Origin of the sequence: Streptomyces sp. NPDC060031, assembly GCF_042736805.1 — a bacterium.
Lineage (GTDB): Bacteria > Actinomycetota > Actinomycetes > Streptomycetales > Streptomycetaceae > Streptomyces.
Genome location: NZ_JBHWVM010000068.1, coordinates 1 through 44,171 on the forward strand (window position 1 = coordinate 1; position 44,171 = coordinate 44,171).

General features: G+C 71.1%; 34 protein-coding genes and 3 pseudogenes. 22 read left to right on the forward strand and 15 right to left on the reverse strand.

The genetic code is table 11. The features are described 5' to 3' along the window. Positions 1–39: 39 nt before the first annotated feature. The 4 genes from ACFWB8_RS26150 to eccD all read right to left on the reverse strand — a co-directional run bounded on the left by ACFWB8_RS26150 (position 40) and on the right by eccD (position 3,842). Positions 40–360, reverse strand: coding sequence for a WXG100 family type VII secretion target (locus ACFWB8_RS26150; protein ID WP_385231828.1), 321 nt, complete (start codon positions 358–360; stop codon positions 40–42). A gap of 49 nt (positions 361–409) precedes the next feature. Next, on the reverse strand, positions 410–760 hold the full coding sequence (locus ACFWB8_RS26155) for a hypothetical protein (RefSeq protein WP_385231831.1): 351 nt from the start codon (positions 758–760) through the stop codon (positions 410–412). A 155-nt stretch (positions 761–915) separates the two neighbouring features. Further along, on the reverse strand, positions 916–2,406 hold the full coding sequence (gene eccB / locus ACFWB8_RS26160) for a type VII secretion protein EccB (RefSeq protein WP_385231834.1): 1,491 nt from the start codon (positions 2,404–2,406) through the stop codon (positions 916–918). Positions 2,407–2,432: 26 nt separating this feature from the next. Next, a complete protein-coding gene (gene eccD / locus ACFWB8_RS26165; RefSeq protein WP_385231837.1) occupies positions 2,433–3,842 on the reverse strand; it encodes a type VII secretion integral membrane protein EccD in 1,410 nt (469 codons plus the stop codon). Between the two features lie 229 nt (positions 3,843–4,071). Between eccD and eccCa the strand changes: the two genes are divergently transcribed. Then, on the forward strand, positions 4,072–8,046 hold the full coding sequence (gene eccCa / locus ACFWB8_RS26170; RefSeq protein ID WP_385231840.1) for a type VII secretion protein EccCa: 3,975 nt from the start codon (positions 4,072–4,074) through the stop codon (positions 8,044–8,046). A gap of 34 nt (positions 8,047–8,080) precedes the next feature. Here the strand turns inward: eccCa and ACFWB8_RS26175 are convergent, their stop codons facing one another. Further along, positions 8,081–9,286 (reverse strand): S8 family serine peptidase, encoded by a 1,206-nt coding sequence (locus tag ACFWB8_RS26175; RefSeq protein WP_385231843.1) that lies wholly within the window; start codon positions 9,284–9,286, stop codon positions 8,081–8,083. 50 nt (positions 9,287–9,336) lie between these two features. Beyond that, positions 9,337–12,660, reverse strand: coding sequence for a right-handed parallel beta-helix repeat-containing protein (locus tag ACFWB8_RS26180; protein WP_385231846.1), 3,324 nt, complete (start codon positions 12,658–12,660; stop codon positions 9,337–9,339). A gap of 252 nt (positions 12,661–12,912) precedes the next feature. On the opposite strand from ACFWB8_RS26180, the gene ACFWB8_RS26185 reads away from it, so the two are divergent. Further along, positions 12,913–13,557 (forward strand): CatB-related O-acetyltransferase, encoded by a 645-nt coding sequence (locus tag ACFWB8_RS26185; protein ID WP_385231849.1) that lies wholly within the window; start codon positions 12,913–12,915, stop codon positions 13,555–13,557. A 52-nt stretch (positions 13,558–13,609) separates the two neighbouring features. On the opposite strand, the pseudogene ACFWB8_RS26190 reads toward ACFWB8_RS26185, so the two are convergent. From ACFWB8_RS26190 to ACFWB8_RS26200, 3 genes and pseudogenes are all read right to left on the reverse strand, one after another. Further along, positions 13,610–13,966 (reverse strand): annotated as a pseudogene (locus ACFWB8_RS26190) (ABC transporter substrate-binding protein); the annotation flags it as partial. Between the two features lie 135 nt (positions 13,967–14,101). Then, positions 14,102–14,692, reverse strand: coding sequence for a 4'-phosphopantetheinyl transferase (locus ACFWB8_RS26195; RefSeq protein WP_385231852.1), 591 nt, complete (start codon positions 14,690–14,692; stop codon positions 14,102–14,104). A gap of 89 nt (positions 14,693–14,781) precedes the next feature. After that, positions 14,782–15,633: a metallophosphoesterase family protein gene (locus ACFWB8_RS26200; RefSeq protein WP_385231855.1), complete on the reverse strand. Its 852-nt coding sequence runs from the start codon at positions 15,631–15,633 to the stop codon at positions 14,782–14,784. Between the two features lie 521 nt (positions 15,634–16,154). On the opposite strand from ACFWB8_RS26200, the gene ACFWB8_RS26205 reads away from it, so the two are divergent. From ACFWB8_RS26205 to ACFWB8_RS26270, 14 genes are all read left to right on the forward strand, one after another. Further along, positions 16,155–17,195, forward strand: coding sequence for a ketoacyl-ACP synthase III family protein (locus tag ACFWB8_RS26205; RefSeq protein ID WP_385231858.1), 1,041 nt, complete (start codon positions 16,155–16,157; stop codon positions 17,193–17,195). 104 nt (positions 17,196–17,299) lie between these two features. After that, entirely contained in the window at positions 17,300–19,606 is a 2,307-nt protein-coding gene (locus ACFWB8_RS26210) for an FAD-dependent monooxygenase (protein ID WP_385231861.1), read from the forward strand. After that, a complete protein-coding gene (locus ACFWB8_RS26215; RefSeq protein ID WP_385231864.1) occupies positions 19,603–25,800 on the forward strand; it encodes a type I polyketide synthase in 6,198 nt (2,065 codons plus the stop codon). The genes ACFWB8_RS26210 and ACFWB8_RS26215 overlap by 4 nt, the downstream gene beginning before the upstream one ends. After that, a complete protein-coding gene (locus ACFWB8_RS26220; protein ID WP_385231867.1) occupies positions 25,797–26,753 on the forward strand; it encodes a 3-oxoacyl-[acyl-carrier-protein] synthase III C-terminal domain-containing protein in 957 nt (318 codons plus the stop codon). The genes ACFWB8_RS26215 and ACFWB8_RS26220 overlap by 4 nt, the downstream gene beginning before the upstream one ends. Before the next feature lie 67 nt (positions 26,754–26,820). Beyond that, on the forward strand, positions 26,821–27,795 hold the full coding sequence (locus ACFWB8_RS26225) for a 3-oxoacyl-ACP synthase III family protein (RefSeq protein WP_385231870.1): 975 nt from the start codon (positions 26,821–26,823) through the stop codon (positions 27,793–27,795). Then, the gene (locus ACFWB8_RS26230) at positions 27,792–29,066 is read left to right on the forward strand and encodes a type III PLP-dependent enzyme (RefSeq protein WP_385231873.1); all 1,275 of its coding nucleotides are present in this window, start codon (positions 27,792–27,794) and stop codon (positions 29,064–29,066) included. Before ACFWB8_RS26225 ends, ACFWB8_RS26230 begins: the two co-directional genes overlap by 4 nt. 23 nt (positions 29,067–29,089) lie before the next feature. Further along, positions 29,090–29,359: an acyl carrier protein gene (locus tag ACFWB8_RS26235; protein WP_385231876.1), complete on the forward strand. Its 270-nt coding sequence runs from the start codon at positions 29,090–29,092 to the stop codon at positions 29,357–29,359. A gap of 1 nt (position 29,360) precedes the next feature. Continuing rightward, a complete protein-coding gene (locus ACFWB8_RS26240) occupies positions 29,361–30,176 on the forward strand; it encodes a hypothetical protein (RefSeq protein WP_385231879.1) in 816 nt (271 codons plus the stop codon). A 54-nt stretch (positions 30,177–30,230) separates the two neighbouring features. Further along, entirely contained in the window at positions 30,231–30,716 is a 486-nt protein-coding gene (gene acpS, locus ACFWB8_RS26245; protein WP_385231882.1) for a holo-ACP synthase, read from the forward strand. Continuing rightward, the gene (locus ACFWB8_RS26250) at positions 30,709–31,158 is read left to right on the forward strand and encodes a hotdog fold domain-containing protein (protein ID WP_385231885.1); all 450 of its coding nucleotides are present in this window, start codon (positions 30,709–30,711) and stop codon (positions 31,156–31,158) included. Before acpS ends, ACFWB8_RS26250 begins: the two co-directional genes overlap by 8 nt. Positions 31,159–31,195: 37 nt before the next feature. After that, positions 31,196–32,443 (forward strand): MFS transporter, encoded by a 1,248-nt coding sequence (locus ACFWB8_RS26255; protein ID WP_385231888.1) that lies wholly within the window; start codon positions 31,196–31,198, stop codon positions 32,441–32,443. Continuing rightward, complete coding sequence (locus ACFWB8_RS26260) at positions 32,440–32,910, forward strand: ester cyclase (protein ID WP_385231891.1); 471 nt, start codon at positions 32,440–32,442, stop codon at positions 32,908–32,910. The genes ACFWB8_RS26255 and ACFWB8_RS26260 overlap by 4 nt, the downstream gene beginning before the upstream one ends. 38 nt (positions 32,911–32,948) lie before the next feature. Further along, entirely contained in the window at positions 32,949–34,472 is a 1,524-nt protein-coding gene (locus ACFWB8_RS26265; protein WP_385231894.1) for a class I adenylate-forming enzyme family protein, read from the forward strand. Positions 34,473–34,718: 246 nt separating this feature from the next. Next, a complete protein-coding gene (locus ACFWB8_RS26270) occupies positions 34,719–35,597 on the forward strand; it encodes a hypothetical protein (RefSeq protein WP_385231897.1) in 879 nt (292 codons plus the stop codon). 169 nt (positions 35,598–35,766) lie between these two features. On the opposite strand, the gene ACFWB8_RS26275 is transcribed toward ACFWB8_RS26270, so the two are convergent. Then, complete coding sequence (locus ACFWB8_RS26275) at positions 35,767–36,033, reverse strand: hypothetical protein (RefSeq protein ID WP_385231901.1); 267 nt, start codon at positions 36,031–36,033, stop codon at positions 35,767–35,769. Here ACFWB8_RS26275 and ACFWB8_RS26280 point away from each other — a divergent pair. Then, positions 36,019–36,504 (forward strand): IS3 family transposase, encoded by a 486-nt coding sequence (locus ACFWB8_RS26280; protein WP_385231904.1) that lies wholly within the window; start codon positions 36,019–36,021, stop codon positions 36,502–36,504. The two genes, ACFWB8_RS26275 and ACFWB8_RS26280, sit on opposite strands and share 15 nt — an antisense overlap. A 26-nt stretch (positions 36,505–36,530) precedes the next feature. Here the strand turns inward: ACFWB8_RS26280 and ACFWB8_RS26285 are convergent, their stop codons facing one another. The 5 genes and pseudogenes from ACFWB8_RS26285 to ACFWB8_RS26305 form a co-directional block, all read right to left on the reverse strand. Continuing rightward, positions 36,531–37,043 carry an IS3 family transposase gene (locus ACFWB8_RS26285; RefSeq protein ID WP_385231907.1) on the reverse strand — a complete coding sequence of 171 codons (513 nt, stop codon included), beginning with the start codon at positions 37,041–37,043 and terminating at the stop codon, positions 36,531–36,533. Beyond that, a complete protein-coding gene (locus ACFWB8_RS26290) occupies positions 37,040–37,348 on the reverse strand; it encodes a transposase (RefSeq protein ID WP_385231910.1) in 309 nt (102 codons plus the stop codon). The genes ACFWB8_RS26285 and ACFWB8_RS26290 overlap by 4 nt, the downstream gene beginning before the upstream one ends. 38 nt (positions 37,349–37,386) lie before the next feature. Next, a pseudogene (locus ACFWB8_RS26295) lies at positions 37,387–38,127 on the reverse strand (IS701 family transposase). A 163-nt stretch (positions 38,128–38,290) separates the two neighbouring features. Beyond that, positions 38,291–38,869, reverse strand: a complete 579-nt coding sequence (locus ACFWB8_RS26300; protein ID WP_385231913.1) for a low molecular weight phosphatase family protein — start codon at positions 38,867–38,869, stop codon at positions 38,291–38,293. After that, complete coding sequence (locus tag ACFWB8_RS26305) at positions 38,866–40,320, reverse strand: polysaccharide biosynthesis tyrosine autokinase (RefSeq protein WP_385231916.1); 1,455 nt, start codon at positions 40,318–40,320, stop codon at positions 38,866–38,868. The genes ACFWB8_RS26300 and ACFWB8_RS26305 overlap by 4 nt, the downstream gene beginning before the upstream one ends. A gap of 332 nt (positions 40,321–40,652) precedes the next feature. Here ACFWB8_RS26305 and ACFWB8_RS26310 point away from each other — a divergent pair, with 332 nt between their 5' ends. The 5 genes and pseudogenes from ACFWB8_RS26310 to ACFWB8_RS26330 all read left to right on the forward strand — a co-directional run bounded on the left by ACFWB8_RS26310 (position 40,653) and on the right by ACFWB8_RS26330 (position 43,969). After that, positions 40,653–41,264, forward strand: coding sequence for a hypothetical protein (locus tag ACFWB8_RS26310; protein ID WP_385231919.1), 612 nt, complete (start codon positions 40,653–40,655; stop codon positions 41,262–41,264). Positions 41,265–41,929: 665 nt separating this feature from the next. Next, a complete protein-coding gene (locus ACFWB8_RS26315; RefSeq protein WP_385231922.1) occupies positions 41,930–42,244 on the forward strand; it encodes a glutaminyl-peptide cyclotransferase in 315 nt (104 codons plus the stop codon). Further along, a pseudogene (locus ACFWB8_RS26320) lies at positions 42,207–42,328 on the forward strand (glutaminyl-peptide cyclotransferase); the annotation flags it as partial. The gene ACFWB8_RS26315 and the pseudogene ACFWB8_RS26320, both read left to right, overlap by 38 nt. A 79-nt stretch (positions 42,329–42,407) precedes the next feature. Beyond that, positions 42,408–42,560, forward strand: coding sequence for a glutaminyl-peptide cyclotransferase (locus tag ACFWB8_RS26325; protein WP_385231925.1), 153 nt, complete (start codon positions 42,408–42,410; stop codon positions 42,558–42,560). A 338-nt stretch (positions 42,561–42,898) separates the two neighbouring features. Continuing rightward, positions 42,899–43,969, forward strand: a complete 1,071-nt coding sequence (locus ACFWB8_RS26330) for a glycosyltransferase family 4 protein (protein WP_385231928.1) — start codon at positions 42,899–42,901, stop codon at positions 43,967–43,969. Positions 43,970–44,171 lie beyond the last annotated feature (202 nt).

A 44,171-nucleotide genomic window follows, 5' to 3' on the forward strand; every position in this document is an offset into this window, starting at 1 on the left:
GGTGCGCGGCAGCCGGCGCCGCAGCATCGGTGACCGGCGTCAGCCGATCTTCACGGAACTCCACATCTGCTGCAGGCTGTTCTCGGTGTACTTGTAGCTGTCCGAGATCTGGCCCAGCAGGCCGGCGTGCGAGGTGAGCATCTCCTCCAGCGCCTTCACCGCGGCGTCCCAGGTCTGCTGCTTGCCGACGTAGGCCGCCGCGTCGGCACCGGACCAGGTCGTCTTCAGTGTGTTGAGCTCCTGGTCGAGGCTGGCGATCGTCGCCGCGATGGCCTTGGTCTGCTGGACCATGTCGTCGGCGGAGTTGGTCATGGAGCTGTAGTCGACGTGGATGTAGCCGTCGCTGGTGTTTCCGGCCATGCGGGTCTCCGTAAAGTGGTGGGGAATCGATTCAGCGGTGGCGGCAGGGTCAGCCGGTGATGGCCTTGAAGGCCGCCTCGGACCGGCTGAACGCCGAGTCGATGTCCGTATTGGTCGATCCCTGCTGCTCGTTGTGCTTGGCGAGCGTCTGGTTGAGGGTGTCGACCATGCCGTCGAGGTTGCGCAGGATCACGTCGACCTGCTGGTCCCACGCGGTCAGCAGCTTCTGGAAGCCCCCGCCGTCGGAGCCCTGGTAGCCGGAACCGAGGGTGTGCTGCGTGGAGTTGACGTCCGTCCGGATCCGCATGATGCCGGTGAACGCCTGCTCCAGGGCCATGATGCCGCTGCGGGTGGAAGCGACGGACGACTGCTGTCCGTTGATGATGTCCGGTTCCGCCATGGAGATGTCCTTCTCTGTTCGATTTGGTCACCTGCTGGTCTGGGAGATCGCCGATGAGGCGGATGGGTTCCCTTGTGGCGCAGGTGTTTTCAGGCCAAGTTTCCGGACACCGATCACCGGCCCGCGTGCGCCGGCTCGCGGTGCTCCGGAGCGGGTCAGCCACCACACGTGTCCGCGGCCGCCGGAGCGGTCACCGTACGGGCGGCGACCGCCGGGTCGAGCACGGGGCCCGTGGGCAGCATCGACAGCAGCCGGGAGGGCACGCCCTGGGGCGGTGTCCCCTCGTAGCCCAGCGCCTTGGCCGTGGCCTTCGACGCCAGCCGGTACTTCACCCCCGTGTCCGTGACGAGGTACAGGGTGCTGCCGATGCTGCCGCCGCCGGCGCCCAGTGCCTGCACCAGGGCTCCGCCGCCCGCGGGCACCGACACCTGGTCGACCGGCAGGCAGGCCGGGGTGGTGCCCAGGCCCGCCGCGACCGGGCCGGCGGCAGCGGCCGCCTTGCCGAACTGTACGACCGTCAGCCCCACCCGGGGGTTGACCCCGTCCGGCCGCACGCTCACGCACAGCCCCTCACCGGCGTCCGGCGCCAGCAGCCGCGGCGGCGCGGCGGGCAGTCCGTCCGCGGCGGGCGCTCCCGCCGGCGCACCGGTGGCCGTGCCTGCCGCCAACTGGTCCGCGCCCAGCGGGAGCGCGCTGGCGGCCTGTCCCGCGTAGGCCTGCTGCACGGTGCGCGGGTCGCCCAGCAGCAGGGCCGCCGCGGTCGCCGAGACCGGCCGCAGTCCCTCGCCGGTCATCAGGTGGTACTGCTCCTGCCCGCCGGGCGGCCGTACCAGGAAGACCTGTCCGACCTTGGTGGCGCTGCCGCCCAGCGCACGGCCTGCCGTTCCCCGGCCCGGCACCTCCGGGGCCGTCAGGTCGGGGCCCGCGGGCACGCTGTCGAGGAAGGCGGCGCTCACCGGGAGGGCGGTCGCCGCCGAGTAGCCGAGCGCCTGGGGCGCGCCGTGCTCGGCGTCCAGCCGCAGCCGCCGGTCGTGCCACAGCACGTACCGGACGCCGTCCGGGCCGGACACCAGTACGCCCTGGTCGGCGGGGTCGTGCCCGCCCGCCAGCGGATCGGGGCCGGAGGCGGGCTGCCCCACCCGCAGGGAGGTGCGCGCCAGCGTCGCACCCGAGGGGTCGGTGGCGGTCGTCGCGCAGACCAGCCAGAGCCCCTTGTTGACGTCGCCGGGGCCGGGCAGGGTGCCCGGTCCGCCGGCGATGCCCACCGGCAGACCGTGCGGGACCCCGCGCAGCGAACGGGCCGTGACCGTCTTCACCTTGGGCTGTTCACCGAGGATCAGCCGGATCGAGGCGTAGTCCCCGACCGGTCGCAGCGCCCCTTCCAGCAGCAGGTAGCGGTTGCCGGTCTCCTTCTCGACGAGCAGGGCCCGGTCGTCGCGCCAGGTCTGCCCGCCGCCGGGCGAGATCAGCCCGTACAGCAGGAAGGCCACGGCCAGCAGCAGCGATACGGCGATGCCGACGCCCAGCCCGCGCGTGGTCCGGCCGACCGTGCTGTCCGGGGCGTCCGGATCGGCCCGGAGCATGCCCGAGGTGAGCCTTCCGACGACGAACATGTGCGCTTGTACCTGGTCACGCCTGGACTGCACGGCGCCTCCTCTCGGCCGTCATTCGGTCAGCTCCCGATGGCGCGCAGTGCGCCGAACGCACCCAGCACCCACAGGGCCAGCGGCAGCAGGGCCACCGCCGCGATCGAATGCAGCAGGTCGGCCGCGCGGCCCCAGTACGGGACCATCCGGCGGCCGGGCACCGTCCAGGAGGCGATGGCGGCCATCGCGGCCACCGCCAGCAGGACGGCGACGAGCGCGGGCCGCAGCCCCGGGGAGATCCGGGCCGAGGTGGCGAAGGCCAGGAACAGCAGGCCTCCGACACCGGGCAGCAGTACGGCGATCCGGGACGGGGCGGCGCCGATTCCGCGGGCGTGCAGGAGCAGGACCAGGGCCAGCACGCCGGCGGTGATCAGGGCCGGCAGGCCCGGGCGGTCCAGCAGCAGGCCCGCGAGGCAGCCGCCGCAGACGAGCCCGGCGGCCCCGAACAGAGCGGTCATCCACTCCTCGGCCAAGGCGGAGCGGGTCACGACCAGTTCGTTGTCGTGCGGGTCGATGCCCTCTTGGAGCTCGTCGGCGTTGGTCGGCAGGGCGGGCAGCCGCAGGCCCGCGAGGCGGGCCGACAGCGCGGGGACCATGGCCCCGAACACCACGGCCAGTACCGCCGTCAGGCTCGCGGCGTGGGAGGCGGGGATGTCCATCAGCAGCATCAGCGAGCCCCACGCCACTCCGGCCAGAGCCACCACGGCGGAGGAGGTCAGCAGCGGTACGTACGCGGCCACCGCGGCCACCGCCAGTACGGCGCCGCCCGCGCCCGCCGCGGATCCGGCGAGCAGTTGGGCGCCCAGCAGCTCCCCCGGGGCGGCGGCGCCGGACCCGCTCGCGGCGGTCGGCAGCAGCGCGCCCGCCAGGGCCAGGTACGGGGCCGCCATGACGCCGAGCGCGGCGCCCGCGGCGGCGTCGCCCACCGCGCGGCTCGCGGAAGCGGCGCCCGCCAGGACCAGGACCCCGGCGGCGGCCGCCAGCCCGGCCCGCAGCTGGCGGTCACCGCCGGGCAGGGCCAGGGCCAGCAGCCCGGCGGCCAGCACCGCCACCATGACGGCCCGGAGCGTGATCCGGGTGTAGCGCTCGTTCCAGGCTTGCCCGGTGGCCCGCAGGGTGGTGGCGATGCCGTCGACCAGGTCGTCGAAGTGCACCTCGGGCAACCGGTCGGCGCGCGGTCGCAGGTACAGCACTTCCCCGTCGCGCAGTTCGAGCGACTGGGCGGTGCCCTCCTCGTCGAGCGGCGCGCCGCCCAGCTTCTGGAGCACCCAGCCGCCGTGGTCGAGCCCGCTCTCCTCCAGGCCCTCGCCGCCGTACGTCACCAGGGTGGGCAGCAGGTCGGCGATCGGCACCGATGCGGGTACGGCGAGGTCGACGACCCTTTCGGGAGTTCGGACCGTGAGCCGGCACAGGCCGGCCGCCGAGGAATCAGTCATGGGCACGCCACACTTCGGTGAGGGGGTTCTCGCGCAGCAAGAGGGAGATGGCGACGATCGGGTTGCCTGGCAATCCAATGATCATCCGACGACATCATTACAGACCGGCGATTTGGTACACCAGCTCGCATACTCCTGATCATCTGACGTACGGTCTAATCCCGTTGCAGCCGGGAGGCCTCGGCGCCCCGCGCCGGCACACCGCACCCCCAGACCGAGGAGTCCCTCGTTGAGCACGGTCCTTTTCCGGCGTCCGGCCCGCCGCCGGGGCCCCGACATGCCCCAGGGCGAGATGAGCCTGCAGGAGCCGCCCACGCTCCCCGAGGCGCAGCCCAACTCCTCTGCCATGTGGATGTACCTGCCGATGGGCCTGACCTCGGTCGCGATGCTGCTGATGTTCGTCCGTCCCGGCGAGGCGACCGTCATGAGCTACATGGCCATCGGCCTGATGCTGCTCTCCTCCGTCGCCATGGTCGTGGGGCAGTTGGTGCGCACCTCCGGTGACCGCAAGCGCAGGCTGCGCGGCGAGCGCCGCGACTATCTGCGCTACCTCGCCCAAAGCCGCCGCCGCATCCGGCGCACCATCAGCGACCAGCAGCTCGCGCTGGCCTGGCGCCACCCGGAACCGGCCGGGCTGTGGGCGCTGGCCCGCACCTCGCGACTGTGGGAACGCCGCCCCACCGACGACGACTTCGCCGAGATCCGCGTCGCCGTCGGCGACCAGCGGCTCTCCGTACGGCTCGCCCCGATGTCCACCAAGCCCGTCGAGGACCTGGAACCGCTGTCCGCGCACGCGCTGCGCAGTTTCATCCGCGCCTACGGCACCGTGCCCGAGCAGCCGATCGCCCTGTACCTGCGGGCCTGGTCGCGCGTGCTGCTGCGCGGCGAGGACGAGGAGCGGAACCGGTCGCTGGTGCGGGCCGTGCTCGCCCAACTGGCCCTCTTCCACTCCCCCGAGGACCTGTGGATCGCGCTGTGCGTCAGCGACGAGCGGCGCGCCGCCTGGGACTGGGTGAAGTGGCTGCCGCACGCCCAGCACCCCGAGGAGCACGACGGCGCGGGCCCCGCCCGGCTGGTCGGCGCCACCCTCGGGGAGCTGGAAGACCGGCTCGGACCCGAGTTCACCGCCCGCTCCCCCTTCGACCCGGAGGCGCTCCCGGCCCGCGAGGAGCCGTACACCGTCCTGGTGATCGACGGCGGCGCCGTGCCCGCCGGCCACCGCGCGGACGGACCGGGCTACCGCAACACCGTGGTCATCGACCTGTCCGGCGCGCTGTCGTGGAAGCCCGGCCGCACCACCCTGCGCCTCCAGGTGGACGAGGACACGGTGGGCCTGGTCCGCACCGACCGCGAGCGCAAGGAGCAGACCACCGCCCTGGGCCACCCCGACGCCCTCGGCCCGGTCGCCGCCCGCACCCTCGCCACGCTCATCGCCCCCTACCGGATGGGCCTCGCCGTCGACACCGGTGAACCCATGGCCGCCGACACCGAACTCACCGCCCTGCTCGGCATCCCGGACCTGCGCCGCCACGAGCCCGCCACCCTGTGGCAGCGGCGCGTCGACGGCGCCGACCGGCTCAAGGTGCCGATCGCGATCGGCGAGGACGGCAAGCCCGTCGAACTGGACATCAAGGAGTCGGCGCTCGGCGGCATGGGCCCGCACGGCATGCTGATCGGCGCCACCGGCTCCGGCAAGAGCGAGCTGCTGCGCACCCTCGTACTGGGCTTGGCCCTCACCCATTCCTCCGAAACCCTCAACTTCGTCCTCGTGGACTTCAAGGGCGGGGCCACCTTCCTGGGCCTCGACGGCTTGCCGCACACCTCCGCGGTGATCACGAACCTGGCCGACGAGTCCGCACTGGTCGGGCGCATGCAGGACGCCCTGCACGGCGAGCTGATGCGCCGCCAGGAACTGCTGCGCAAGGCGGGGAACTACACCTCCGTCCTGGAGTACGAGAAGGCCCGCGCGGCCGGGACTCCGCTCGCGCCGCTGCCCTCGCTGTTCGTCGTCGTCGACGAGTTCAGCGAACTGCTCGCCGCACACCGTGAGTTCATCGAGCTCTTCGTGATGATCGGCAGGCTCGGCCGCAGCCTCGGCGTGCACCTGCTGCTCGCCTCGCAGCGCCTGGACGAGGGCCGGATGCACCAGCTGGAGAGCCACCTGTCCTACCGCATCGGCCTGCGGACCTTCTCCGCGATGGAGAGCCGCGGCGTGCTGGGCGTCCCCGACGCCTACCACCTGCCGCCGCAGCCCGGCAGCGGCTACCTCAAGAGCGGGGTGGAGGCGCTGACCCGCTTCCGTGCCGCGTACGTCTCGGGACCGCACCGGGGCAGCCGCCTCGGCAACATCCCGCAGGCCCGGATCGCGGGGCAGATCGTGCCCTGGACGACCGACTGGACCGTACCCAGGGACCTCCCCGCCGCTCCCGAACCCGAGCCGGATCCCGCCGGGTCCGAGCACGACACCGGCGAGACGCTGCTCTCCGTGGCCCTGGAACGGCTCGCCGACGCCGGCCCGCCCGCGCACCAGGTGTGGCTCCCGCCGCTGGACCTGCCGCCCACCCTCGACCAGATCCTGCCGCCGCTGGAACCCGACGCCGACCACGGCCTGACCGTCGCCGACCCGCAGGCGCGGGCCCGGCTGGTGGTCCCCGTCGGCATCGTCGACAAGCCCTTCGAGCAGCAGCGCGAGCTGCTCACCGTCGACCTGTCCGGCGCCGGCGGCCACGTCGGCATCGCGGGCGGACCGCAGAGCGGCAAGAGCACCCTGCTGCGTACGCTCATCGCGGCCTTGGCCCTCACCCACAGCCCCCGCGAAGTGCAGTTCTACTGCCTGGACTTCGGCGGCGGCACCCTGTCCGGGCTCACCGGCCTGCCACACGTCGGCGGGGTCGCCGGCCGGATGGACACCGAGCGCATCGGCCGCACCGTCTCCGAGGTCACCTCCCTACTCAACCAGCGCGAGCTGTTCTTCGCCGAGCACGGCATCGACTCCATGGCCACCTACCGGCGCAGGCGCGCGGCCGGCGAGTTCCCCGAGGAGCCCTTCGGCGACGTCTTCCTGGTCATCGACGGCTGGTCCACCCTGCGCAACGACTTCATGGACCTGGTCAGCGTGGTCAACGGAGTCATCGGCCGCGGCCTCAACTACGGGGTGCACGTGGTCATCACCACCGCCCGCTGGGCCGAGCTGTCCCCCGCCGTCCGCGACCAGACCGGCACCCGCCTGGAGCTGCGGATGGGCGATGCCATGGAGTCCGGCATCGACGTCCGCAAGGCCGCCACCGTGCCGCGCGTGCCCGGCCGCGGCCTGACCCCCGAGAAGATGCACTTCCTCGGCGCACTGCCGCGCATCGACGGGGTGGAGGACCCCGAGGACCTCTCCGAGGGCGTCGCCGCCTTCGTCGAGGCCGTCGCCGAGAGCTGGGATGCACCGCCCGCGCCGCGGGTACGGATGCTCCCGACGACCCTGCACGCCGCCGAACTCCCCGCCCCCGAGGGCGATCTGCGCCTGGCGATCGGCCTGGACGAGGAACGGCTCGCCCCGGTGTGGCACGACTTCGCCGAGAGCCCGCACCTGATCGTCGTCGGCGACAACGAGAGCGGCAAGACGGCGATGCTCCGCCTGGTGGCCAAGGCCATCACCGAGCGCTACACCCCCGCCGAGGCCAAGGTGCTGGTCGTGGACTACCGGCGCGGCCTGATCGAGGCCGTGCCCGAGGAGTACCGGCTCGGGCACGCGGTCTCCGCCGAGCCGCTGCGCGACCTGCTCGACGGGACCGGGCGGGCGATGACGACGCGCCTTCCCGGCGAGGACATCACCCCCGCGCGGATGCGGCTGCGCGACTGGTGGACGGGGCCGCGCATCTTCGTGCTGGTCGACGACTACGACATGATCAGCACCACTGCCATGCGCAACCCCTTCGACCCGGTCCTCGACCACCTGCCGCTGGGCTTCGAGGTCGGCCTGCACATGGTCGTCGCTCGCTCGGCGGCGGGCGCGGGCCGCGGCCTCAACGACGCCCTGCTGCGCCGTATGCAGGAGGTCAACACCCCGGCGCTGCTGCTGTCCTGCCCGGCCTCCGAGGGCTATCTCTTCGGCAACGTCAAGCCCCGTACGCTGCCGCCGGGGCGGGCCATCCGCGTCGCCCGCCGCAAGACCAGCCTGGTCCAGCTCGCGCTGCCCGAGGACCCCGCCTCCTGACGCGGGGCGCCGCCGGGCCGTGCGCCCGGACCGCCTACTGCCCGCCGCTGCCGCCCGGCCGCCAGCGGCGGGCGCGGCCGCGCGGGACCACGGCCATCAGAAGCAGTGCCGTCAGGAGTACGGCGCCCGCCCCGCCCGCAACCAGCAGGGCGGTGCGCCCCGCGCCGGTGTCGACGGTGGCGGCGGGCACCCGCAGCGTCCCGGCCGGCGCGGCGGTGCCCGTGCCGGCGCCGGGCGGCTCGGTCGCCGAGACCGCGGCGTAGAGGTCCAGCGCGGGCTGGGCGCCCGGGTAGGCGGTGGCCAGGAGCCTGGCCCGGACCTGCGGACCGGTCAGCTCCGGGTGGTACGCCCGCACCACGGCGGCGCCGCCGGCCACCACGGCGGCCGCCTCCGCGCTGCCCGAGGCCGTCCAGTGCCCGTCGCCCTTCGGGCCGATGCCGACCATGCCGTCGCCGGGGGCCGACAGGTCGGCGTGCTCGGCGACCGGCGCGTTCTGCGGGCGCTCGCCGCCGGGGGCCGAGTCGACCACCGAGATCACACCGGGCAGGGCCGCCGGGTAGACCCGTACCGGCGCGTCGCCCGAGGCACCCGCCTGGTGCTCCGGCGCGGCCGTGGCCACCACCACGGCGTCCTTCTCCAGCGCGTGGGCCACCGCGGCGCGCAGTGCGGGGGTGTCAGCGGCCACGAAGGTGCCGACCACGATGACCTTGGCTCCCGCGTCGGCGGCCTCGGTGACCGCGGCGGCCAGCCGCCCCGCGTCGGGCTCGCCGCGCACACCCGTACCGCGTACGGCCAGGATCCGGGCCTGCGGAGCGATCCCGGAGAGGCCCTGGCCGATGGCGGGCCGGGCTGCGACCAGGCCGGCCAGGAAGGTGCCGTGGCCGGCGCAGTCGCTGCCGGCGTCTCCCAGCGCGGTGACACGGCCGGCCAGCGCGGGCGCGGAAGTGGACACGCCGGTGCCCACCACGGCCACGGTCACCCCGGCGCCCTGGCCCAGCTGCCAGACATGGGCCAGGTTGAGCGCCTGCTGCGCCCAGGGCACCGCCTTGACGACGGTGGCGGACTCGGCGGTGCACGGCTTGTCCGGGGCGACCGCCGTCGCGATGGGCGGCAGGTCCACCCCTTCCGCCGCCGTCGCGTGCGGCGCCGCGGCGCCGGTCAGCACCAGCGCTGCGAGGGCCGCGCCCACGGCCTGGCGGCGTCGGGACGGGTGGGGCTGGCGGGGCGGACGGGCTGTCATGAGGGCTTCCTCACTGTCGCGACGTATCTGCGGGTGGGGTCGGGCCCGGATCAGCGCCGGGAGCCGGAGGGCGGGATGTCCTGGACCAGGAGCATGCGCAGGTCGTCGACGTCGGGCGCGGCCAGGGCGGCGACGCGGCCGGCCTGGCGGGTCATCATCGCCTCCACGGTCTGTCGCGCCAGGCGGGCGTTGCCGAACGACCGGCCCCGGGGAACCGCGTCGAACAGCTCGAGCAGGGCCGCTTCGGTTCCCGGTCCGCATTCGTAGCCCTGGGCCAGCGCGTGGTCGCGGACGATGGTGACCAGTTCCTGCGAGCTGTAGTCCTCGAACTCCACGTGGCGGGTGAACCTCGAGGCCAGTCCCGGGTTGGAGGCCAGGAAGCGGTCCATCTCCTCGGTGTAGCCGGCCGCGATCACCACCACCTCGTCGCGGTGGTCCTCCATCAGCTTCAGCAGGGTCTCCACCGCCTCCTTGCCGAAGTCCGCGCCGCCCGCCGAGTCGGGGGTGAGGGCGTACGCCTCGTCGATGAACAGCACACCGCCGCGGGCGCGGTCGAAGGCGTCCCGGGTCATCTGCGCGGTGTGGCCGATGTAGCGGCCGACCAGGTCGGCGCGCGAGACCTCGATGAGCTGGCCGCGCGGCAGGACGCCCAGGGAGGCCAGGAGTTCGCCGTACAGCCGGGCGGTGGTGGTCTTTCCGGTGCCGGGCGGGCCGGCGAAGACCAGGTGGTTGCTGATCCTGGAGACGGGCAGTCCCGCCTCGCTGCGGCGCTTGGCGGTGGACAACAGGTTGACCAGGTCGGTGACTTCGCGTTTGACGGCCGCCAGACCGACCATCGCCCGGAGCCTCGCGAGCGGCCCCGACTCGCTGTCGGCGTCCTCTTCGGCGTCCTCGGTGAGGTCCACGCCGACGTCCTCGGCGAGCAGTTGGGTCAGCGCGTGCTCGTCGGCGTCGTGGAGCTCCGCGAGCCGGAAGGCCTGCCGGTCGACCATCTCCTCGAACACCTTACGCGCGGTACGGCCGTTGCCGAACACGGCGTCGCGCGGTATGCGGTCGAAGCAGACCACGAGTGCCTCGCGGGCGGACGGGGCGAGTTCGTAGCTGTGGGCGGTGCACATGGCGTCGACGATGGTGACGAGCTCGTCGGTGGTGTAGTCGGTGAACTCGATGCTGCGGGTGAACCGGGAGGCCAGGCCGGGGTTGGAGGCGAGGAAGGACTCCATGTCCGGCGCGTAGCCCGCCGCCACGACGACCACGTCCTCCCGGTGGTCCTCCATCAGCTTCACCAGGGTGTCGATGGCCTCCTGCCCGAAGTCGGCGCCCGATCCCTTGCCGTCGGACAGCAGGGTGTACGCCTCGTCGATGAACAGGACGCCGCCCAGGGCCCGGGTGAACGCCTCCGTGGTCTTGATCGCGGTACCGCCGATGACCTGCGCGACCAGGTCGGCCCGGGAGACCTCCACCAGGTGTCCGGAGCGCAGGACGCCGAGCTGGGCGAGGATGCTGCCGTAGAGCCGGGCGACGGTGGTCTTGCCGGTGCCGGGCGGACCGGCGAAGACCAGGTGCCGGCTCATCGGCGGCAGCGGCAGCCCCAAGCTCGCGCGGCGCTGGGCGAGGCGGTTGAGGTTGATGAGGGTCAGGACCTGCTGTTTGACGCCCGCGAGGCCGACCAGCGCCTCGAGTTCGCCGATGGGGCCCTCCGACGCGCGGCCCGGTACGGGGGCGGGGATCGCCCCGGCGGGCAGCCGCCCTTCCAGACCGCGGGCCTCCTCGGGGGTGCCCCAGATGTCGGGGACGGCGTTGCCGGTGCTGTCGAGGTCTTCCACGCTCACGCGTTCGCCGGCCGTGGTCTGCCGCAGTCCGCTGTCCTTGTTGTCCCGTACGATGCAGCCGCTCAGCGCCACCGGGCCGGAGCCTTCGACGCGGATGCCGTCGCCCTCGTTCGCCGACGCCTCGCAGGCGGTGAGCGCGGCGCGGCCGCCGGCGGCCACGCGGATGCCGTGCGCGCCGGACTTCTCCACCCGGGTGCGCAGCGCGGTGAGTTCGCCGCCGTCCTCCACCTCGATGCCGCCCTCGGCCGCGTTCTCCACGGTGCAGTCGCGCAGGGTCGCGGTGCCGGCCGGGCCGACGGATATGCCGCGGCCGCCGGGCTCGCGCAGGACGGTGCCCGCCACCGACAGGGTGCCCTGGTCGGCCACCCGCAGCGCCGCCCCGCCGGGCCGGTCGATACGGCTGTCCTCCAGTCGGCCGCGGCCGCCGGCCACGACCTCGACGGCGGGCCCGGCGCCGCCGGTGGTCAGGGTGCGGCGCAGCAGGGGGGCGGCGCCGGACCTGATGGACACGGCGGCGCCGCCGGCCTCCTCCACCTCCAGGCCGTCGAACTCGGCGGTGGACTCCTCTTCCAGCAGGACGCCGACGCCCGTGCTGTGGTGGACCCGTACCTGGGTGAGGGTGGGCGCGGAGGGACCCGCGACGCGGATCGCGGCGCTCTCCGCGGTGTGGAAGGAGCTGTCCTCGATGGTGCCCCGCGCCCGGTCGACGACCAGCAGCCCGTGGCCCCGGGTGCGTTCGCTGCGGCAGCGGGTCAGCCGCGGGGCGGCGCCGGAGGACAGTACGAAGCCGTGGCCGGTGGTACCGGTCACCGTGATGTCCTCGAGCCGGCTGCGCCCGGTGGAGGTGACGTACACGCCGACGACCGCGTCGTGCACCTCGGTACGGGCGACCCGCAGGGCGCTCTCGCCTTCGAGGGCGATCGCGGGCTTCTCCGTACCCGATATCCGGCAGTCCTCGATGACGCCCTGCGCATGGCCGTTGGCGAGGATCCCGTTGCCGCGGGCGTCGCGCACGACGCAGCGGCGGACGGTGGCGCGGCCGCTCTCGGCGATCACGACGGCGGAGGTGCCGAGGTTCTCCATGACGCAGGATTCCAGGACGCTCTCCTCGGCCGAGGTGGTCACCACGGCGGCGCCGACCGCGTTGGAGATCCGGCAGTCGCGCAGGACCAGTGAGCCGGTGCCGCGGCCGAGCAGGGCGGTCCAGGCGGCGCCGGTTATGTCGCAGCCGTCCATGGCGATCTGGCCGCGGGGGGCGTCGGCGACGGGGAGTTCGGCGTCGTAGCCGCGCAGTGTGAGGTCGCTGAGCTGGACGGCGTCGGTGAGCAGGGTGAGCGCGGTGCCGTGCCGGGGGGCGATCTCCACTGTGGCGGGGCCGTCGTTGGCGACGAGGGTCACCGAGCTGGTGATGGTGAGCCGTTCCTCGTACGTGCCGGGCAGGATGCGCAGAACGGCGCCGGGGCGGGCTCTTTGCAGGGCTTCACCGATGGTGGGGAAGGCATCGGGCCGACCCGGGCCGACGGTGAGTACCTGACGTGACACGGTGGTTCCTCCCCGGCCCCGTGCCTGGAGACGGCAGGAGGGCAGGCCAGTGGGTGTGGTTGCTGAGTATGACCGTCATGCCGGGCGTGAGGTTCCCGAACCGGGCGGCCCGCCCGGACGCCCCCCGCGCGAACGCCAGCCTAACTGATCTTTACCGGCTGCCGGCTGGCGCCGGCTCACCGCCGAAACAGCCGCGCGGCACGGGCAGAATGGAGGGGCCGGCCACCCATCGCCGAACAGGGAGCGACTGCCGTGAATCAACTTCCCGCGGATCCGACGGTGCTTCACCCGTTCCCCGACCAGCCGCGCGTGGTGTTGCTGAAGCCGCTGGTGACCTCACCGCTGATCGAGGTCGGGGAGTACTCCTACTACGACGACCCGGACGATCCGACCCTGTTCGAGACCCGGAACGTGCTCTACCACTACGGGCCGGAGAAACTGGTCATCGGGAAGTTCTGCGCGCTGGGCACCGGGGTGCGGTTCATCATGAACGGCGCGAACCACCGTATGGACGGCCCCTCCACGTTCCCCTTCCCCATCATGGGCGGCTCCTGGGCCGAACACTTCGACCTGCTCACCGGCCTGCCGGGCAGGGGCGACACCGTCGTGGGCAACGACGTCTGGTTCGGGTACGACACACGGGTCATGCCCGGGGTGCGCATCGGCCACGGCGCGATCATCGCCTCCGGCGCCGTGGTGACGGACGACGTCCCCGACTACGCGATCGTCGGCGGCAACCCGGCCGGGCTCATCCGCACCCGCTACGACGACCACGACATCGCCCGCCTGCTCGCACTCGCCTGGTGGGACTGGCCCGCGGCGCACATCACCGAACACGTCCGGACCATCATGTCGGGCACCGTCGACGACCTCGAAAAGATCGCACCACGCCCCTGAGCCTGCCACGCCACCGGGCGGCGCGGGTCGGGCAAGTCCCGGAAGGGAGAGCCTAGTTGAGGCCGATCGCATCGCAGGCGGCCTTGAACTTGTCGGTGCAGATCTCGGCCACCGTGTAGACGTCGTCCTTGATCACGGTCGCCTTCACGTTGTCCTTGGTGAGGGAGATGCTCGGCACGAGCACCGCCGGCACCCGCTTGGTGGTCGGGCTGTCGACCACCTGGTTGATGATCTCGTCGATCTTCTCGCCCTTGGCCAGCGCGACGGCCATCGCCGCCGCTGCCTCCGCCTCGGGGGCGTACGGCTTGTAGACGGTCATGAACTGCTCGCCCGCCACGATCCGCTGCACGCCGGCGAGTTCGGCGTCCTGACCGGTGACCGGGGGCAGGGTCGACAGGCCGGCCGCCTGAAATCGCGCCGGCACAGCTCGACGATCTCAGCCTTGAACTCCGACGTGAACGAACGGCGAGGGCGAGGCTTCTTCTTCCCCATGCTCTCCATGACGGACACCTCCCGGGGACGAACCCCTGATCTCGAACGTCCGTCAAAGCGGATCAAGCCCCATCCGCTCATAGACGGCGATCACGACTGAGGTGAGCAGCAATCCGCCGCCCGCGTGCCATGTGCCGTCGAGCATGTGGTGGTGGCGGCCTGCGATGACCACGCCCGGCGTCCGCAGACGGGCCCGGAAGGTCCCGGCGGACGCGTCGAAGCTGATGGCCGCGTCGAAGAAGCCGAGTCGGTTGCCGATCGCGGGGAAGCATGCCTTGTAGACGGATTCCTTGGCGCTGAACAGCAGCCGGTCCCACGCGGTCCGGGGATGCAAGAGACGCAGGTGCCGGACATGGTCCTGTTCCTCCGGCCCGGCGATGGTGGGCAGCACGCCGGGCTTCAGGTGGCGATCGGGCTCCGCGTCAATGCCGATGGCGGTGACGTACCGGCGCAGGGACACCGCCGCAGCCCGGTATCCCGCGCAATGGGTCATGCCCCCGACCACTTCGGAGGGCCACCGCGGCGCGCCGTGAAGGCCCGGGAGCAGGGGAACAGGTTCGACGCCGAGTCGCGCCATGGCCCGGCGCGCGCACATCCGTACCGTCGTGAACTCGGCGCGTCGCAGCGGTACGGAACCGGCCACGAGATCAGCCTCCTCCGTGAAGAGGAACCCGCCCGGCGGGTCCCCGAACTCCTCGGCGGCTGCGACGTGCGGCGGCAGCAGGGCAGCGATCACGCGGCACCGCCGGGGGCCGGCAGGATCTGCACCGGCCAAGGACGGTCGAAGGCGTAATTCAGGCGTTCCCGCGGGTAGCCGAGGGACACCTCCTCGAAGCGGACCCCGTCGTGCCACGTGGTACGCGGAATGTGGAGGTGCCCATACACGACGGCGGTCGCGCCGTACCGGGTGTGCCAGTCGGCCGTTTGTTCGCTGCCGCACCACTGCGCGAACTCGGGGTGGCGCAGGACAGCGGTCTCCTCCCGTTTCAGGGGGAAGTGGTTGACGAGTACGACCGGCAGTGCGAAGTCGATCTCGGCGAGCCGTCGTTCGGTCTCCGCCAGACGTGCACGGCACCACGCGTCCCGCGTCGGATGCGGGTCGGGGTGCAGCAGGAACTCGTCGGCGCACACCACGCCGGTCGCCACCGCCCGCGCCAGGGACTCCGCCTTGGTGAGCGTGCCGGGCGCGCGGAAGCTGTAGTCATAGAGGACGAACAGGGGCGCTACGACGGTCGGCCCGCCGTCGCCCTGCCACACCGCGTACGGGTCCTCCGGGGTCAGCACACCGATGGAGCGGCACAGGTCGACGAGGTGCGCGTAGCGTTTCTCGCCGCGCAGTCGGCAGGGGTCCTTCGGATGCGTCCACAGCTCGTGGTTTCCCGGGGCCCAGATGACCCGTTCGAACCGCCGCGCCAGGATGCCCAGCGCTCGTTCCACATCGGAGACGAGCTCGCCCACGTCGCCGGCGACGACGAGCCAATCGCCTTCCGATGTCGGGCGTAGACGCTCCAATACCGAACGGTTCTCGGCGTACGCGACATGCAGGTCGCTGACCGCGAGAAGCCTGGCACTTGTTGTGAGCAACCCGCCGGGGTCGGCCTCCGTCACAATTCCCTCCCGTGTCGCAAGATACCTCATTTGATTTCCGCGGTTTCTGTCGGGGTGGGCACGTAAAACAGAACCCCACACCCTGTTTATTGAATCTTGCATGGTTGCAGTGGGTGGGATCAGCATGGGTTGCACCAGCGAAGGATGCGGCCGGGCGGCCGGTCAAGGTTCCAGCTCCAGAGGATCGATCTTGAAGCCAACCTACGGGGAAACATGGCCGGTTTTCGTCCATCAAGGCTGCAGATCCATTCCGCTTGCGCCCGTGCGCGCTTGGCCCGTGCGGCCTGGCTGCGGGCAAACAGCAAACGGTGAAACTCCACTTCAAGTCCGGGCCGGCGGCGCCCTTGAGCCACTGACCGCCGGACAGGTGGGGTCAGCCCATATCGCCTTGACAGATCGCCTGAGCGGTTGCCAGGGTTGTGGTCGTAGATCAACGGTGCACGGATTGGGCTCTGGCCTGCATATCTGTACATCGTTGAAACGGGGGAGAGGGTTCGGTGAAGTTAGCGCAAGAATTAATATTAAATGTGGCCACCTGGATTCCCGACGGCAGGGAAAGCGCGAGCGCGATGGTCGCCGCCGGACGCTTGACCGTCGGTGACGCCGAGGACCTGGCACTCACAGAGGTGCCGGTCTCGGAAGATCTCGCGGCACCCGAGATGGCTGTTCGAGCCGCTCGCCGTGTACTCGCCGACGCCGCGTGGGACCCGGCCCGCATCGCCCTTGTCGCCCACGGGTGGACCTATTACCAAGGGCACGACTTCTGGTCGCCGGCCCATTACATCGCCCATCACATCGGCGCCGGCGCCGCTCTGCCACTGGGCGTGCAGCAGATGTCCAACTCCGGGGCGGCTGCTCTGGGGATCGCGGCGCAGAAGCTGGTCGCCGATCCGCGGGCCGAGGCGGCCCTGGTCACTACCGGGGACAGGTTCTCCCTGCCCGGCTTCGACCGGTGGGCGTCGGACTACGGCGTGGCCTACGGCGACGCCGGTACGGCCGCGCTACTGCGACGCCGGGGACCGGACGAGCGTCCCGGGGCTCTGCGTCTGCGCTCCTTGGCCTTCGTCACGGACGCCTCCTTCGAGGAGATGTACCGGGGACGCGACCACTTCAGCGTCGCGCCTCTCGCGCACGGCGGCGGCCGCGTCGACGTCAAGCGCCCGAAGAAGGCCTACCTCGAAATGCACGGGGGCATCGAAGGATTCCGGGGCGCGGCCTTGCGGTGCGTGAACCGAGTGCTCCGGCTTGCCCTGGCCGATGCCGAGGTGGAGACGGAGGACCCCCGCATCGTGTGCGTGGTCCTGCCCCGGTTGGGCGACAGCGTTCTCGACCTCATGTACCGCCCCGCGCTGGACGCTGCTGTGAAGGCGGAGGTCTTTGCCGTGCGCGAGTCCAGCGGCCACCTCGGAGCCGGCGACCTGCTGGCCAACGCCGAGCACATCGTGGTGTCCGGGGCACTGAAGTCCGGAGACATCGCCGTGGTCCTCGGCGGCGGCGGCGGCTTCACCTGGTCGTGCACAGTCCTGGAAGCCCTGTAGCCACGGGACCAGGCCGCCGCCCGGAGCATCTCGGGCGTCAAGTCATTTCTCTTTCCCGGCAGGCGACTTCGCGTCCCAGGCCGGAGCGGAAGGAAACCCAAGCAGTGAGCAACGCATACGACGTGATCATCAACGGCGCGAGCGTCGGCGGATGTACCGCGGCCATTCTTTACGCACAGCAAGGGGCACGGGTGGCTCTGTTGGAGCGCCGCTCCGACATGGACGCGCACAAGGTCCTGTGTACCCATTACATCCAGGCGTCCGCGTACCCCGTCATGGTGGCGACTGGTCTGGACAAGGCACTGGAGCAGGCGGGGGCCATCCGGAACACCGCCCACTACTGGACCCGTTGGGGCTGGATCACACCGCCGCACGACGCGGCCGGCGCCCACGGCTACAGCGTGCGCCGGGAAACCCTCGACCCGCTGCTACGGCGCCTGGCCGCAGGCACCGAGGGCGTGGACCTGAAGCCGGGCCACACGGTGAACGAGCTCCTCGTCGAGGACGGCCGCGTCGTGGGCGTCGCCGGCACCGCCGGCGAAGAGGCCTTCTCCCTGCGCGCCCGGCTCGTCGTCGGCGCGGACGGCAAGGAGTCTACGGTCGCCCGACTGGCGGGGGCCCGACTGGCGGGGGCCCGTGCCGAGACGACGGAGAACGGCCGCTTCAGCTACTTCGCGTACTTCAAGGGCCTTGCCCGGCAGGCGGGTGACGCCGCACGCGTCTACTACCTCGAGCCCGACAACGCGTACGTCATGCCGATGGAGGACGACGTCACCGTCATCGCGGCCGTCGTGTCGAAGCCGCGGCTGGGCGAGTTCAAAGCCGACCTGGAAGGCGCGTACATGAACTTCGTGCGCTCCCTGCCCGAGGCTCCGGACATCGACAGTGCCGAACGGATCTCCAAAATCATCGGAACGGTCAACTACCCGCTCATCTCCCGCGAGCCGGCCGGCTCGGGATACGCGCTGATCGGCGACGCGGCTCTGGCCAGCGATCCCCTGGCGGCCGTGGGGTGCGCCTGGGCCATGCAGTCGGCCCAGTGGCTGGTATCGGAGAGCGCGCCCGCCCTCACCGGTGGGGGCGACGCGACAACCGACACCGCCCTCGACGCCGCGCTCCTGAAGTACAGCGCGCGCCACGCCGCGGAGACCGGGCCCCACCACCACCTCATCGCCGACTTCGCGACGGCCCGTCCCTTCAACGAGATCGAGGAGTTCTCCTTCTCGGCAGCCGCGCGCGACCCCGAAATGGCCGCGCACTTCCACACCTTCGGCTCCCGTCTCATGACGGTGGAGGAGTTCCTGTCCCCCGAAATCGTGGCGCGTATGGAGAAGGTCAACGGACACGGCCTGTCCGAGGCCGTGCTCCGGCAGTTGGCCGGGGAGGACGCGGCCGGCGGGGACGAGGACGGGGGTGCGAGCCGAACCAGCAGCACGGGTCACACGCACCAGGAACTGTGGGATGCGTGGAACCGGCTCTGGAACGGCGACTACGCCATCGCCGACGACTACGTCTCCCGGACCATGCGGGTCAACATCCCCGAGTTCGGCATGCCCGACCCCGCGACGCTGAGCGACGGCCCGCAGATCGCCGCCTGGATAGCGGCCTTCCGGTCCTCCTACGCCGACGACGCCGCCATCACCGGTGAGCTCGGCCCCTTCTTCGTGGGTGACTACGCCATCGGCCGCTGGGTCTTCCGCGGCACCTGGACGGGCGACCGGCCCGCGACGGCCACGGCTGCGCCGGGCACCGAAGTGACCTTCCGTGGAGTGGACATCCTCCGCTTCGAGGACGGCCGGATCGCCGAGTACTGGCTCAGCGACGACCAGCTCGACCTCTATGCCCGGCTCGGCGCGGTGGCAGGCGCCGAGTCCGGGGGTTCGCAGCAGGCGGCCCTGCCCGCCCGCCTGGCCGGGCTCAGCCCTGACGCCGGCCGCGCCGTACTGGTGGAGCGGGCCCTGGACCTGGTGGCGGAACTCCTGGAGGACGAGAAGGTGAGTGCCGCCGCCGGCACCGCGACCTTCCTCTCCCTCGGACTCGATTCCCTCACCGCGGTCGAGCTGCGCAACCGCCTGCAACAGGAAACGGGCCTGCGGCTGCCCACCACGATGGCCTTCGACTTCCCGACCCCCCAAGCCCTGGCCGGCCATCTCTGGACGCGTCTCGCCCAGACGGCCGCCGCCGACCCTGCGGATCCCTTCGACGTGCTCGCCCGACTGGAAGAACTGGCGCCCGCTCTCGCCGAGACCGGCCAGGAAGCGCTCCGTAGCGAGATGGCCGACCGCCTCGTCGGCCTGGCCAAGCGCCTCGCCCCGGCCCCCGGCGCCGCCGGGGAGCAGATCGAGAAGGCCTCCGCCGCGGAATTGTTCGCCTACCTCGACAGCAGGCTCGGCGCGGCCGAGGACCGATGACCCGTCACCGCCAGACGAGTCAGCCCGCCCCCACGCGAAGCAGAGAGACAAGGCGCATGTCCGACGAAGCAAAGCTCCTGCAGTACCTCAAACGCACCACCACCGAACTGAACCGGGCCGAGACCCGCCTGCGCGAGGTCGAGGAGCGCTCGCGCGAGCCCCTCGCGATCGTGGGAATGAGCTGCCGTTTACCCGGCGGTGTGAGCACGCCCGACGAGCTGTGGAACCTGGTCGACGAGGGCCGGGACGCCATCACCGATTTCCCGACCGACCGGGGCTGGGACCTGGAGAACATCTACGACCCCGATCCGGCCCGCGTCGGCAAGACCTACGTCCGGGCCGGCGGCTTCCTGCACGATGCGTCCGAGTTCGACCCGGCGTTCTTCGGGATCTCGCCCCGAGAGGCCCTGACGATCGACCCGCAGCAGCGGCTGCTCCTCGAAACCACCTGGGAGGCGTTCGAGGACGCCGGGATCGTCGTCGACGACGTGCGCGGTACGAACACCGGCGTGTTCGTGGGGATCATGTGCGACGAGTACGGTCTGCGCTTCCTCAAGACGCCGATCGAGGGCATCGACGGGTATCTCGGCGTGGGCAGCGCCGGCAGCGTCGCCTCCGGCCGCATCTCCTACACCTACGGTTTCGACGGCCCGGCCGTCACCGTCAACACGGCCTGCTCCTCCTCGCTCGTCGCCCTGCACCTCGCCGGTCAGTCGTTGCACCGCGACGAGTGCTCGCTCGCTGTCGTCAGCGGCGTGATGCTGATGGCGACCTCATTCTCCTTCACCGAGTTCAGCCGCCAGCGCGGACTTGCCCCCGACGGGCGGGCCAAGTCGTACGCGGAGGGCGCGGACGGCACTGCCTGGGCCGAAGGAGCCGGAACTCTCCTCGTCGAACGTCTGTCGGACGCGCGTCGCAAGGGCCACCGCGTTCTCGCGGTCGTCCGGGGCTCCGCCGTCAACCAGGACGGTGCCAGCAACGGCCTGACCGCCCCGCACGGGCCCTCCCAGGAGAAGCTGATCCGGGAGGCCCTGGCCTCCGCCGGGCTCACGGCGGCCGACGTCGACGCGGTGGAGGGCCACGGAACGGGCACCAAGCTCGGCGACCCGATCGAGGCGCAGGCGTTGCTTGCCACGTACGGGCAAGGACGCGGGGGAAGCCCCCTGTGGCTCGGTTCCCTCAAGTCGAACACCGGGCACACGCAGTCCGCCGCCGGCATCGGCGGGATCATCAAGATGGTCAAGGCGATGCAGCACGAACGGCTGCCCAAGAGCCTGCACATCGACGCCCCGAGCTCGCACGTGGACTGGGAGAGCGGAGACGTACGGCTGCTGACCGAGCCGGTGCCGTGGCCCCGGGCCGGCCGGCCACGGCGTGCCGGTGTCTCCTCGTTCGGCATCAGCGGTACGAACGCCCACGTCATCATCGAGGAACCGCCGGCGCAGGAGGCAGCCGTGCCGGCGCCCGTCGACGGCGCCCTGGTGCCGTGGATCCTCTCGGCCCGCAGCGCCGAAGCCCTGCGCGGGCAGGCGGCCAAGCTCCACACGGCGCTCGCGGCCCAGCACACGGCGGACGCCGCTCTCACCCTCGCCACCGCCCGGACGCCCATGGAGCAGCGCGCCGTCGTCATCGGCAGCGACGCCGGCGAACTGCTGCGCGGAGTGGAAGCCGTCGCGGCCGGTACTTCCGCGGCCCACGTCGTACGTGGCACCACCCGCAACACCGGCCGCACGGCTTTCCTTTTCACCGGCCAGGGAAGCCAGCGCCTGCAGATGGGGCGGGAGCTGCACGCCGCACACCCCGCGTTCGCCCAGGCCTTCGACGCCGTGTGCGATGCCCTCGACGCCCACCTGGACGTACCGCTCACCAAAGTCCTCTTCGCCGAGGACGATCCCGAACGGCTCCTCAACCGGACCGAATTCACCCAGCCCGCGCTCTTCGCGGTCGAGGTGGCGCTCTACCGGCTCGCCGAGTCCTGGGGCCTCCGCCCCGACTACGTCACCGGGCACTCCATCGGCGAGATCGCCGCTGCCCACGTGGCCGGAGTCCTGTCCCTGTCCGAGGCGGCCAAGCTGGTCACCGCCCGCGGCCGGCTCATGCAGGCGCTGCCCGGCGGCGGCGCGATGACCGCGGTCCAGGTGACCGAAGCCGAGGCGCTGGCCGCCCTGGCCGGCCGTGAGCACCTCGCATCGATCGCGGCGCTCAACGGTCCGCAGTCCGTGGTCCTGTCCGGCGACGCGGACGTCGTGGCCGAGATCGCCGGACACTTCCGCGATCAGGGCCGCAGGACCAGGGACCTCCCGGTCAGCCACGCGTTCCACTCGCCCCACATGGACGGCATGCTGGACGAATTCGCCGCACTGGTGGCCGGCCTGTCCTTCTCCGCGCCGCAGATCCCCCTGGTGTCCGATGTGACCGGAGCACTCGCCACCGCCGAGGAGCTGTGCCGCCCCGGCTACTGGGTCGAGCACGTGCGCCGCCCCGTGCGGTTCAGCGACGCCGTCGAGACGCTCTACGCGGAGCGGGTCCGCACCTTCGTGGAGATCGGCCCGGACGGTACGCTCTCCGGCCTGGTCAAGGCGTGCCTCGGCGACGAGCGCCAGGCCCTGGTCGTACCACTGTTGCGGCGGGGCCGTGCCGAGCCGGCGGCGGTGCTGACCGCGCTTGCCGAACTCTTCGTCCACGGCGTCGCCCCCGACTGGCAGGCGGTCCTCGGGGATCTCGGCGGACGCCGCGTCGACCTGCCGACGTACGCCTTCCAGCGCGAGCGCTACTGGCTCGACGAGCCCACCACGGCCGGGGACGTCACCTCGCTCGGGCTCAGCTCCCCCGAGCATCCGCTGCTCGGAGCGGTGACCCACATCGCCACCGACGACAGTGTGGTGTTCACGGGCAGGCTGTCCCAGCAGTCACACCCGTGGCTCGCCGACCACGTCGTCCACGACACGGTCCTCGTACCCGGCACCGCGCTGCTTGAACTGGGCAACCGGGCCGCCGCCCACGTCGGCTGCGACGTCGTGGAAGAACTCACGCTCCAGGAGCCCTTGGTGCTCCCCGCACAGAGCGCCGTCCGCCTGCAGCTCACCGTGGGCGCGCCGGAGCAGGACGGCCGCCGCGCGGTCGTACTCCACTCCCTTCCCGAAGAGGGGCCGGACGAGAGCGGCTGGATGCGCCACGCCGCCGGCTGGCTGGCCCTCTCCAATACCGCCGCGGCTCCCGAGGGGCTGACGGACTGGCCTCCGCACGACGCCTCAGAGGTGGAGCTGGACGGCCTGTACGACCGCCTGGCCGACATCGGCTTCTCCTACGGGCCGGCCTTCCAGGCGCTGCGCGCCGTCTGGCAGCGGAACGACGAGTTGTTCGCCGAGGTCGCGCTGTCCGCCGACCAGCAGGACACGGCAGGCGCCTTCGGCCTGCACCCGGCGCTGCTCGACGCGGCCCTGCACGCCCTGGCCTGGGACGGGATACGCCACGGCGACGCCGTGGGCCGACTCCCGTTCTCCTGGAACGGCGTACGACTGCACGCCGTCGGCGCCGATTCCCTGCGTGTGCGGTTCTCACGCGAGAACCCCGACTCGATCGCCCTGACCGTCGCCGACCAGGAGGGCAACGCCGTCGCCTCGGTGGAATCCTTCGTCTCCCGTCAAGTCGCCGGAGACCGGATCGGTGGGGGCCGCCGTACCTTCAACGACGCGCTGTTCCAGGTCGAATGGGCACAGATCAGTGCTCCTGCCGCCTCGGCCGTCGAGGAGAGCTACCAGTACTTCGCCTCTCCCGCGCAGCTGCTCGACGCCCTCGCTTCGGACTCGGTCAGCGCCGGGGCAACGGTGGTGGATTGCGTCCCGGCCGCTTCGGACGATGTCGCCGCCACGGTCAGGACCACCACCGGCGAAGTGCTGGCCCTCCTGCAGCAGTGGCTCGACCGGGGACCTGAGGGCCCCGCCCGGCTCGCCCTCATCACCCGGCGGGCCATCGCCGCCGGTGCCGAGGACGACGTGACCGACTTGGCGACCGCTCCCGTGTGGGGACTGGTCCGCTCGGCCCAGTCCGAGGCTCCGGGGCGCTTCGTCCTGGTCGACCACGACCACCAGGCCACCGCCGGTCCCGACATCCCCGGTCTGTCCGCGGCCCTCGCCACGGGCGAACCGCAGGTGGCCGTCCGCGACGGCGTGCTGCTGACACCGCGACTGAAGACCAAGACCGTGTCGACTGCCGAAGCCGACTCCCCGGGAGCCGCCTGGCAGGGCACCGTCTTGATGACCGGTGGCACGGGCGGGCTCGGTGCGCTGCTCGCCCGCCACCTCGTGACAGCACACGGGGCACGACGTCTCCTGCTGGTCAGCCGTCGTGGTCCGCAGGCCGCAGGCGCCGAAAGCCTGGTCGCCGAACTGGCCGAACTGGGGGCGAGCGCCAAGGTTGTGTCCTGCGACGTCACCGACCGCCGGGCTGTCGCCGAGTTGCTGGCAGCGATCCCTGCGGAACACCCGTTGACCGCCGTGGTCCACACGGCGGGTGTGCTCGACGACGGCATCCTGACCTCGCTGACCCCCGCGCGGCTCGACAAGGTACTCGCCCCCAAGGTCGATGCCGCCCTGCACCTGCACGAGCTCACCCAGGACATGGACCTGGGCGCCTTCGTGCTCTTCTCCTCGGTCGCCGGCACCCTCGGCAGCCCGGGCCAGGGCAGCTACGCCGCGGGCAACGCCTTCCTCGACGCCCTCGCACACCACCGTGCCCGGCGCGGGCTGCCCGCGACAGCGCTGGCCTGGGGCGTATGGGAGCCCACCGGTGGCATGGCCGACACACTGCAGGACGCGGACCTCAAGCGGATGGAGCGCTACGGCGTCCTGCCCGTCTCCGCCGAGCTGGGCATGGAGCTCTTCGACGCGGCATGCGGGGATTCCGCCGCCGCACTGGTGCCCGTGCGGCTGGACCGCAAGGCCCTGCGCACCTCCGGCCAGGCCCTGCCGCCGCTGCTGCGGGGACTCGTGAAGACCGCCGCACGCCGCGCCGGCAACGGGGCGCAAGCCCTCCCGTCCGCCGTCGGCGGCTCTGCGGCTTCGGCCGAGTCCCTGCGCGAGAAGCTGGCGGGGCTGCCCGAGGACCGCCGTCTCAAGGCGGTCACCGACACGGTGCAGGACATCGTCGCCGCCGTGCTCGGCCACGGCAACGTCGACGCCATCGACACCGAAACCCCCTTCCGGGACCTCGGTTTCGATTCGCTGACCTCGCTGGAGCTACGCAATGCGCTCAACCAGGCGACCGGCCTGCGACTGCCGGCGACCGTCGTCTTCGACCGCCCCAGCGTGGGCGACCTGTCGGAGCACGTCTTCGGTCAACTGGGCACCCTCGCGCCCGGTGCGCCGGCACCGGCCGCGCCGTCGGGCACCCTGGTCCCGCTCTTCCGTGCCGCGCACGAGAGCGGGCACCTCGACCGGGCGATCGCACTGCTGGTGTCGGCGGCGGGGATCCGTCCGCGCTTCGAGGACGCGGCTCAGCCGCCGTCGTTCCCGCGGGCGTCCGGCCCCGCTCAGGCGCCGGTCGTCATCTGCTTCCCGTCCATGATCGCCATTTCGGGGCCCCAGGAGTACGACCAGTTCACCGCGCACATCGACGGCCGCGCGGTCTCGGTCCCGCCACTTCCGGGGTTCACCCCGGACCAGCCGCTGCCGGCCTCGCTGCCGGCCCTCGTCGACCTGCTGGCCCAAGGAGCGGCCCGACTCGCCGACGGCAGGCCGCTGGTACTGCTGGGCCGCTCCACCGGCGGCTGGATCGCGCACGCCGTGGCCCAGCGTCTGGCCGAACAGGGCACGGCCCCGCGGTCCGTCGTACTGATCGACACCCTGGCGAGCCCGCTGGACATCAGTGATCTGTCCATGGTCGCCGACCAGATGCTTGACGAACACAGCAGCCAGTGGCTCGACGACGACCGGCTCATCGCGATGGGCGGATACATCCAGCTCTTCGACGGATGGACTCCGCAGCGGCTGTCCGTGCCCACTCTCCTCGTACGTGCGGGGGAACGCACCGGCACGCACGACCGGCCGCGCTGGCCGCTCGCGGACACCACGGTGGATGTCCCCGGCGACCACTTCACCATGCTGGCGGAGCACGCGGGGACCACCGCGCAGGCCGTCACACACTGGCTGGACTCGGTCCTCGCCGGGACGGACCGGGACGGAGCACGGTCATGACCGCTCCGATCGCCACCCTCGAACGGGTGGAGAGCCATCTGCCGGACCGGCGGGTCGTCATAGAGAGCCTGTCGGAGCCGCTGGGCCTGAGCCGGGCCAAGATGTCGCTGTTCCGCAAGGTCCACGGCCTGCACACCCTGCACCAGGAGCCCACGGCATCGCTGTTCGACCTGCTCCTGCCGGCGGCCCGGCAGGTCGTGGACGGCCTCCGGGACCCGCGCCGGATCCGGTTCGTGGTCTACGCGCACGCCATCCACGAGGTCGCGCCGGCCGGCTTCGACGCGGCCACCGCCCTGCGCGACGCACTCGGGCTCACTGACGCGGAGGCATTCGCCCTCAGTCAGCAGAACTGCGCCAGTGGGCTCGGGGCCGTCGAGGTAGTGGCCCGGCTCCTGGCCGACGGCGACCCGGCCGACCGGGCTCTGCTCGTCATCGGCGACAAGCCGTACTCGCCGTTGATCCAGAAGGTGCCGAACACGGCCCTCATGGGAGAGGGCGCCGCGGCGTGCCTGATCGCTGCGGCAGGTTCGGGCGACCCCGTCCTTTCCCACGTCAGCCGCACCTTGGGGCAATACGCGCGCCTGATCTCGCTGCCCCCGGAGGAAGCGGCGCTGTACGGCAAGGCATACGCGCCGGTGCTCGCCGACGTGATCCGCAGGGCGGTGCGGGAGGCCGGACTCGCCCTGGAGGACATCGACCTGGTGATCCCGCACAACGTCAACATGCTGGCCTGGCGCAACACCATCGCCGAGCTGGGCATCCCGGCGGACCGCGTGTTCCTGGAGAACATCGCCCGCTACAGCCACTGCTTCGCCGCCGACCCGTTCGTCAACTACGCGACGCTCCGCGCCGCGGGACGCCTCGTCGCCGGCCGGCACTACCTGATGGCCGGGGTCGGTGCCGGAGCGACGTTCACCGCCCTCGCCCTGACCCACCGGGGAGGTGCGAGGTGACAGCCACCGAGCGGAGCCGGACCCGCTTGCCCGCCTGCCCGTCTGCCCGACGAACCTGGAGAGTGCGATGACGGCGCCCGTCACGACATTGGAGGCCGTGGAGTCCTTCACACCTGAGCGGATCGTGCCCATCAACCAACTGGCCGACAGGCTCGGCCTGCGCAGGACCAAGCTCCGGCTCTTCGAGCGCGTCCACGGGCTCAAGGAGATCCGCTTCGACCAGGAACTCGACCTGTTCGACGTAGTGCTGCCGGCGGCGCGACGCATCACGGCCGACCCGCTGGTGCGGGAACGGATCAGGTACGTCGTCTACGCGCACACCACCCAGGCGGTGGCGCCGGCACACATCAGCCCCGCCCAGGAGATCAAGGACCGCCTCGGGCTGGCCGATGCCGAGGCATTCGCCCTCAGTCAGCAGAACTGTGCCAGCGGCATGGCCGCGGTGGACACCGCCGCGGAACTGCTCAGGGCGGAGGGCCGACCGGGCGACCTCGCCCTGGTGATCACCGGCGAACAGGCGTTCTCGCCTCAGATCCAGCTCATCCCCGACGTCGCCATCATGGGCGACGCCGGAGCGGCCTGCCTGCTGACGCTCGACGGCGGCGGAGACCGCGTGCGCTCGTACGCCACCCGTACCCTGGGTGAGTTCTCGGCGGCCATGCTCCTCGACGAGGAGAAGTCGCTGGAGGTCAGCAAGTTCTACGCGCCGGTGCTGGCCGAGGTCGTACGTGAAGCGGTGGCTCAGGCGGGGATGACCCTCCCCGACATCGACCTGATCATCCCGCACAACGTCAACCTCCAGTCCTGGCGCCAGACCATCGGCGAACTGGGCATCGACCGCTCCCAGGTCTTCCTCGACAACGTCGAGCGCTACAGCCACTGCTTCGCCTCGGACGTGTTCCTCAACTACACCACGCTGCGCGACGCCGGCCGCCTGACAGCAGGGCGCAACTACCTGTTCGCCACGGTCGGTCTCGGCGCCACCTTCGCCGCCATGGTGATCACCCATCAGCACACCGACCCGACCGGGGGCACGGCATGACCAACTCCGGCGAGTTCCAGGTACAAGGCCTGCCCGTCTCCGAGATCGCCGCGGAGTTCGGCACGCCGCTGTACGTCTACGACACCGACGTGCTGCGGGACGTCTACCAAGGGCTGCGCACCCGCATGCACCCCGGAGTCGACATCTTCCTGTCCCTCAAGGCCAATCCCAACATCAGCGTCATCGGTTTCCTGGGCACCCTCGGGGCGGGAGCCGAGGTCTCCTCGCTGACCGAGCTGGAAACGGCCCGTCGCGCCGGGATCGCCCCGGGGGACACGATCTTCCTCGGGCCGGGCAAGACCCGCGCCGAACTGGAAGCGTGCGTGGCCGCCGATCTCCACGCCGTCGTCTGCGAGTCGCTGGAGGAACTCGAAGCACTCGACGACCTGGCCGTCGCGTCCGGGCGCGAGCGGCTGCCGGTGATGCTGCGCATCAATCCGGGCTTCCGCACCAAGGGATCCGGGCTGGCCATGGGTGGGAAGCCCCGCCAGTTCGGCATCGACGAGGCGGAGGTGCGGGCGGCGCAGCGGTTGCTGAAGGGGCTGCGCCGGGTGGACGTCATGGGCGTGCACGCCTACATGGGCACCCGCTTCCTCAACCACGAAGACCTGGTCCACAACACCCGGCAGATTCTGGCGATGGCCGAGTCGTTGTCCACGGAGACCGGTATCGAGCTCAGGACCGTCGACTTCGGCGGGGGCTTCGGCGTTCCGTACTTCGACAACGAGACCGAGCTGGACCTCCCCTCACTGACCGAGGGGATCAACGAGGCCGTCACGGAGTTCCTCGACCGGCACCCTGAGTGCCGCCTCCTCAACGAGCTCGGCCGCTACCTCACCGCTCCGTGCGGCACGTACGTCACCCGGGCGCTGTTCGTGAAGGAGTCGATGGGCGAACAGTTCGTCGTCGCCGACGGCGGCACCAACCACCACATGGCCGCGGTGGGGGTCGGCAGCTTCGTCAAGCGCAACTTCCCCATCCGCTCGCTGACCCGGTACGCCGAGGAGCCCGTCGGCACCTACACGGTCACCGGCCCGCTGTGCACACCCAACGATGTGATCGGCAAGCGGGTGGCGCTCCCTCCCGTCACCGCCGGCGACCTCATCGGCGTCGAACTCTCCGGCGCGTACGGCCCCTCCGCCTCCCCGGGGCTCTTCCTGAGCCACGGGTTCCCCGCAGAGGTCATGGTCCATGACGGCACGGCCCGCCTGGTGCGGAGCCGGGACACCGTCGAGGACCTCCTCGGCAAGCAACGACTCATCGATTTCTGATCACCCCCACAAGGAGCATGACCATGGACAACAGCACGATCGTGGCGCAGGTCGAGACCGCGCTCGGCGAAGTACTGGAGCGCGAGGTCACCGGTCTGACCGAGGACATCCGTCTCTTCGAGGACCTGCACCTGGACTCCACCTCCGTGATGGAGATGCTGATGGAGCTCGAGGACAGCATGAAGATCGTCATCGATCCCGAGAACCTCGACATGGACGACTTCCAGTCCATCGGCACCCTCACCGAGTACCTGCGCCGGATCAGCCCCGAGCCGCAGGACGCGGGTGAATGACATGACGACCGTAGCCGCGTCATCCGTCGTCCGGGCGCCGGACGGCCGTGCCTTCCACGAGGACCAGGCCATCCTCGGCTTCTATCGCGATCTGGTCGAGCCGTTCGGCTCGACCGTGGACGAGCAGTTGCTGCGCGACGGCCGCAACGTGTTCCACAAGGACCTCGTCGACCGGCTGGTGGGCAGCGAGGACATCGACGTCGCCGCCGACCTGGTCATCGTCACCCACGCGCTGCCCGACGTGCACCCCTTCACCGCGGTCGCCTCGCACCTCAACATGCTGCTCGGGGGAGGTGCGCAGAGCTTCAGCATCAGCGAACAGGGGTTGGCCGCTCCGTTCACCGCGCTGCGGATCATCTCCGCCTACCAGCGCGGGGGCCGGTCCGAGCGCGCGGTGCTCGCGGTGCTGGAGCAGACCACTCTGCCCACTCCGCACCCCCTGGTGGACTCCGGCGACCTGGTGGACTCCGGCGCGCTGCTCGTATTCGAGGGCGGCCAAGGTCTGCAGGTCGGGGGCGTCGAGTCCTTCCCCGACGCGGAGGCCACCTCGGCCCGGCTGAGGGAACTGGCCACGGACGGGGGCGCCGATACGCTCCTCGTCCTGGGCCCCTGGGTCCAGGAGCAGACGTCGGAGGCCGGGGCGCAGGTCCACCGGGTCTCGTCCGGCAGCTACTGCACCAGCGTATGGCTGGACCTGGCCCAGCACTGGCGGACATGGCAGAGCGACTACCGGCGGGTCGTCCTCTGCGACGTCGACCCGCTTTCCGGCCGTGGGCAGTTGGCCCTGTTCACCACCGCTGCCGTCGCCACGCCCTAGCGGAACCCAGCGGATCAGGGGCCACCACGCCCAGACGAAAGGAACGGACGCGAGATGCGCATCGGGGTCGACGTGCTCGCCCTAGGTGAACTGGACCGGCTGAACACCCGCGGCTGGTTCCGCCGGCACACCTACGACCAGGAGGAGCTGGCGCTCGCCCAGTCGCTGTCACCGAGCCGGGCGCGGGAATTCCTCGCCGGTCGGTTCGCCGCCAAGGAGGCCGTCCTGAAGGTCCTGGGTACGGGCTTCGGCAAGGGAATCAGCCCCGCGCACGTCCGCGTACTGCGCGACGACCGCTCCGCCCCCGTCGTCCGGCTGGCCGGAGCGGCCGCGCGGCGGGCGGCCGAGCTCGGACTCGGCACCATCGCGGTCTCCATCGCCCACAAGAACGAGTGCGTTGTCGCCGTGGCGATCGGCGGCGCCGCCGACGACGACCCGACACTCGGCCCCGGCCAGGCCGCGGTGGCCACCCGGGTCGCCGTACAGAAGATCGCCCGCTCACGAGCCGGCATCGGAACAGCGAGGAACGGCAATGCCTGAGGAAGTCAGCGCCACCCTCAGGGTGCGCATGAGCCAGCAGGACGTCCACTACGGCGGCAGCCTGGTCGACGGCGCCCGGCTGCTGCAGTTGTTCGGGGACCTCGTCACCGAAATCACCATCCGCAGCGACGGCGACGAGGGTTTGCTCACCGAGTACCAGCGGGTGGAATTCCTCGCTCCGGTGCACGCGGGGGATTTCATCGAGGCCACCGCACGGCTCGTCGCCCGCGGCAGACTGCGAAGAACCGTCGAGTTTACCGCGCACAAGACCATCGAGGCCCGGTACGACCTCGGGCCCACCAGAGCCGAGGCGTCCGGAGAGCCGACCCTGGTCTGCCGCGCCGTCGGTACCGCGGTCGTTCCCCCGGCCGCCGCACGCCGCAGAGCCCGGGAGGCCGCCCCCACGAAGGACCCGGCCCCAGCCCCTCCGTCCCGGGTGTGACCCGGGCATTGAGCAATATGACCGAAGGACTTTCCTCATGACCACCCCCACCTCGGCCACAGCCCTGCCGGGCCGTGTGCTGGCCGTTGCCGTGTGCAGCGCGTTCCTCGTCGGCCTCGATTCGATGATCACCGTGCCGCTGATCCCCGAGATCGCGGCCGACACCAACACCGCCGCCCGTGCCGGCGGTCTGTTCGTCAGTGCCTACGCGCTGTTCTTCGCCCTCGTGGCACCGCTGTGCGGCGCCATGTCGGACCGCCTGGGACGGCGCCGGATCCTCTGCACGGGTCTGGTGATCTTCGCTCTGGCCAACGTGCTCACCGGCCTGGGTGGCGACTTCACCCTCATCCTGGTCAGCCGCGCGGTCGCCGGCCTCGGGTCGGCCATGATCATGCCGAGCGTCTACGCCATGATCGCCGAGAACTTCCCGTTCGAGAAGCGCGGCAAGATCATGGGCATCGTCGTGGCCGGCCTGCTCAGCTCCACCGTGCTCGGCGTACCGCTCGGCTCCTACCTCGCCTACCTGATGACCTGGCGCGCCGCGTTCTTCGCCGTCGCGGTCGTCGCCGTCGCCGTCTACCTGATGGTCCTCCTGCGGCTGCCGGCCGTGGCTCCCAAGGACCCGAAGGAGCGGGCTCCGGGCCACCCGGTGGCCGGCTACCTCGGCATGATCCGACGTGCCGTCACCACACCGGCGCTGCTGTGTGTTCTGGGCTCGACACTGCTGTGGAGCGCCGCCCTGTACGGCATGTTCTCCAACATCGGAATCTTCTTCGCCGAGCGCTTCGACTTCAACGAGGCCCAGACCGGATTCGCGATCATGGGATCCGGAGCGGGCAGTATGACCGGCGCCCTCCTGGGCGGACGGATCGCCGACCGGCTCGGCAAGCGCCGTGTGCTCGTCGTCGCCGCAGTGGTGGCGGCCGCAGGGGTGACCGCCGTACCGCTGATCGGCAAGCACCTCGTCGCCGTGCTCGTCGTGTTCATTCTGTGGGGCACCGCCGTCGGCGTCGGGCAGCCCGCCCTCAATGCCCTCGTGAGCGAGCTCCGCCCGGAAATGCGCGGCACCGCGCTGGCTCTCAACGGCTCGGCGCAGTACACCGGCATGATGCTGGCCACCAGCATCGCGGCGGCCCTCCTCCAGGGCAGCTTCTCCTTCACGGTCATCGGCGCGCTCTGCGGGGTCTGCGCCTTGGCCGTCCTGCCCCTACTGATCGGGGTACGGGTCACCGCGCCCCAGGAGACCCCGGCCCAGCCCGCCACCAGGACGGAGACCTCGGCATGAGCGCCCCTGCCGGCCAGGAGACGGATCCCGGAAAGATCCTCTTCGAGCGGTTCGTCGATCTGTGGAACGGCGAGGTGGACTTCCCGGACGCCGCGGAGTTCATCGCCGACGAGTTCACGGTGCACAGTGCCGAACTCGCCCGCTACCTGGGTTTCCCTGATTCCAATCGGATCACCACCCGTGACGGGCTCCTCGACTGGGTCGGGGCCGTCCGTGGGCTCCTCCACGACGCGCGGTTCACGACCGATCCCGGCCCCATCCGGGACGGCGATTACGTGGCCGGCGGCTATACGGTGACCGGTACGTATGCCGGCGGAGCTCCCAAGGCGACCGTCGAGCCCGGAACCCCCGTGCGGTATGCGGGCATGTCCATCGTGCGCCTGCAGGACGGCAAGATCGCCGAGTACTGGGTGCTGTCGGACGCCCTGGGCCTCCTGTCACAGCTGGGAGCCGTGACAACTCCCTGACTGCCCGCCCTTACCCGTATTCAGAGGATTGTTGACCCATGCCTGAAATATCCCTACTGCACGATGTGCTGGACTCGGCCGCCGAACGGTGGCCGGACCGCCCCGCGGTGTCCCGGCTCGGCTCGACCGCGACGTACGCCGAACTACGGGACGCGAGTCTGCGGCTGGCCGCATGGCTCCACTCTGAGGGTGTTTCCCGGGGACGACGGCTCGTCATCTCCCTGCCGCCCAGCCCACTGGTGCCCGCACTCGTCTTCGCAGCCTCGCGCGTCGGCGCCGTCTACACGGTGCTCCACGAGCAGGTCGTCGGAGCACCGCTGGAGCATGTCCTCGGCGACTGTGAACCCACCCTGGTCGTGGCCGACGGCGCGTCCGTGCTGGACACCGTCCGCGCCCTGGGCATCAACGCAGTCACCGCACCCCAGGCACAGGCACGGGCGTTCCCCGTCCCGGCCGCACCGGCGCACTCAGCACAGATGCTGCCCGCACCCCTCGCCGTCGACCCGCTCTCCCTCATCTACACCTCGGGCACGACCTCGGCACCCAAGGCCGTGGTGAGCACGCACCAACAGGCCGTCTTCGCCGCCCAGGCCATCCAGCAAGTCCTGGACTACCGCGCCGACGACGTCGTCTACTGTCCGCTGCCCCTGTCCTTCGACTACGGGCTCTACCAACTGTTCCTCGGCGCGCTCAGCGGATCCCACATCGTGCTGGGCAGTGCCGCCGAAGCCGGGCCGGCGCTGCTGCGCAACCTCCTGGAGAGCGGCGCGACCGTACTGCCGGCCGTCCCCTCGGTCGCCGAATCCCTGGCCTGGCTGCTCAAGCGTGCCTCGCGGCGACCCGCCCTGCGCCTCGTCACCAACACCGGTGCGGCCCTGTCCACCGAGACGCTCAACGCCCTGCGCGCGGCGATCCCGGAGCTGAAGGGGCAGGTGATGTTCGGACTGACCGAGTGCAAACGCGCCACCATCATGCCCCCGGACGGTGACCTGCTCCGCCCTGGATCATGCGGCCTGCCGCTGCCCGGCACCGAGGTCTTCACCGTCGACGAAGAGGGCAACAGACTGCCGGCCGGTGAGATCGGCGAGATCACGGTCCGCGGTCCGAACGTCATGTCCGGCTACTGGCGGCGTCCCGAACTGAACCAGCAGAAGTTCCCGCTCCGCGACGGTCTCTTCCCCGAACTGCGGACCGGCGACTACGGCCGGCTGGACGAAGACGGCTACCTGTACTTCTCCGGTCGTCGCGACGACCTCTACAAGGAGCGAGGTTTCCGGGTCAGTGCCACCGAGGTGGAGGCCGCGGCTCACCGGATCCCGGAGGTCGCCTCCGCCGCCGTCCTCCCGCCGTCCGGGAAGAAGTCGGCGCTGCTTGCCGTGGTCACCGACCTGGAACCCCAGGCCGTCCTCGAGCGGATGCAGGAGCAGATCGAGGAGTACAAGATTCCACGCCGCTGCGTGGTCCTTGAGACCCTTCCCCTGAGCCGCAATGGGAAGGTGGATCGCAAAGCACTGGCGGCCCTCCTCGAAGACCGGGCCCGCTCGTCCACCACCGTGTGCTGAGACTCCGGGCGCTGACTGTACGGCTGGGTCGTGAGGGCTGCGGCGTGAGATTCCGCTGGCGGCGACGAAGTCGCCGCCAGCGGTGTTCTGCTCGGAGGTGCCTGTCCGGACGGAACGGGGCCGTAAGGGTGGTCTGTCCAGCAGCTCGTCCAGCAATGTGATCCTGCGGGCTCGAGCCTCGACGGCGGCGGTGGCGGTGGCGGTGGCGGTGGCGGTGGCGGTGGCGTTAACGACCACAGCCACCTCATGTACCAGCCCGCCGCAGACGGTGCGAGCGGCAACTACGGCTGCGTCATGCTGACCTACCTCGATCCACTGGGTGGTCGAGGTGATGGGGAGCGGGAGGCCGGCCATGTAGTGGGCGATGTCGGCGAAGTAAGCGTAGTCCCCGGTCGCGGTGAGGATCTGGAGGCGGGCGATGTCGGCGGTAGTGCGGCCGGTCTCGCCCCGGACCGCGTGGTGGAAGGCCACGGCGAGCTCGAGCGCGGCCTGTGCGGCCGTGATGCCCGAGCCGTGAGCCTCAATACGGAGCAGCTCGGCGCGGTCGTCGACCTCGCTGCCGGTGGTTCCGGCGTCGCGGACGAGGACGGCGATCAGGGTGGTGAGCCGGGTGGCGCGCAGGTCGAGCCCGTTGATGAGCTGTTCGGCAAGGTCGAGCTCGTCGTCGGCGACGGCCGGGTCGGCGAACGCGAGAACGAAGGCGCGCTGGGCCTGGCTGGTGGCGCGTTCACCGGCGGGGCCGCGGGCCAGGACCAGGGTGCGGGCGGTCTCGTCGAAGAGGTCGAGCGCTGCCTCGTCGCCGAGGGTCAGGGCCAGGCGGTCGGCGAGGAAGTGCCGGACGATCACAACGGCGTCGGCGAGCGACTGCTCGACACCGAACTCGGCGGCCGCCGCCCGGCCGGCCTGCAGGACTGCCGGGTGCCTGTAGGGCAACTCCAGCTCGGGGACGAGTCCTTCCTTGCGCCACTGCTCGTACGGGGCCGGTCCTGCAGCATCCCGGCGCGCCCGGTGGTGATCGGTGGGATGCCCGGAGGGTGTCCGGCAGGCACGGCCGACAGCCGCGTTGCAGGACGGGCACTCCACCCGCCGGTCCCAGGCCCGGGCCAGGCCCACCAGCTCCCCTGAGCGCGCCCGCTTCTGCCAGGGCCCCCAGCTCTCCCCCGTCACCACTCCCCCAGCCCCCTCCCGCCGCGACCGCGCCGCACACGACACCGGCACGGCCCCGGCCGCAGAGCACGGCGGGCGGCCGGAGCCGCACGAGCCGCAGGCCGGCGCCTGAAGGCCGCTCTGCCCTTCAGGCGCCAGTACGGCGTTCGTCGTCCAGGTGGGCCATGGCGTAGCCGTGCTCATCGGGATGGCGGGCGAGGCGGGCCATCACCCACGCAGTCTTCGCGTCCATGCCCTCGCCGAAGTCGGCGGCCAGGCGCCGCGCCTGCCATGTCGTACGCGGGGCGAGGACCCACCGTGCGAGCGTGAAGCGGACTCTGCCGGTGCCGGCCGTCGCCGGGCCGGCCCCGTCGGGGACGTCGGCGGAGGGGAGAGGAGCATGGGGATCGGGCACGATCGCGAGTCTGGTGTCGGCCGTGCCCACGGCGGCGGCTGTCGGGCCGGACATCACCGGAACGAGGTCCTCGCGCCACCGTGGTTGACGCCCGGGCCTCCACGGCTGCCGCCCGCGGTGGAGAATCCCGATCATGTCGAAGCCTGCCGCACCCGCCGCGCCAGCAGCGTCCTTCCTGCTGACCATCCCGCAGGGGCACGCCGCCCGGTCGGCGACTCGTCCGACAACGCCCTCGCGGAGAACCTGTGGATGCTCATCAAGACCGAGTGCGTCCGCGGCCGCGTCTTCGCCACACGTGCCGAGGCGAACCTCGCCCTCTTCAACTATATCGACGGCTTCTGCAACCCCCGCCGCATCCAGAAACGACTCGGCTACCTCAGCCCCATCGAGTTCGAAGAGAAGCACTACGCCAACCAGGCAGCGACCGAACCAGCGAACCTGAAACCACGTCAACCCGCCCTGACCAGCTAGTCAGCACCTCCCGCGCGGGGGGAACCTCACAGGTCGGCGTCCGCGCGGGCGGAGGTTTCCCAGGCCACGACCCTGCGGGAGAACGCGTCGCGGATCGCGGAAAGCCACAGCGGGCCCTCCAGTGTCGTGATCATGGTCAGGTCGGTGACCCACAGCCGGTTCGGCATGTTCACGGTGAAGTCGCGCTCGACCAGGTCAGGAGCCAGTTCCCCGTCCGGGTCGCGACGGGTGAATCCCTTGCCCCGGCGGGGGCTGATCCCGGCGAGGCCGGCCTGGCGCATGAGGCGTTCGACTCGCTTGCGGCCGACGCGGGTGCCTTCGCGTTTCAGGACGGCGTGCACGCGTGGTGATCCGTAGATCCCGCCGGACTCGTCGTGGACCTTGTGGATCCGGTCCGTCAGTTCGGCGTCCCGGCGGCGCCGCTCGCACGGTTCCTTCTCGGCCTGGCGCCACCGGTAGTAGGTGGAGGAGGGGACATGAAGTTCCCGGAGTACGGGCTCGACCCCCAGGTGCGGGTGCTCGTCGAGGAGTCCTGTCACCTGGGCCGGGTCGGGTCGAGCTGGGCCGCGAAAAAAGCCGAGGCCGTCCGCAAGACCTCGTTCGCCCGCTTGAGCTGGACATTCTCCTTCCGCAGGACGCTCAGTTCCTCGCGCTCGGCGGTCGTGAGTAGGTCTCCCCGTTCGCCGGCGTCGGCCTCGGCCTGACGGATCCAGTTCCGCAGAGCCTCGTGATGCACGCCGAGCTCCTCGGCCATACGACGGATCACCGGCTTCGGCTCGGTGGTCCGGTACATCCGGACCGCACGCTCACGCAACTCCAGCGGGTACTTTCTCAGTGCAGGCATCGCCTGGACTCCTCTCATGAGACCCACCTGACTCCCTGTCACCACTTCCCGCATCTCGGGGGAACCTCACTCAGGCGGGCGGCAAGCCGCGGGTGGCAACGGTCATGTGGGGACCTAGCCGGGAGGGCCGCACGACGGCTGTACTGCGGACAGGCCGGCGCCGGTCCGGCCACGGCCCAGTCATGCCGAGGTCCGCAGCGAAACGGCCTGCGGAAGGAGGACCGCTGCCCCGGACCGCTGGGCGTTCGGCTCGGGCTCGGTGCAGGGCAACGGTTTCGGTGGCGGCGAACCCGTTCCCGGTCGTCGGTCCATGACGTGGGCAGATACAGACGGCGGTCGATCAGCGTGCGGCCGCGGGCACCGGCATAGGCGAGGAAGACACCGACCTGGCAATTTTCCGTGCGTCCCGCCGTTCCCTAGTATTGGCGCTGGACGCCGGCTGAGCAGATGCCCTTCTTCAGGAAGCCGGTGTCGTCCACGATCAGCACCGCACCCGGGTCACCGAGATGCTCGACGACGTAATCGCGGACGTCGTCGAGGACTTCATCGGCGTCCCAGTCGCACCGGTTCAGCAGCCGGTGCATGCGGTCCGGGCCCCCATGCCCAGCCTCTTCCGCGAGTGTCCAGCCGTTCTTCCGCGCCAGCGGAGATATCAGTCCCCGCATATACGCCAGCGCCGACTCACGCGGCTCCGACCGGGCAAACCGGTGCACGAACCGCTCGTGCACCTCACCCAGACCCGCCGACCATGCCCTCACATCACCAAGTACCCCACCCATAACCAGACCAACGACCAACCTGGCCACCAGTCACGCCAAACGCCGTTGCAGTACTAGCGCGCCCGTCGAGCGGATGACCCCGAGCTCGGAACAGCCCTGCGAACTGCCGCGACCCGTAGGGCGATCCACGTGATCGGAATGGCAGCCCCCGTGCACCCTCGGTTCAGACGCTCGCCCCGCCGCCCAGCAGCCGGGCGAGCGTACTCACCGCCCCGTCGATCTCGCGGGCGCACTCGTACAGCACAGGGCGGGGCCTCCCCCACGGGTCTGCGATGTCGTCCTCGGCCGGCGGGACCGGGGCGGCGGCGCCCCGACGGCCGGCCGCGGCCGCGACGACGACGTCGAAAGCCTCCACGTCCTGCGAGCCTTCCCGGCCCGCTCCCCCGCCCCGCACTCCTCCCGCGGCGAGACGCACGAACTCCTTCAGGGTGAAGCAGCGCCGCATCGCCGACGGCGCAAGCCGCACGGCCGCCTCCCTGTGCTCGATGGCGAGCCCGAGGACCAGCGCCGCTCCCACGACGAGCTGCGCGGTGAGCGGGCGGGCCGCGAAGCCGGAGCCGTCACCTCCCCGCTTCTCCAGCACCGCCCTGGTGGAGCTCTCCATGCCGGGCCGGGGCCACGCCTCCGTGCCGGCGCTCTCCGGCCGCACGGCCGAGCCGAGCGGTAGCTTCGCGGCCAGCAGCCGCTCGGCAAGCACCGAGCGGTGCACGTTGCCCGTGCAGACGAACAGGACACAGGTCATTTCTCGCCCGCGAGATGCGTCGTCGCAGCGGCGGCCTCCCCCCGGCGTTCCGCCCCACGGGGAGCGGGCAGCTCGCCGTACGACCCGTAGGCGTCATAGCGGTCGCCCCTGGGCACCGGAGCCATGTTGAAGACGGTGCCGAGGACGCGGACACCCACGCGGTCCAGCGATTCCGCAGCCGTGTGGACCTGTTCCCGGCTGGTCTTGGCGGCGCGGACGACGAGCAGTGTGCCATGGGCGAGCGGAGCGAGTCCGACGGTGTCGGCGACAGGCAGCAGCGGCGCGCTGTCGACGATCACGACCTCGTAGGTGTCCGCCAGGTCGCGCAGCACCGCTTCCATCCGCGCCGAGGCGAGCAGCACCGTGGGATTCGGTGGTACGGCGCCGCTGGCAAGCACCGAGAGTCCGCCGCCGACCTGCTGCATCACGTCCTCGATGCGGGCCTGTCCAATGAGCACCGTGGTCAGACCGGCGTCCTGGACGAGACCGAAGGTCGAGGCCACACTCGGACGGCGCAGGTCGCCGTCCACGAGACAGGTGGAGACACCTGCCTCGGCGAGCGAGAGGGCAAGATTCACCGCGGTGCAGGTCTTGCCCTCACCGGGCACCGAACTCGTCACCACGATGATCCGGGGCGGATCGTCGACCTGCGAGAACTGCAGGTTGGTGCGCAGCTTGCGGAAGGCTTCGACGCGGTTGGATTGCCCATCGGCGCTGACGAGCGGTTGCCTGGGGGCGTTCCTGTCGTACGGGATGGTGCCGAGACCCGGCAGCGCGGTGAACTCGCCCAGCGCCTCGCTCGTCTTGAGCGTGGTGTCGAGATTCTCGCGCAGGGCGACGAGTCCGGCACCGAGCAGCAGGCCGCCGAGCACTCCTGCGGCCAGGTTCAGCAGCGGGCGGGGAGAGACGGGACCGACGGGGGCGACGGCCTCCTGGGTGACGCCCAGGGAGACGGGTGAGGTGCCGTCGCCCCTACGGCTGCTTAGGGACCGCCCCGAGTCGGGCGCGTACTTGGGCGCCTCCAGTCGCTCGACGAGCGCGCTGAACCGCTGCGCCACGGCGTTGGCGATGCGCGCCGCACGCTTGGGCTCGGTGTCCCGGACGGTGATGTTGATGAGCACGGTGTTGAGCGGGGCGACGGCGGTGATCCGGGACGCCAGTTCCTCCGGGGTGGTGCGCAGCCGCAGCTCCTTCACCACTGGCCGGGTTACCTGACGGGTGGTCACGATCGCGGCGTACGACTGCACGCGCGCCTGCGAGAAGCTCTGCCCCTGGTTCAGTTGGGCGGTGTCCTCACCGGTGCGGGTGGCGACGAAGAGCTGGGTCCTCGCCTCGTAGACGGGTGTGCTCAAGCTCGTCGCGGCGAGCGCCGCCCCGATTGCGAGAACCAGACAGACCACGACGGTCGGCCAGCGTCTGGCAAGAGCCTTCAGGAATCCGTGGAGATCCAAGCTGCACCCCTCATGGGACCGAGGGAACCACCCAAATGGAATGTTCTGTTCCCTATGTATGCAGCCGACGATAGGGACTCCCCCGCTTCAACCTGGGAAGACACCCCCAGGTCGGCCAGTCCAACGACCCTGGCGTCACGCCGTCGGGCCGCCCCGTCGGGGTGGCGGCGTGGGCCATCGGGGAGCGGGCACTGCGCCATCCGGGGGCTTCTGGGCAACACACCGTCAACCAACGCCCTAATATCGCTTTTACTCACATATCTACGTATCTGGCTCTTGATGACGGCCGACGCTGCAGCCTGGCCCAGATTGAAGTCGAGGAGAGTGAGAAGATGACGAAATCAACCAAATGGCGAGTTTGTCTGACATCGGCAGCATCAGCTGTCGTGCTCGTTGTCGCACCGCTGGTGGGGGCGCAGGCCGCCCATGCACAGCACCCGCCGCCGCCGTACCCGCCGCCACCCCCATGCCTCACCCTGGGCGCCACCACGGCAACGGCCGGAGGTGCCGTGAACTTCAGGGCTACGGGGTTCGCCCCCTGGCAGCCTGTCACGGCGTCGCTGGACTGGAACCCGATCGTCCTCGGCCGATACCGGGCCGACGCCAGCGGGACGGCGGATGCGACCGCGACCATCCCGAACTGGGTCCGCACCGGCTGGCACACCTTCAAGGTCACCGCGCGCAATCCCAACCTCACCTGCTCCGCTCGTATCAAGGTGCGGGCCGCGGATCATGACGGACACGAACATGACGGATATAACGGACACTGGCCCGACGGAGAAGGCGGAGGGAACGGACACAACGGATCGGGGCGCCCCGACCACGGCCCGGACATCGCGGACACCAGCAGTGAGAAGGCTCTGGCAGCGAGCGGCATCGCAGCCGGGCTGATTGCGGCCGGCAGGGGCACGATGCTGGCCGTGCGCCGTCGCCGCAGTGCATGACGGAGCACGACATCAGCACGGCAGTACCACGGCGTCCCGGCCCCGGCCGAAACGCCTTCCGCATGCGCAGGCCCGGCCGCTCCCGCGAGGGGCACCGGGCCGCCGTCACGTGCTTAGGAACACACTGCCGGCCGCCGCATACGCGGCCGACCGGCTGGGCCGGTGACGTGCTGTCCCCGCTGGTGCGAGCCCTGCCACCGCCCCGCCGGACAGCCGCGTTGACGGGATGTCCGAGGCCCTCTACGACCTTGCAGCAAGCACGCGCCGGAACTCGTCCGGGCCGCCCGCGTCGCGGTCGAGGCGCAGGCCGACGTGCACGGGCTGCCCCGGTGCACCTGGCTGCCGGCGGCCGACCGGGTCCACACCGGGCTCGCGCGGCAGATCGACCGCCTCACCCCGGAGATGACCGACGCCTCCCTGACGGCCCGCGTCACGCTGAGCCGTCCTGCGCGTCACCGACCCGGCCCGCATGATCAACGGCACTAAGCTCACCGCCGACAACGTCGTGGACCTCACCGAACGGGCCAGCTACGCGATGTACGACTGGGCGGTTCCTGTCGTGTCTGAGCGCCCGCGCCGCACCGGGGCGGCCGTGCTCTTCGGGTGCGCTGCTGCTCGCGTCGTGCGCGACGGGAGAACGCGCCCTGGACGATCCGGCAGGCGAGATGGCCGACGACACGCTCTACGAAGGCACCGGCATCTCCGGCCGGCCCTCGGTACGGGCAGGGCGTCCGGGCAAGAAGCCCACGGCCCGCGCGGCACTCCCCGCGCCCTTCTTCGGTGAGGGCATCACCGTGCTCGGCCGAACCCTGTGGCAGCTCACCTGGCGGAACCGGACCGCCATCGAGCGCGATGCCAGGACGCTCGCGGAGCTGCGTCGCGTCCCGTCCCGTCCCGGACGACGGCTGGGGCGGGTGCCTCCAGCGGGCCCGGCACCGGCTGCTGACCAGCGACGGCTCGTCACGGCTGACGTTCCGTAACCCCGGGACGCTCGCGAAGACGGGCGAGGTCGCCGTGACCGAAGGGGCCGGCTGGTGACGGGGCTGAACGAGTTGGAGTGCGTCGGCGGCGCCGTGTACGCGAACGTGCTCTTCACCAACCGGATCGTGCGCATCGACCCCGCCCGAAGCGGTGACGGTGACGGTGAGCATCGACGCCTCGGGCCTGCTGCACGACGACGAACTCGTCCCGGGACCGACGCTGAACGGGATCGCGGCCGTCCCCGGAACGGACCAGTTCCCGGTCACGGGGAAGTTCTGGCCCAGAATGTTCCGCGTTGTGTTCGTCCCGGCATGAGGCAAGCCACGAGCCGCAGCCGGTGAAGTAACCGGCGTTCGTACGCCGCCGAGGGGGGCGCGCACTGCGACCCCGCCCCTCGCCTGCGCGTACCTGGCACCCGAGCCTTCGCCGCGTGGCCCCTCACTGGTCCGTTCCGGTGAGGATCGGCGAGGCGAACGGCAGGCAGCACGCCGCGCCGCGCTCCTTCGGTGATATTCGATGCGCGCCAGGTCGCGGGCGGCCGCCAGCAGTGACGGCAACGGTGGTCACGTGACGAGCCGACACGCGAGGGGTGGAGTAACACGACGATGCACATTGTGCGGGTGAGCTACCGGGTCCCCCCAATGCCGGGGGGAATGGAACGCCATGTCGAACACCTGACGCGCCATCAGGTCAGTGGCGGAAACCGGGTGACGATGTCGTTCCGGCACGGGGCGACGGTACCGGTCGGAGCCACGCAACTGCCGCTGCGAAGGATCCCCCGGTCCCGGATGCTCGGGCCGGTGTCCGACCGGCTGGCCTTCGCGGCGGAAGCCGCTGCGGCGATCAAGGACCTCTGCGCCGCCCGACGCAACGTGGACCTGGTGCATCTCCACGGCGACCACATCGAGGCCGCCGGTCTGGGTCCCGTGTGCCAACGCCTGGGAATTCCGCTGTTCCTGACGGTGCATGCGGCACTCACCGACCGGCACCAGTGGCTCGCACGGCACGCTTTTCGGCATGTGAAGGCCTTCATCGCCCTGGGGTCGGCGACCGCTGCCGACCTCGCGGCGCGTGGCGTGGACCAGGAACGCATCCTCACCATGTCCAGCGGCCTGGAGTTGTCCGCCATGCCGTCGCCCACCGATGCTGTGGCCCGTGAGCCCGGCCTGATCGTCAGCGCCGGCTCGCTGAACCCGATGAAGAACCACCATCTGCTCATCGAGGCGTTCCACGAACTGGCACACAGTCGGCCGGGCATGCGTCTGGTGATCGCAGGAGAAGGCCCGGAGCGGGACCGCCTCAACCGGCTCGCAGCGGCGGGTCCGGGAGTCGAACTGGTCGGTCCGCTGCACCGGCAGAAGGTCTACGACCTGGTCCGGCGAGCCGAAGTGTTCGTCCTCGCATCACGCAGACTCTCCGGGAAGGGCGAAGGCGTGCCCACGGCGGCGCTGGAGGCGCTCGCGCTGGGCACGCCCGTCGTGGTGTCCTCGGACGCCTCGCTCGATCCGGTGGTCACCGACCCCGAGGCCTATCGGGTCTTCCCATCAGGCTCGAAGGCGGACCTGGTGCATGTTCTGAGAACCGTGCTCGACGACGAACCGGGCCGCAACCGGATGAGTGAGCTCGGGGTACGTGCGGCCGCGGAGCTGGACTGGTCCCGGGTCGCACAGCGTGTCGAGAAGTGGTACCGAGCGGCGCCGGAACAGCTGCACTCCTTCGCATGACGGGCGCTGAAACGGAGCAAACGAATGCCGACGACGATTCATGGCATGGCCAAAATGGTCTGGGAACATCCCGCCAACCGCGGGCGGCGGCCTCAGGCCTTCGCCGCCCAGGGGCGTTTCAAAGTCGCGGTGCTTATGTAGACCGGCTGGTCAGGGGATGTTCAGCAGGTCCAGTGGTCGGTTGAAGGGGTCGTAGGAGACG

What these genes read in the sequence shown, in the direction of transcription:
- ACFWB8_RS26150 (WP_385231828.1), bottom strand. Translation starts at nt 360, where the DNA reads ATGGCCGGAAACACCAGCGACGGCTACATCCACGTCGACTACAGCTCC.
- ACFWB8_RS26155 (WP_385231831.1), bottom strand. Translation starts at nt 760, where the DNA reads ATGGCGGAACCGGACATCATCAACGGACAGCAGTCGTCCGTCGCTTCC.
- eccD (WP_385231837.1), bottom strand. Translation starts at nt 3,842, where the DNA reads ATGACTGATTCCTCGGCGGCCGGCCTGTGCCGGCTCACGGTCCGAACT.
- ACFWB8_RS26175 (WP_385231843.1), bottom strand. Translation starts at nt 9,286, where the DNA reads ATGACAGCCCGTCCGCCCCGCCAGCCCCACCCGTCCCGACGCCGCCAG.
- ACFWB8_RS26215 (WP_385231864.1), top strand. Translation starts at nt 19,603, where the DNA reads ATGACCCGTCACCGCCAGACGAGTCAGCCCGCCCCCACGCGAAGCAGA.
- ACFWB8_RS26220 (WP_385231867.1), top strand. Translation starts at nt 25,797, where the DNA reads ATGACCGCTCCGATCGCCACCCTCGAACGGGTGGAGAGCCATCTGCCG.
- ACFWB8_RS26225 (WP_385231870.1), top strand. Translation starts at nt 26,821, where the DNA reads ATGACGGCGCCCGTCACGACATTGGAGGCCGTGGAGTCCTTCACACCT.
- ACFWB8_RS26230 (WP_385231873.1), top strand. Translation starts at nt 27,792, where the DNA reads ATGACCAACTCCGGCGAGTTCCAGGTACAAGGCCTGCCCGTCTCCGAG.
- ACFWB8_RS26235 (WP_385231876.1), top strand. Translation starts at nt 29,090, where the DNA reads ATGGACAACAGCACGATCGTGGCGCAGGTCGAGACCGCGCTCGGCGAA.
- ACFWB8_RS26240 (WP_385231879.1), top strand. Translation starts at nt 29,361, where the DNA reads ATGACGACCGTAGCCGCGTCATCCGTCGTCCGGGCGCCGGACGGCCGT.
- acpS (WP_385231882.1), top strand. Translation starts at nt 30,231, where the DNA reads ATGCGCATCGGGGTCGACGTGCTCGCCCTAGGTGAACTGGACCGGCTG.
- ACFWB8_RS26250 (WP_385231885.1), top strand. Translation starts at nt 30,709, where the DNA reads ATGCCTGAGGAAGTCAGCGCCACCCTCAGGGTGCGCATGAGCCAGCAG.
- ACFWB8_RS26255 (WP_385231888.1), top strand. Translation starts at nt 31,196, where the DNA reads ATGACCACCCCCACCTCGGCCACAGCCCTGCCGGGCCGTGTGCTGGCC.
- ACFWB8_RS26260 (WP_385231891.1), top strand. Translation starts at nt 32,440, where the DNA reads ATGAGCGCCCCTGCCGGCCAGGAGACGGATCCCGGAAAGATCCTCTTC.
- ACFWB8_RS26265 (WP_385231894.1), top strand. Translation starts at nt 32,949, where the DNA reads ATGCCTGAAATATCCCTACTGCACGATGTGCTGGACTCGGCCGCCGAA.
- ACFWB8_RS26270 (WP_385231897.1), top strand. Translation starts at nt 34,719, where the DNA reads ATGTACCAGCCCGCCGCAGACGGTGCGAGCGGCAACTACGGCTGCGTC.
- ACFWB8_RS26280 (WP_385231904.1), top strand. Translation starts at nt 36,019, where the DNA reads ATGGGGATCGGGCACGATCGCGAGTCTGGTGTCGGCCGTGCCCACGGC.
- ACFWB8_RS26290 (WP_385231910.1), bottom strand. Translation starts at nt 37,348, where the DNA reads ATGCCTGCACTGAGAAAGTACCCGCTGGAGTTGCGTGAGCGTGCGGTC.
- ACFWB8_RS26300 (WP_385231913.1), bottom strand. Translation starts at nt 38,869, where the DNA reads ATGACCTGTGTCCTGTTCGTCTGCACGGGCAACGTGCACCGCTCGGTG.
- ACFWB8_RS26310 (WP_385231919.1), top strand. Translation starts at nt 40,653, where the DNA reads ATGACGAAATCAACCAAATGGCGAGTTTGTCTGACATCGGCAGCATCA.
- ACFWB8_RS26315 (WP_385231922.1), top strand. Translation starts at nt 41,930, where the DNA reads ATGGCCGACGACACGCTCTACGAAGGCACCGGCATCTCCGGCCGGCCC.
- ACFWB8_RS26330 (WP_385231928.1), top strand. Translation starts at nt 42,899, where the DNA reads ATGGAACGCCATGTCGAACACCTGACGCGCCATCAGGTCAGTGGCGGA.